The sequence below is a fragment of the Microcoleus sp. S36a_B3 genome, assembly GCF_036700745.1.
Lineage (GTDB): Bacteria > Cyanobacteriota > Cyanobacteriia > Cyanobacteriales > Microcoleaceae > Microcoleus.
Genome location: NZ_JAUBPN010000004.1, coordinates 1 through 55,017, shown reverse-complemented (window position 1 = coordinate 55,017; position 55,017 = coordinate 1). Strand labels below are relative to the sequence as shown.

The window sequence follows — 55,017 nt, the reverse complement described above, 5'->3', positions numbered from 1 at the left end:
CCTCCTCCTTCCTCCCATCCGTTACATCCGTTACACAATCCGTTGCCGAACTTCCTTCCTTAACACCCATGACAACTCAAGAAACGCTTTTCAGCAAAATCATCCGCAAAGAGATTCCAGCAGACATCGTTTATGAGGACGACTTGGCCCTCGCCTTCAGAGATATCAATCCCCAAGCGCCAGTCCACATCCTCGTCATTCCCAAAAAACCTATTCCCAAATTAGCCGATGCCGAATCGGGAGACCAGGATTTGATGGGACACCTGCTGCTGACTGTCAAGCGGGTAGCAGAACAAGAGGGCCTGTCCAACGGCTATCGCGTCGCGATCAATACTGGTAATGACGGCGGCCAAACTGTAGACCACCTCCACCTTCACATTCTCGGCGGACGGCAGATGAACTGGCCCCCCGGCTAAAGGTTAATTTTGCAGGCTCCATTTACGAACTCATCTTCACAAACCCGGTTGATTGCGATTAGCGCCTCAGAAACCGGGTTTTTTGGTCAACAAATTTTTGCCGCATATCTTTGATGCGAGTCGGTCAACCGCAGATGTCAGGCCGATCGACACAGATGCGGGGCAGATAATTTTAAGATGGTTTTGGCATGAATGCAACCAGTCTATTGAGAATGTAGTTCGATCGCAACTTCCCCCTCGACTTGGCCGCCAGTGAAGTCACCCCGGTAGCAACGATTGCTCCTTCAATCAACAGCTAAAATTAGCTTTTTGTTTGAGAAAATATAACTTAAGAGACTTATGTCTCATCTTATTTCCGCTGCAACGCTCGCCATCAAAATGCTTCGCAGTGAGGACTTTACTCCTGGTAATGGATGCGGACTGAAGTCCTCACTACAAACAGTTAATTTACCGGACGTGATATCTTAATTAAGAATTATTATATTTGGCGATCGTCAAAGTGGCAATATTTAATTGGCTTAAATTTGAAAAACTCGCGCTTGGGAAATCTCAAGTATTAGCTTGGGCGATCGCATTTTTCAGCGGCATTTTGATGGCATTGACAACAGCACCATTCAATGCTTGGCCGTTAGCCTGGATTGCATTAGTTCCGCTGTGGGTTATGGTTGTCAGTTATGAACGACCAATAATCACAGAAAAAAAACAAAAAGTTCTTCCTTCTTCCTTCTTCCGACTTCCCTCGGACTTCTTCCTTCTTCCTTCTCTCTGGGGAATTGGCTATCACGGATTAGCCCTATCTTGGATTATGGGAATACACCCCATGACTTGGTTGGGAGTTCCTTGGTGGCCCAGTTTGGCGATCGCACTTTTTTGCTGGACATTCATCACCCTTTGGGGAGCCGCATTAGTCACCGTTTGGGCGTGGCTATGTGTAATTCTCAACTCCCTCACTTTCCCCGGCAAAAATCCTATTCTTATTCTCAATTCCCCCCCTTGTAAAGGGGGGGCTGGGGGGGGGGAAACTCAATTCTTAGCATTAACCCGCGTTTTAATTGGCACAGCTTTGTGGTGTGCCTTAGAAAGTATTTGGAGCACAGGTTCGCTGTGGTGGACATCACTATCATACACCCAAAGTCCGCACAATTTACCAATATTGCACCTCGGTCAACTCTCCGGCCCCGCTGCAGTAACAGCCGCCATTGTAGCAGTAAATGGCTTAATTGCCGAAGCTTTTATTGAAGGAAGAAGTCCGAGGGAAGTCGGAAGTTCGGCAACGAGCAATGTACGGGATGTAACGGATGGGAGGAAGGAGGAGGGAAGAAAGAAGAAGGGAGAAGGAAGACGGAAGAATTGGGTTGCTTATATTTTGCCTGCGGGTTTGTTTTTAGTTTTGCATATTGTCGGCTGGAGTTTGTACAATCGCCCCTTAATTCAAGAAGCCGGAACATCATTAAAAATTGGGATTATTCAAGGAAACATTCCTAACGCAATTAAGTTTGACTCAGACGGGTGGCGGCGCGCTTTGGAAGGTTACACCGCTGGATACAAAGAGTTAGCAGACAGAAAAGTTGATGCTGTGTTAATTCCAGAGACCGCTTTGCCTTTTATCTGGACAAACGAGTATCAGCGTTCCACTCTTTCCTTTTATCAAGCTATTCTCGAACGCGGTTTAGTGGCTTGGGTTGGAGGATTTGGACAAGAAGAAAACGGTCTCACTAATAGCTTATTGGCGATCGATCGCACTGGAGCAATTGTCGGCCGCTACGATAAACTAAAGCTAGTACCTTTAGGCGAATACATCCCTTTTTACGAAATCTTAGGCGGGATTATAAATCGGCTGTCACCCTTAGATGCTCGTTTAGTACCAGGAAACTCAAAACAATTATTTGATACGCCCTTTGGCCGCGCCATCGTCGGAATTTGTTACGATTCCGCCTTTGCTGAAAATTTCCGATATCAAGCAGCACAGGGAGGCGAATTTATGATTACAGCTTCCAACAATGCCCATTACAAACCGCCGATGCTGGCCCAACATCACGCCCTCGATGTGATGCGTGCAATTGAAACAGATAGATGGGCCGTTATCGCAACTAATACGGGGTACTCTGCTTTTGTAAATCCTCACGGCGAGACGATTTGGAAATCTCGACTCAATACCTACGAAGTCCGAGATGCTACTATTTATCGGCGAAAAACTCGGACTCTGTACGTGCGCTGGGGAGATTGGCTGACACCTTTATTGTTAGTTTTAGCTGGGTTGATGCGGTTGATTGTTAGAAATTAATTTTAGTAAAGGGTTTGCTGGTGGGGCGGGGGCGGGTTTATTGAATCTGTCTGCACTATCAGGATTATTGGTGAATTCGCCCCTACAGTTCACTCGTTGCTCAGGTACGTCGCTCGCTCAATTATCGATTTTTTTCAGTAATTTTCAATAGCGACGCACCCTACAGTTACTAACAACTAACAACCAACAACTAACAACTGAGGGCGGGCACGCACCATCCACCGCCCCTACCAACTAACAAATAACAAATAACAACTAACAACTAACAACTAATGACTAATGACTAATGACTAATGACTAATGACTAATGACTAATGACTAATGACTAATGACTAATGACTAATGACTCTACTTATCTTTCACCTGTTGGTGAACGCTAGGAGATAAAGAAATTAAATCGTCCATATTGCGCTGCATGGCAGCACAAATATTGTCCAAAGGCAAATCATTGTCATCGTGACCGAAGGGATTTTCTATCTCAATGCCGATTTCTTCGATGCCGAACAAAGTAAAACTAATTAAAGCCACAACAGGGCCGGTTCCCCAAGTCAAGTCCTTCACCATTTGAAAGGGTAGTGCCAAACAGTAAATCAACAATAGCTGCTTCAGGTGAATTGTGTAAGCCAAAGGGATAGGTGTCTTCAAAATCCGCTCGCAGCCACCTAATACATTAATCATAGAGCTGAGCAACTCCTTCATAGCAGTTAACTGATATACATCGAGGCAATTTCGCTCGTACTGATTGTGCAAATAATCCTCAATCCAAAAGGCAATTTCTAGCGGCGGATTGTTCATCAACTTGAGCTTTTGATACTGCGATGGGGACATCAACGGCTCCAATTCTGAATTTATTGATTCTTGGCGCAAATGCAATTTCATCGATACTGCAAAGGCAGGCAACAGGCGCAGGGCTGACTTTTTGGTGGTGTTATCCTGCGGGTCTTTTTCCTCAATTGCTACCCAGATTTGGCGCGCTAAATTGCGGACGTTGTTGACTAAGGTTCCCCACATTTTCCGACCTTCCCAAAATCGCTCGTAGGCTGTGTTTGTCCGAAAAACTAACAGTAAACCCAGCACAATACTCGGTACAATACTAGATAAAATGGGCAAGGAAACCGGCCATTTCAAAAAGTGCAGCAGGGAAATAAAAATTCCAAAGCCGCCGCACAGTAAAACCCGGGGCAAAATTGAGAGAATGACAGAGCCGCGAAGCTGTAATGCAATTTTAAACCAAGACGGTCGATCGACATTCATGCAATTCTCCTCATAAAATTAAATCACTCATCTGCGCCCACAGTCTATTTTCGATTGGCGATTGACAAGGGCAGGTGCAATCTGGGGGTTGGAACTTTGGTCTAAAATTGGGGCTTTTCACAACTTCTATAGGGCGCTGGTATCCCTATTGGGGTGCGGTGAGAGCTTCCGAAAAAAGCTTTCCTACAAACAACCTTTGGATTTTACCCAAAAAATTCATCTTTAGGATCGATCTAAAATCTAAAATCTAAAATCTAAAATCTAAAATTGATTGACTGATGCACTTAATTAGGTAAGATTGGTTGTGTATCTTTAATATCTCAGCTTCCGTGCAAGAGCTACCGACATCTTTGCCCCCGAATTCTCCCCGATTGCCCAACCAACGGTGGCAAATTTATGCGCCTCAACCGCAGCAAGCCGAACAGTTTGCCGCCGAAATCGGTTTGTCGTCTTTGCTAGCACAGGTACTGATTAACCGAGGTATCGATTCTGTTGAAGAAGTGCAAGGGTTTATCGAACCGGAATCTCTGGTTTTGCCCGCGCCAATGGATGAGTTTCCCGATTTGGCTGCGAGTGTCAAATTGTTGCGGGAGGCGATTTCGGGAGGGCAGAAAATTGCGATTTGCGGCGATTACGATGCTGACGGGATGACGAGCACGGCTTTGTTGCTGCGAGCTCTCAGGAGTTTGGGCGCAAATGTGGATTATGCTATTCCCAGCCGGATGCGAGAAGGTTACGGGATTAACGATCGCATTGTAGAAGAATTTCACGCTGAAGGTGTCGCTCTGATTCTGACAGTTGACAACGGGATTGCAGCCTATGGGCCCGTTGCCAGAGCCAGAGAACTCGGTGTTAAAGTTATTATTACAGACCACCACGATTTGCCACCAAAACTACCGCCGGCGGATGCTATTCTCAACCCGAAATTAATTGCGGAATCTTCGCCTTATCGCGGCTTGGCTGGGGTAGGTGTTGCCTATGTTTTGGCGATTACTTTAGCTCAAGATTTGAATAAAGTTGGTGGGTTAGTAAATCCGCTGCTGGAGTTATTTACTTTGGGAACTATTGCGGATTTAGCTCCTTTGACTGGGGTTAATCGCCGCTGGGTAAAGCGGGGTTTGCGACTGTTGCCTCACTCGCAATTGGCGGGGGTTCAAGCTTTGATTCAGGTGGCGGGAGTACAGGCGGGAAGTGCGGAAACTTTACCTCTTTTTAATTCAAAAAGTCAAGCTAATAATACGTTAAAGCCTGAAGATATTGGTTTTCGGCTGGGGCCGCGGATTAATGCTGTGGGGCGGCTGGATGACCCTCAAATTGTGATCGAGTTGCTGACGACGGATGATCGCGAATTGGCACTCAAAAACGCGATGCAGTGCGAACAAATCAATCAGCGCCGGCAGGAGTTGTGTCAGGAAATTGAGCAGGAAGCGATTGCTTGGTGCGAGAAAAGTGATCTCGATTTGCAGCAGGAACGGGTGTTAGTTGTGGTGCAACCCGGTTGGCACCACGGGGTGATCGGAATTGTGGCTTCTCGGTTGCTGGAACGTTACGGCGTACCCGTTTTTATCGGTACTTTTGAGGATGAGGGTGGCGAAAAGGCTAATATCATCCGGGGTTCGGCGAGGGGAATTCCTGAATTTAATGTATTTGACGGGCTGAATTTTTGCGCTGATTTGTTAACTAAATTTGGCGGACATAAAGCGGCTGGCGGTTTTTCTATGCCGGCCCAGAATCTCGAACAATTTCGCCATCAACTGTCAGTTTTTGCCAATCAATGTTTGCAGCCAGAACACCTCAAACCGCTGGTTTCTGTAGATGTGCGAGCGGATTTGGCTGAGATTAATCTCGATCTTTACCGACAAATTGATGCTTTGGAACCTTGCGGAATTGAAAATAAAGCTCCTGTATTTTGGACGGCTAATGTTTGCATTGCGGAACAGAAAATTGTGGGTAAAGGAGGCCACGTTAAACTAACTGCAACTCAAGATGAAAAAGGCTCGCCTAGTGTGAAGGGGATTGCTTGGCGTTGGGGGGAATATTTTCCTTTGCCTCGGCGGGTTGATATTGCTTACCGATTGCGGGAAAATAGTTTTAAGGGCAAGACATCGGTTGAGTTAGAATTGTTGGGTGTCCGCTTGCCTGCTAGTGCTGCTAGTTCGAGGCCGCCGATGTTTGGAAAAGTTGAGTTTGATTATTGCGATCGCACTTATTCTTGCAGTCTGTCTCCCGCCGGTTCTCAAGAGGAGTTGAGAATTCGCAACTCTCAAGGGCAAGTTTTGGCTGTTGCACCCGGACAAAACATCGGTTTGTTGGGCAACTCCCGCCTCGATGCTAGAGAAGTCGATGTATCTTTACCTTTTTTTGAGAATTTGATTCAAACTGCTAAACACGCCCTCGGTATTTGATTTAGCGGTTGTCATTTAATAACTCAAACATCTGCCACACTTCTCTTTTTATAGAAGTCGCCGGTAAAGAAAGGCTCTTTCCCGCCTATCTATATTACTTTGGCTCGAACTGTTGCGATCGAGCTTAAATTTTAGATGCGATCGCAGTTCGATCTCTCAAAGGAGATACTCACCGATCCCTCATCTCATGTCGGATTGATTACTCTAACAAAAACGGTTTGTAGTGCGCCCGAAACTCCTTTGTTTAAGAGCCGACGGTCGTCCGCACTACGAACCTGTTGGAAGAGCGGACGGTCGTCCGCACTACGAACCTGACGCGCGTGTGGTTAATTGAGCGGACATGATATCAATCCTTCAATGCCCCAATCTCAAATCGAAAAATGGAAAATCTCAAATCGATTGCCGATCGAGCTTTGGGAATGAGTGCATCACATTTAAAACCAAAACTCCCAACTCTCGATCGCCACCTAGCGTGCTATAATTACAGATCGCCGCCTTTAGCGGCCAATAGAAAAATCACGATCGGGCCCGAAAGCACGACTGCTGCGAGTAAAGCTACTTGAACAATGAGTTGGTAGTTTACACCGTCGAGGCCGCTGAAAAGATCGGTTATAAAGTCCATGTGTCCTCCTGACTGTAGTTATTAAGTCTAGATTGTTCAATTAGAAAATCCGCTTCTGATTTTACCGGGCTATTGTCCCTATTTTTTAAGGAAGTTTACAAAATTCAACAAAATGTAAAGAACGATCGACCTCCCAGCGATCGCGCATTCCGGTCAAAAACTCCTCTATTGCTCGATAGGGGAAGAGAATCCGAGAGGAACTAATGAACGAGCGAGCGAGTAAACCAGGATTTTGTACGCATCCGAAGCCGGGACTTTCCCGCCTCCGGCGCTGGCACTTGATATACTACCAAAAGCTGAAATATTCTGGGGTTTCCGATTTTCCCGCTAGCGGGCCCAATCTAAAATCTCAAACTTGTAGGCCTCCGTCGCAGTATCTAAACTCTAAAACTTGTACACTCGCGACTTGTCCGCTGGCCTAGCCGAAGCAAGCCGAAGAATCTAAAATCTAAAATCTAAAATCTAAAATCTAAAATCGAACTATGGCGAATTGGCGTTGCGTAAAACAATGCGGTGCTTGTTGTTACCTAGAACCAACAGAGCGCCCTGACTTAGACGAGTATTTGTCTGCTGAGGAATTAGAGCTATATTTGGGCTTGGTCGGAGATGACGGTTGGTGTATCAATTTTGACAGAACTACGCGAGAATGCGGAATATACGCCGATCGACCGCGCTTTTGTCGGGTAGACTCTGAGGTGTTTGAGGAGATGTACGGGATTGAGCCGGCCGAGTTGAACGATTTCGCGATCGAGTGCTGCAAGGAGCACATTGAAGACCTTTATGGCGATCGATCTTTGGAGATGATCCGCTTCAACTCAGAAGTGGGAATTCTCGCCTTACCCGGTAATTAACCGACTTGAAGCTTCTTTGGGCTTGGTATGTCCCGATCGTTTTTGGCGATTGGCATTTCAATCTCAAATCCTTCGACGCTCGCCGAACCTCTCGCGCCGGAGTCTAAAATCTAAAATAGAACGATCGTCTGGCGGTTTCTCCAGCCGATAGTGTCAACCGCATCAGCATGAGTCCCGCAGTCTAACGGTACTCCGTTGAGTGACCGGAGGAATGCGCGTGAGGCGTACCCGCTAAACAAATGATCTACAAACATTTTTTCAACAGGTGATACAATCTTGTCATGAAACAAGTCCTGACAGTATCTTGCAAGCTCCAAGTAACGCCTGAGCAGTCCATCAAAATTGATGCAACCTGTAAGGCCTTCGCTAACGCTTGTGAATATGTGAATCAAACTGTACCGCCAACTCTGACAAATGAATTGGCAATGCAATCCTTGGTATATCACAATGTCAGAGCTCAGTTTGGACTTTCGGCGCAGTTGGCAATCCACGCTATTAGGCGGGTTTCTGGCAACAGAAAAACAGCTAAAAAAGATGGGAAATCGGTAAATAAATTTGCTCCTACTAGCGTCACTTACGATGCTCGTATCTTTTCTTTTAGGGAAAAAGATTGGACAGTAAGTTTAACTACTACTGGTGGTAGGGAACGGTTTGCACTGGCTATCGGAAACTACCAACTTGGATTGCTAAAAGGTCAAAAACCCAAGACTGCTACTTTGTGCAAACGCTCTTATGGTAGTTACTATCTTAATATTCAGCTTGAATCTCAACCAGCCGAGCCTCCACCAAGCAATCAAATTTTGGGTTGTGATTTGGGTAGGACTGATATTGCAGTTACTTCTGATGGAGATACATTTAGCGGTAAACAAATTACCCAAGTTAGAAATCATTATGCCAAGTTGAGAGCGAATCTCCAACGCAAAGCCACGAAAGGCACGCGGAGTTCTCGGCGCAGATGTCGAGAATTGTTGAAACGGTTATCGGGCAAGGAAAAACGCTTTCAAACCTTGGTAAATCACACTATCAGTCACCGTATCGTAACTAAAGCTCAAAACAAAAATCAAGTTATCGCTTTGGAAGATTTGACGGGAATTAGGGAACGCACAAATCAGCAGCCGCGCTCGAAAAAAGAGCGAAGACTTAGCAATAGCTGGGCCTTCTTTCAGTTGCGTCAATTCCTAATCTACAAAGCTATAAAGCATAGCGTCAAGATTTTGTTTGTCGAGCCTAGATACACCAGTCAAATGTGCCACAAGTGCAATCACATTCATCCTGTACGGGGTGAATCTTATAGGAACGGCAAAAAGTTTGCTTGTGGTCATTGTGGATGGAAAGGTGATTCCGACTTAAACGGCAGTAAAAATATTGCTGCTATTGGGGCTTTCGTAAATAAGCCCGAAGGTTCGAGATTGTTTTGCAATTTGCAAGATCGTCGAGCGGGCTATTGAAAGCCCACACTGTACCTGTACTCAGGTCAGTGCTGGGTAATTTACAATAAATAAATTACGGAAATATCGCGCAGTTGAGTTGAGCCATGAGCAATCGAGAAGGTTTTACAGGGGGATTCATTGCCGGAGCCGCAGTTGGTGGCTTGGTGGGCGCAGTTTTCGGCGCTTTGCTGTCGCGGCGCGCTGCGGAAGCTTTGCTGAGTGAACCTTCAGAAGCAGAGGTAAGAAAGATCCGCCAGAAAAAAGCCAGCCAACTCGAAGCCGAAGGGATGGAAGTAGCAAGGCTGAGTTTGGAAGATAAAATTGCCCAGCTAAATCAGACCATCGATGACGTGCGGCTGCAACTAGGCGATGTCAACGGGAATGGGCCAGCGCACAGCAGCGAGGGTTCGATCGCCCCAGACTCCTGAGTCAATTTAAAATTGTAGATTAGTATGCCAGTTGCATCCGGGCGATCGACTTTCACGGGGGAGTGATTCGCTCGCACAGCACGAAGCCAGAGACAAACACCAGCGAGCCGGAAAATCGCACTCCCAAACAACATTTTTACCAAATCGGGATGCTCCCACCCTCGCCCGCTCCCCCAGCTATGCTAAGCTTAAAGTTGAAGCGTCTGTAAACTTTACTCAAACTTCCACCAGAATATATGAGTTATTCCATAGGTCTTTTGGCAACCACGCTGTCCACATTTCTGCAAATCTATACATTCCTAATGATTGCTAGGGTGCTCTTAAGCTGGTTCCCCAACATCAATTGGTACGATCCCCCGTTTTCGATTTTGAGTCAGCTTACAGATCCTTACCTAAATCTGTTCCGATCGATTATTCCACCCCTAGGAGGGATTGACTTTTCGCCGCTGATTGCATTCTTTTTACTTCAGTTTGGCTCCGAATTCTTGATCGGTCTTTTAACCAGCTTGCAAACAGCCTTGTAGTTAAAAAAGCTTAATTTGTTAAGCAGCAAGCGTAAATTGTTTGGCAGACGTAGCTGCAGGCAACTAAATTTTAGATTTGACCTTCTTAGATGAACTCCCCGGTTGAAAAGCTGGGGAGTTCTTGGTTGTAAATTAGAAATTAGAAATTGCCAGCCACTCAACAATCTAAAATCTACAAGCAAAAATCGAAAACTGCATCGCAATTTCAGGGTAGCCAACCCAAAAGTTCAAATAGTTTTGTTAGCGGCGAACCACGCCAGTAAAACCTGTAGCTTTAAATTGCTTGAGCTTCAAAGGTGTTCGCTGATTGCTGGACACCGAAATTCTGATCTGAAAATCGCTAACTCCGGGAGGAACTTCTGCGATGGAACCCAAGCGAGTTCGGTTTTGCATCACCGGATTTTCATCTGCATCATAAATGCGGCCGAAAATATCGGCATTGACAACAGGTTTACCGCTACTATTTTCCGCTTTTCCAGTAATCAAAAAGCAGTTAGCTTCCATAGAACTGCCGCTAGTGACTGTTCCTTCTGCCATTTCGGCAGGACATTCGCGATAAGAAAGATCTGAAAGTTTGATCTGTGTCAGAGCCCAAGCGGGCGGAGTGTATACCAAACTAAAAATTGCGATCGCGCAAGTAGCAAAAAAAAGACTGATAGCTCGAAATTTCATAAATTGCAGCGCAAGTATATTTTAATTCCCAGCTTAGCGCGAATTCACGATCTAATTTTCAACATCTTTAGGGAAACAGCACTGCGCGGTTTCCCTACCGCCACACAAATAGCATCAGTCTAAGCCTAAATGCTGCCGCAGGGCTTGGCGCATCACATCGACTGGAACTGATTCTGTGTCCAGCCAAATTTTCAAGGCGGCTGCTCCTTGTTGAACGAGCATTTCGAGTCCGTCAATAGCTAGCGCCCCTCTTTGCTGTGCATCTTTGAGAAACTGAGTCGGATTCGGGGTGTAAATTAGATCGTAGGCGATCGCACCTGCTGCCAGTTGATCGAGCGCAGCAGCAGAAACCGGCGACTTTTCCCCGTGCGGGTGCATCCCCACAGGAGTCGTATTCACCAGCAAATCCGCCTGCGAAATTAACATTGACAAATTCTCCCAAGTATGCACCTGCAAATTTTGCATCGGCATCGGAGAATTTACCCAACTCTGCTGAAATTCCGCTAAATTTTGGGCGCTGCGCCCGACAACGTGAATCTCGGCACATCCCAATTGAGCGCATCCAGCCACAACAGCCCTCGCCGCCCCGCCATTCCCCAAAATTACCGCTACTTTCTGACTCCAATCGGAACCACCCCTAGCCCCCCCTTGGTAAGGGGGGGGACTGGATCCCACAGCCGTATCGTCGTTTTCTAAGGGAGAAATCGCGTCTTTAGCCCCCCCTTCGTAAGGAGAGTTTGGGAGGGGTTGCAGTGGCGCGAGAAAGCCTTCTACGTCAGTATTTGTGCCACACCAGCCTTTGTCAGTTCGGTAGACGGTATTGACTGCGCCGATCGCCCGGGCGATCGGCGAAACTTCCGACAGCAGCGGTAAGATGGCTTGTTTGTGCGGAATCGTGATGCTAAATCCCCGAAGGTCGATCGCCGCAAATCCTGCAAGCGCAGCCTTTAAATCCTCTGGTTTTACCGGAAATGGGAGATAAACAAAATCGACTCCCAAGTGAGCAATAGCAGCATTGTGCATCGCCGGCGACAGAGAATGTGTGACGGGATGACCGATTACTCCGAGCAGTTTAGTAGTGCCTTGAATCATAGTAGTTTGAGGTGGAAGGAAGTTCGGCAACCGATTGTTTTAACCGATTTAACCGATGGCTTTTGATGGAAGCAGAAAAGAAGAATCAAGAATGATTTTGATAGCGCTATTATACATTTTTTGGTAATTGCTCAACCAGGAAAAAAAGGGAGCCATTAGTAGGGAGCGCTGGTTGAACAGATCGATCGGCAGTTCAACCCAAACCTTTGCCAGTATTGACAACTGAACGTACCGCTGCTTTCCCCATCCCGGATTCATTCGAAACCGAAGCTCTTAGCCACGCGACCAAATATTACACTCATCAGAATCGCCAGTTCACTCTGATTATTCCTGGGTGGAATTATCGCATCTTCCAGAAATATAACTACATTGTCAATCAGCCAATCCTAGGCTTTTCGTAAGCAGATATCACCTTTATTTTCTAGCGCTCAATTTAAAATTCCGGTTAATCTTTCCTGTAAATTTTTTCGATATCTCTTGAGTCTAGTCTCGTCCATTTTTTCTCGCCATCGATGGACTATCAAAACCCTTACTTAATAATCACCTCTTCATCCCTAGGGCAAAAATTCTGTCCCCAAAATCAATAGTATATTCGCAATCCCCCAATCTATCGGGACTCACACACTTTCCATTGTGGTGCTGAATATTTTTTTTGAGCGCGGGATAATTTTCACATCCAGATATCACGACGAAAATATTTTGAATAGGCGCAACAGTTAATAACATTAACTCCAAATAAATGCGACTTCGATAGAAAAGGGTTGCGTGCTGCAACCCTCCTAACAGTCTATTTCCTAAATATCTTTGTCACCCGCCCAGAAATTATATATGAAATTGCGATCGTACTTATAACTTGAACTAATCAGAGACCATGCTATAGCCAGTGATTGGGATACGTCCTTTCTTCCGCTAAATTATTAAATATCACGGCGCACAAGACTAAGATCATCGATCCTTCAAAAGCAGGTGTTAGCAAAAATTGCCAGTCTGGTTTGGTCATCATGACGACTAACGCAACTGCTCCCGAAGGCGGATGTAGAGTGCCGGTCATCTGCATAATGCCGATCGCACTAGAAACTGCTATGCCCATCGCAAAGGGAGAAGAACCGAAAAAATGCAGAATTATTAAACTGACTAAAGCAGCTAAGAAATTGCCCCCAATCACATTCCGGGGTTGAGCCAAGGGGCTGTCAGGCACACCAAATATTAGAACGCTTGTAGCGCCAAACGGAGCCATTAGTAAAGGAGAATTAGTTTTTACAGCAAGATAGGACGTTGCGGTAATTGCCAAAAAACTGCCAATCCAACTCCAAACAATATGTCGGTGATGAGGTCTTTCTATGGGGCAGGTCAATGCACACGATTGCCATCTACCAAGGATTTTAAACCAATATCTTTCCCATTGCAGCAGGATTTTTTTAGGGTCAACCATAAACGTTATTTGATAACCGGGCGTTTTAAATTGTTTGAGCCAGCCTCTACTAAAGTTAACATACCATAACAATTCGTAAAAAAGTAGTTAAACGCACAGATTTTTTTACTTCTATGCAATTTGAGCCGCAGCTCGCAACTCGGTTGGAACAGACTAGCAAGTTTTCTCGGTGCAACATACGTTACCGGCCACGGCAAAACTTCACCCGTCGCCCTCCGAGTGCTCTGGGTAAAACGAGAGGTTATTTGTCAGGTGCGATACCGAGTAAGCATGAATTGACAGATCGCACCCACGCTTTGGAGCGGCCTCTGGTTTAGCCGTGCGAGATCCCTTTTCCGGTCATTCCTGATAAGTTAAGACACTGGCTGCATTTGTCAATCAGTAATAATACTTAAAAGAACTGTCGATCGACAAATGAAGTGTCAAGAATCCCCGCACATAAGCGGGCGGGGAGTATATCAAACCTTGATTCAGCAACGGCATTAATTAGCGTTATGAGTATTTGACAAATCAAAGCTGTTTCGCCACATCTTCAGTTTCGCGAAACTCCTTTGCATCCGCCAAAATCGGATTGACATCAAACCAGTAATCCTCGCCGTAACGGTATTCAAACACCCAGAGACTGCGTAACAAAATTTGGTATTTAGTTTCTCCGTTGACAGTTTTGGTAGCGGATACTTGGCGCAGTAAATTCCACTCATCAGCTTCGATCGCCAAAGTAAGCTGGTGGCGGCGCTGGACAATCACATTTTCCAAAGTTTCCCGCGACAGAGGAGGGTCTTGTTTTTGCAGACAGCTATACAAAAGTTGCAGCAAATTGCGGACATGGCCCCCGCTAACTCGACACAGGCGATCGAGAGTTTCAGCAGAATCGAAAATTTTGTCAACCAAAGCATAGCGCCCAGATGGTTCCACCGTCGGAAAAGCCCGCGCCAGAACCATCTGTCGCAGCAATTCCACACCCTCAGAGCACTCAGAACCGTCGCTCAACTGCACCGGCACCATCGGCAAAACCTTCGGATCTACCCCAAAGCGATTGGTCAATTGACCCAAATCGTTAGAGAAAATCAGCACCAAAGGAATTGTATACACGATGTGGCAATTTAGTCTTGCCAACTGTTCCCCGCGATCGACAAACAGATATTCCGGCTGCAAGCGCCCCGTCGGTTTCGCGCACAGATGTATGCGATCGAGATTGTCGATAATTACCACAAGTCCCTGTTTTCCTTGGCGTTTGAGTTCTTGATTTGCCGGTTCGAGTAACTCCTTATTCAGTGCATCTAAAATTACATTAGTACGCGGCTCCAAATATTGCCGCAACTCCGATCGCAGATTCGGAGCATCTTTCGCTTTAGCAGTAATTTTGCCAATTCCCAACGCCAGAGAAAATTCTCCCTCCGTGCTGGCATTTATTTCCCCAAAACCAGGGATATTAGCTTCAGCGCTCAAGTCTATTTGAGTTTGAAAAACATCAGCAACCCCTTTAAGCAAAGCTTTAAAACCCCTCGGTTGCAGCTTGATTTTCATTTTCTCAATGCTTTCGCTCACCTGACGAGCAACGCTCAGCAAAATGTCAGTAATATCCACATCTGCCATATCTAAGTCTTTACTCGACTCAAAGTAAACCACATGAAATCCTTGCTGCTGCAATTGAGCTTGCAGCCGCAGCAATTCTGTTGATTTACCAGAGCCGATGTGACCTGTGAATAGTTGACAGGTAGGTGCATCGGGGGACAGACGGCTGATGGTACGCTCCAATTGTTCGACGATTGTGCCACCCCGCACTGAAGAGAAATCGATATAGTATTGTCGGTCTTGTTGATTTGCTACTGCCAGGGTGTAGCTGGGATTGCAAGCTTTATAAAATTTCTGTAAATTTAGTTCCATACCCTGTTCTCTGTTTGATAATATTATGCCTTAATAACTTCTTCATTTAACTGTTGTACTAATCCGAACAATTTGCCAGTTGATTTTAATGTTTTATTGGGCGATAAATATTTAGATGTATAGCGGAAACCGCCATCAAAACTCCTACTTAAATACAGTTGGTTCAAGCGTTAGGACTTTAGTCCTGTAGTTTTCAAGAAAACTCAAGCGATCACTACAAACAGGTTCCGCGAATTTGTATATTAAAATCAAAGACGAAGAATGGACGGTAATGTTCTCGAAAGAGGGTATTTTATTACGGTTAACGAATCGATTTGCATTGCATATATCTTTTATATCGTTTCCGGCTGCATCGTCAGGTGATAAATTAGAGGGCAATTCATGAATGATTTTTACCAGTCGCCACCTATCTCGGCGGAATTTTCAGTTGTTCGATTCACAGTCAACAGTCAACAGTCAACAGTCAACAGTCAACATCATGAGGAGTGCAACCGGAATTGATATTATTTATAGGTCAACCGCAGATGCTAAGCAGATAAACACAGATAATAATTCGCGATCGGAAATCGATATTTAAGAGCAATTAACTCTAATCCTCAAACCCTCACCCACCGTCAACAATCGCATTTGGCTGGCGTTCAGAAAATCAGAAAAACAACAGCCAAAAATAAAACAGATACTCGAATTGTACCAACTTCAATAAATTAATGCGCGATCGCGCTTCCCTCTCCTCCCTCTCCTTCCTCACTCTGCGCCCTCTGCGCCCTCTGCGGTAAAAAAACTCCAAACTATACAACAAACAAAAAAAGGGCTGGTAACTACACCAGCCCCTCAACTAATTTGAGACATTAAATTACAACTAATTTAAGATCTCAAACCTCAAATCAATCTAACTTCTGTCGATCGCTGCTACCGGCTCAAAACTCGGAACCACAACATCAGCATTCTGCTTAGTCAACTGGTTGTACAGCCTTTCAGTATTCGGGAAATTAGCAGCAGGGAGAGTCGGGAAGCGGCGGTAAGGAACAGTATCCTCGCCAAACGCTTCAGCATATTCAACGCTGTTCAACATCGCGTTGATAAAGCCCTTAATCCCTTGGCTTGCCAAGATTTGGTTGTACGTCCGAATCTCCGCTTGATTGCGAGGAGCGCGGCCCAAGAAGTGCTTCGTTCCCAACTCAATCACCTTAGTGTTGGGATAAGGTGCGTAGAACTGTTTCACGTACAGCGACGAGCAACCCAAAGCCTCAATAAACTCTTTGAGATTGATTTCATTGTTGCCCAGTTTGCTTTCCAGCGCCGTGAATTCATTCTTCACAACATACGGATGGATGTCGCGCTCAAAAACTTGACGGTAAGCAGCTTGAATTAAAGTTTTCAAAGCTACCTTGTCCGAAGTAGTCGTCAGCTTGAACACCTTAGTTTGTTCGCGCCGCTTGCTGACACCTTGAGCAATCCGAGTTTGTAACTCGATATCGCCCGGAGAGCTGGCAGTACCAAGTTCAACAAACCGAGGTGTTTCTGTCGCCGTCTCAAGGTTGACCTTTTTCTCACCAAAGGAGCCTGTACGCATCGTCCGCATCGACAAACCAGCCGGAGTCACGTAGCGCTCGTAGGGGACTGTATCTTCCCCGAAAGCTTCGTTGTACTCCATGCTGTCCATGATGCCATCGACAAGCGCGTAGAAACCCTTCTTGGCGCAAATGTCAAAGTAAGCGTTCATTTCCTGGCGGCCGTAGGTAGGGCGTCCCAGGAGTCGGCGGTGGATGTACTCGATCGCCTTACAAACGTACAGCTTGCTCCAGTACATATTGCGGAACACGTCAGACTTCGCCAACATCCGAATAAACTCGCGCATCGGAATGTCGCCGTTTTCCAGCTTAATTTCCGCCACCTTTTGGCGCTGGCCGTCGAACACGTCGCGGCCGAACACTTGCAGGTAAGCAGCCCGAATCACCGCTTGGGTGGAGCTTTCGGTATATTTGACACTAGAAGCACTGCTGTAGCCGCTAGAGACACCGCGAGTTGATTTTTTCGGAGATGTGTAACCACCGGGGAGCTGGTCTAATTTAAAGACCTTGGGGCCGAGAGAGCCTGGAGCCTTACCCCTGGCATCCGGGTTGCTCAATTGGTTTTCAATACCAGCACCTTGACGGATCAGGATGCGTCGGGTGTCTTTGCCGAAGGGAGCCGGACGGCTCTTGGGGTTGCGAGTTTCTTTCGGGAAAATCGCGCCGAACTGAATTTCTAAGGGGTCATTACCAACACCGTAAACGTGCTGGTCTGGTAGCGGCTGGGTGTAGCCAGCAAACAAGGTGATGAACTGAGGAACTTTGCGGAACGGAGCGCTGAAATTGAACAGATCAATTTGTGGGCCCCAGTTGCGGCATTCCTGAGCTTCCTGGCCCAAACCGCGCAGGTAAGGAACTGTTTCTTCGCCGAAGTAGTCGGAATATTCCTGGGAATAAACCATTGCGTCTACGAGGCCTGCGAGGCCGCTTTTGGTGACGATCGCAAAATACTTGCTAAATTCCTCCCGCGAGCTCAAACCGCGGCCCAGGAAGTGGCGGGCTGCCAGTTCTACAGCGCGGCTGTTGACAAACGGCTCGTAGAATTGCTGGCGGTACAGAGGAGATGTACCCAAACGGCGGATAAACTCTTTCATCGAGATTTCGCCGTTTTTGACCTTAGATTCCAGGTCAGAAATGCTTTGGCTGTAAGCGCGGGTAATGTCGCGCTCGAATACTTGGCGGTAAGCTGCTTTGACTATTTCTTGCTTTTCGCTTGACGACAGACCGGTTTTCATCGCGAATTTCGATCGTCTCTCGGCTGCGTTGAAGTAGATTTGAGGCAGTTGCAGCCCTTGCTGGTCGTTGGTTTCCCGCTGGCGCACCTTGTCTGAGGGTGTCGGAGCTTTGAATTCGGTAATTGCTACGTCGAAATACTGTGCGACGATCGTGCGTCCGGCCTCATCATTCTTGAAATAACCCAAGGATGCAGCCTTCATTTCCTGCATTGCCACAATTGTAGCCGCGGAAGAGCAAGCATTTTCGATAATTTCCCGCAATCCGCGCACGTTCACCGAAATAATGTTCGGGTCGCCTGCGACGATCGCGTAGGTGATGTAGCGCAAAAACCAGCTCAAATCCCGCAGAGATTTGGTCATGTTGCTCGGGCCGTAGCGCGAGACATTAATCGGTTGAAATCCTGCTGGGATTGGGCCGCCGCCGCCGCCGCCGTTAGTCGAAAACAGATTTCCCAAGCCCAACAATCCGCCACCTGAACCAGAGCCGTTGCCGTTGCCGCCGCCACCCGCGCGACCTTCAACGTAGGTAACAGTTCCCAGTTTCATGCCATCAGAGACATTAACCGAGCCGCCACGAGCCGCACCAGCCATTGCCATCACAGGTTCTGCCGGTCTTTCCAAAAATGCCAGTGGGGAACCGCCGACAAAAATTCGGTTGGCGGCCCGAGACACTATCAGTTCTGAGTTTCTCGTCAGCGTCTCAGAAATTGCGATCCTCATCGCACCGGAACTGAAATAAGTTGCCAGTTCGCTAAGTTCGCCCCGCTGTAGGAAGCGGTCTTGCTGTTCTGCTTGCGAAATCGTTGCGACCGGTACAGTTTGATATAGTTGCGGACGCGCAACTGAGCTTCCACCACTTGCTTTTACAGTCATTAGACTCCTTCGCTCCCTATCTAAATCGTTACAGCATTTACCCAGACTAACCTTGCCTTCTCATGCAAGTACAACTAGGTATTTTGCTTTGTTTACTTTTTGCCTTCACCTTTGAAGAGGTTGGGGCGCTTACTTTCTTAGATTAAAATGTTTTGGTTTCATCTTTCGTTCTGCCGGGAAATGTCCGACCCGAAGACAGGCACGCGGCACTTCCTCCGCCCTTGCTTTGCCCCTAGACCCCCGGCAAAAATTATTTGCAGGAAAGCTCGCGAGCGGGCGATCGCAGCAACTGCCGTTTATTCAGGAACAAGAAAATCCAAAATTTTCTTCTGCCTTTTGCTGGGCCTTTTACTTTTTGCCGAAAGACGCCTCCGTTTTACCCGAAAGCTCAGCATTGGGTGATTGACAGTCCTCGTTTGTTAAAAAGCCTGTCGAGACTTATTGTATAGATTCACGAGAGCTTATATGAGAAAAAATGATAAGTTTTATTACGCGCCAACTGTCAGTCGATTTGAAATTTGAGATTTTTGATTTGAGATTGACTCACGCGAAACAATAACAGTTTACCACGTAGCGCCCTTCTGTCGGAGCTCGGGACAATCTCAAAACTCACGCACTAACCCCTCACCCACCTATGAATACTACGCCTGATATCAGTGCTGCCGTGCGGCGGCTTTACGATACTTTCCCTTTTCCGCCCGATCCTTTGTCAGATGAACCGCCGCCTGGGTACAACTGGCGCTGGAGTTGGCCTGATGCTTACAATTTTTGCACTGGCCAAAAGCCGCCAAAACTAGATGTTCGGATTTTAGACGCTGGCTGCGGCACTGGTTCGAGCACCGATTATCTGATTCACCTCAATCCTGAAGCTTCGGTGACGGCGATCGACCTGAGTGCGGGTGCTTTGAAGGTAGCACAAGAACGCTGTCGGCGATCTGGGGCGCGAGAAGCCGATTTTCGCCACCTCAGCATCTACGACGCCGCCGAGTTAGAGGGAGAGTTCGATTTGATCAACTGCGTGGGAGTGCTGCACCACTTACCCGATCCAATCCGGGGCATTCAAGCGCTGGCGGCGAAGTTAGCTGCGGGCGGTTTGATGCACATTTTTGTGTATTCCCAGCTCGGCCGCTGGGAGATTCAACTGATGCAAAGGGCGATCGCACTTCTCCAAGGCCCGAAAAAAGGTGACTATCCCGATGGTGTGAAAGTCGGCCGTCAAATCTTTGCTTCCTTACCAGAAAACAACCGTCTTGTCAAGTACGAAAAACAGCGTTGGGCAGGAGAAAATCAGCGAGACGAATGTTTTGCTGATATGTACGTTCACCCGCAGGAAATTGACTACAATATCGAGACTTTGTTCGAGTTAATTGATGCTTCGGGATTGGAATTTATCGGTTTCTCAAATCCGGGATATTGGCAGTTAGAAAGACTTTTGGGGAAAGCGCCGGAATTGATAGAAAGAGCTCAGGGTTTGACGGAACGGGAGCTTTATCGATTAATTGAATTGTTGGATACGGAAATCACTCATTACGAGTTTTTCTTGGGCAAAAAGCCTGTTAATAAAATTGATTGGTCGGACGATAAGGCACTTTTGAGGGCAATTCCAGAGTTGAGTAGTTGTATGCACGGTTGGCCTAGTCAACAAGTGTTTGATTGCAATTACCAATTGCTCAATTTGTCAAGTGCGGAATTTGAGTTTTTGCAAGGTTGCAATACCAAAACTGTGGGAGAGATTTTGGCGGATGTGGAAATGGGATTGGATGAAGTGCGATCGATCTTATCAAAACAGCTCATTTTGCTAACACCAAGTTGAGTCGTAGGGTGCGTCACTTGCCGTTATTTTCGCTAACAATCGATAATCTCGAACTGACGCACCTTACCATTTCTGTTAAATTCCTAATTAATCAAGGCTTTACAGTTAGAGGATTAACAGCCGTAATTTGTGAATAACGAGCGAAATCAGCAATGTTAAAAGTTAGGATATGGGTTAAACCATGAACTAGCATAGCAGCAACTAGCCGCGCATCATGAACATTGACACCTATAACCTTATACGTTATCACCAGTCGCTCCCATTCTTGATAAATTGCTTCGGTATCCAACAACAGAGGAAAAAGCTGTTTTAAGCGATTAATTTCTGCCTCTGCTTCTATTGCAGTACGCCCTAATCCATTTCTCTGGAGCGGGCGCGTGCAAACGTTCCAAAACTCGATCAAATTTTGGGGTACGATATAAAGTTGTTCCCCGCGATCGCGCAGAGTAATCACGGCATTAACGGCATCAGGATTCATTGGGTGTGCTGTATCGATGCTACGTAGCAGTATGTTTGTATCTACGAGAAACGGCATTTAACCTCTGTCTCCATAAATGCTCTCTCTGCTAATAGCTTCATCTGAAAGAGTGGGGAGATTTAGGGTACGATGACTGTCAACCCATTCTTGAAATGCTATTGACCATTCTGTTGGGGTAGCTGTTTCATAAAATGGACGTTGTTGAGGTTCAATTAGCTGTTTGAGCATCGCATCTAGTAATGGTTTAATCTGATCCGCTGTGCGGTTGGTGATTTTTGCCAAAACTTGAGTAATAGTCTGTATCTCTTGTTGGTGAGATTGCTGAAGATTGTGCAGCATAATTATCCTTGAGTGCAAGTTTTTGGGCTGATGATAGCGGGGTCGATCGCACTTTTTAAATTGATTTTAATATTATAACTGTAGCGCAAAGCCTAGGAAGTAGGCGATTGCTCGTTCCCAGGCTCTAGCCTGGGAACCAGTTAATCCTGGATGCAGGTACTAGGATTTTCTGTCATTGCGAAGGTAGTGAAGCAATCTCAAAGCTGACGCACCTTTCCCAAATCCAAAATCCCAAATGGATTGACACAGGCCCCCGTCTGCGGCTACGCTTTGAAGTTAGAGGTTGCTTTGCTTGTAGAGGAAGTAGCCCGCGTCGCCCAAAAATCTAGTTGCACTGCCCAAAGCTGTTGCGAGCAGCAATGGACAGCTAACCGCCAAACTGGTATCAGCAGTCTGGAGGCTAACGGAGTATGATAACACTCTCTGTAGCCGCCCTGCTATGCGTTGAAAAGCGGGGCGGCTGGGTTTTTGGGTTTTTCTAGAAAACCTAAAACCAGGAGAACATAATTATGTCACAGGAATTCTTGCCTGACGACAACAAATTCGTTAGCGCAGCCCTCGAAGAGGATCGGCCAAATGACGACTCAGCAGCAGAATCGGAACAGGATGTGGTGTGTGTAACGGTGACAGGTTCGCCCAAGGGTGTCAGGGAAACCATACTCACCTTGTACCGCCTGGGATTTGCCGAAGTCGGCGATTGGAGTCCCGTACAGCGTGCAGCCAATCCGAAGCAAGTCATGAGTGTGCTGATTCGCCGTCGGAAGCGCAAAGCGTAGGTGTTTGCTCGTTCCCAAGCTAAGGCCTGGGAACACATTCCATGAGCATCTGCCTCCTGTTTTTGTTTTTATCCGCTAGCGAGGCAGAGCCTCTGGATCTCGGTTCTCAGGCTAGAGCCTGGGAACCAGTTAAGAAGACCAACAAATATCAGGCACGTTATTTTACTAAATCAGGATAAGAGCATAACCTGATGTAAAGCCTCAAACCGCTATAAAAAAGAAAGGCGGGAAAAGTGTAGTTTCCCCGCCTAGAACTTAGAACAGTAAATGATTAGTGAATATCAACAAAAAGTGAGTTTCTTTTAAAAGCTTCTTTTAAAATACAAAAATCTTGTATTATCGTAGAAAGCTTATCTAGCTTTTGACTATATACATTATCACTTTTTGATTTTGATTTGGAGTTATTTTCGCCACTACAAATATTACTACACTCCTTATCAATAATCTTTTCAATGACACCCCAAACATTCTTATTCATCATAAATCTTCGGGAATTTTCAGGGATTAACTCCACCTTTTTTGAATTGACCAATTCTTCAATTTCTGAATCATACCCACTTATATCTATAGAAAAAACTTCCAACTCCTTAAAAAACACTTCTAGAAAATCTTGGTGGACACCTTCTACATCATATTTATTGAGTAGAAATTTTATCATTTCAGAAACTTCCTCTGGCTTCAATTTTTGCGCTACATCTTCATCTAAAATCTTTTGTTTGTAGAAGTGTAAATCTTGTGACATAATTATTTTCCTTATTGTCTTGCTTGTTCAACGTAGTCAACTAGAGATTTCATATCTCCTACTTTCTTAAGACTAGCTATAAGTTTCTGAACTTGATCGCAGTCATAATACCTAATATCAACATCAGGATACTCTTTCTGTAAATTTTGTACGAGTATCACCGCTTCATTATCGAGGTAGTTAACTGGAAATACATATCGATAGCCACTAGGTAAATTTCCTGTACTCCACCGTGCTTTGAGTTTATTAATTGATGACCTTAGATATGAAGTGTTGAAATATTCTCCCATCCTTACCCCAGGAGAAGTTTTACACTCATATATATAATTGCCACTCTCGAAAAACTTTGAATCCATTTGTGTTGATTTTTACCTTTCTAAAGTTGACTGAATTTCAAATTTTTGTATGTTTCTTTCTCGCAATGCTAGGCTCAAGATGCTTTTTTGTTACGGAAGTGTGCTTTTACCTGATAATGATTTCCCGACTTGTCCTTTCGGACATGACCGCTGATAGCTATAATCTTGCCATCCATTAAGCCTGTAATCAGTTGATCGGCTCTTACAGATAAAGCAACAAAGTCAGTGGCAGGTTCATTATCTCGTAAGTTATCAACATAATCAACATTAGGTGTCATACCATACTGATTCATCAAATCCTTTAGTATGGACTTAAAAGTTTGGTCAATAACTTTACCTTTTTGAAAAGGATTCATGTCACTAAAATCAGGTAAATATTCTAGTGCTTTACTAAGTGCATTTTTTACTGAACCAACAGAAAAAGTTAGCATAACGCTTATTAGGTAAAAGTATTGAGTTTCGTTGTAGGTTAAACGCACCAAAGCTTTCCAATCAGCAATAATATTGCTTAAGGTGTAGCTTTCCCATATTTCCTAACCTGGGATAGGTAACTTATTTCACTTTTATGATTACCTAAAAAAAGTGAATTGTCTAGTAGATGACATCAACGATTTACATAAAACACACAAAATAACCCTAAACCCTTACTGTAAAGGGTTTTCTGTATGTGACCGCTGCGACCGTGGCAGCGATCCCACCTCTACCAGTTTTTAAAAAAGCTGTGGGTTGTGACGTGCGAGTGTGACGCAAAAAAGCTAGCTCCGACCGCCACCGCTCCGACACTGGCAACAGTCCGATCTCTCCGAGCGACCGTGCTAGACCCACAACACTCCCACCGCTCCAACCGTGGTTAGGTGCAATTGTGCCAGCCGTGGCAGTCCTCACCATCCAATCTACCTCAAACTCACCCACACCGCGCTATATGGTGCAATTTTGGAGCCGTGGCAGCCGTGCCAGCCGTCGGAGATGTCGAGCCGATCGCCCCGTGTCGATCGGACTGCCGCCAATTTTGGAGTCTTATTGGTGGAAAACCTACTAAATTCGGCAGACATCAAAGCCTGTCTTGCTTTTGCCGCAGACCATGAGAAAACTGATCCGCCTTGGCTACTTTTCACGTCAGGGTTCTTTTTTTCTCACTACTTGCTCAAACCTGAAATCCTGACCTAAACAAACCAGGATTATTTACAGGTATAATTACGCTTATTAGTACCAAATATTGCTTTATGGACTACCACGACATCATCACAATTGAACCGGGAAAACGCAGTGGCAAACCATGTATTCGGGGAATGCGAATCACCGTCTACGACATCTTAGAATATCTCGCAGGTGGCATGACGGAAGCAGAAATTCTGGAAGATTTTTCAGAACTAACTTCGGCCGACATCAAAGCCTGCCTTGCTTTTGCCGCAGATCGTGAAAAAAAGTTATTTGTGGCATCCCTGTGAAACTACTGTTGGACGAAAACCTCTCAGACAGAATTCTTCAAAGAATTATCGGTTTGTATCCCGATTCTGCTCATGTCAAGACCCTAGGACTGACAAATACTGATGATGCAGAAATTTGGGAATATGCAAAGGCAAATGATTTTGTGATTGTTTCCAAAGATTCTGACTTTCATCAACGGAGTTTACTTTACGGTCATCCTCCCAAATTTATTTATCTCCGTGTTGGCAATTGCTCAACATCTAAAATTGTTCAAATTCTGCGAGATGAAATCGACATCATTAGTCAGTTTCGAGATAGAGAAGCAGAGAGTATACTGGTATTGTCCTAGCATGAAACCAAAAAAGCAAAGACTGAGGAGATATCAACTTAAGGAGTTTACAGGAGTGAAGAAAATATCCAGCAACTTAAGCTAATATAAAGTTGTTGATCTCTGCTCAATAATCCACTGAAAATGATGAAAGAAGACACCATTAACATCGTTGGTTTTCATGGACATATTTACTTCGACGCTGATAATCGCGATGCCGCAGCGCGTGTACGAGAAGGATTGACTCAGTTTGAGGTGCAGCTTGGGCGTTGGCATGACAAACCCATTGGCCCCCACCCCCAAGCAATGTATCAAGTTGCATTTTTACCAGACCAGTTTGGCAAAGTGGTTCCCTGGTTAATGCTGAATCGTGAGGGGCTCGATATTCTCATTCACCCTGAAACAGGCGACGATGTGGCAGACCATACGAAACATTCTTTGTGGCTAGGAGAGAAACTAGAGTTGAATGTCGAAGTCCTGCGACCTAGGACAGGTAACGCCAGCTTATGATCGATCCGCGCGCAAGGCGAGGGCGTTAGTTCAGACTGACTTATCGCTGATAAGAGATAATTAGCCGCCGATTAGAGACATGGTGCGGCTGTAATTTCCTGTATTTACTAATAATAGTTATAATATCCTTAACAAATGACTGAATAAATGTATGAAAATTAGAGCAATCATCCATCCCGCAGAAGAAGGTGGCTATTGGGCTGAAGTTCCCGCACTTCCTGGGTGTATTACCGAAGGAGATACTATGGAAGAAGTAGTGGCTAATTTAAAAGATGCGATGGTCGGTTGGCTCGATGTTGCTAATAGTCGTGAAGCAATTGCCTCCACAGATAAAGTTGTTGAAATTGCTGTATGAAATGAAATCTATTTCAGGAAAGCGACTGTGCAAAATAGTAGAGCAGAAAGGTTGGGTTTTGAAAAGAGTTACTGGCAGTCATCATATCTATGAAAACGCCGAAATAGAACAAATTTTGTCAATTCCAGTTCACCGGAATCAAGATTTGAAAGTTGGAACCTTAAGAGCCTTGATGAAAACAGCCCAGCTATCTGAGGAAGATTTACAAAGTTTGTCTTAGGTATAATGTATTTTGAGAGCGATCGATTTCGGGTAGTTTACCCGCCGATTTGAGACATGGTGCGGCTGTAATTTCCTTGAGTAGTTCCCGAATCTCGCTGTTTGAAATTAATCTCCGGTTTAATCTCTAATATGTGCCGCACTCGATCGCGCAATTCGCCTGTAGACACCCCATCCCGTAAAGCAGTTTTTAAGTCAATTTGACCAGTTTCGTTCAGCAGACAAGGCCGCAGCCACCCGTCAGCAGACAAACGCATCCGATTGCACCGATCGCAAAAACACTCCGACATTTGGCTGATAAATCCCAAAGTGCCCTTCGCCCCCGGAATTTGAAACACATCCGCCGGCCCATTTCCGCGCACTCCCGACTCAGCCAACCCGTATTTATCGCTAATTTGTTGCCGCAAATCTGCCGATGCTACCCAACCTTTATCGCCAAATAAGTCGCCATTGCCGATCGGCATAAACTCAATAAATCTAACGTGCCAATTCCGGTTAATTGTTAATTCTGCCAAATCCAATATTTCCCCGTCATTCACACCGGGAATCACCACAACATTCAATTTCAGCGGGTCAAATCCTGCTTGATAAGCCGCTTGAATTCCTTCCCAAACTTGCATCCAGCGCGATCGTCCCCGACTACCAATTATCTTATCAAAAGTCTCCGGTTCCAGCGAATCCAAACTAATATTAATCCGGCGCAAACCAGCATTGTAGAGATTTTCCGCCATTCCCGCCAGCAAAAAGCCATTAGTTGTCATTGACAAATCTCGCGTTTCCGGCATTGAGGCGATCGACCTCACCAATTCCACCACCCCAGGGCGCAGCAGCGGTTCCCCACCAGTCAACCGAAACTTCGTAAATCCCACGGGTATAAAAACTTCCCGCAACAGAGTTAGCAATTCCGAGTGAGTTAACAACTGCTGCTGCAATACATAGTCCAACTCGCTACCTTCCGGCATACAGTAGAGACAGCGGAAGTTGCAGCGGTCTATCAAGCTAATCCGAAGGTAGTCTACGGTATCCATGTCAATAGTTTGTAATATTATTTAATTATAAATGCCGATCGCATTTTCTGCAATTATTGATAGAGAGCAATAAACCTGTATCAATTTCTTTTCACCTTCCCCCTCCTCTCTTCCTGGGCGCCCTCTGCGCCCTCTGCGGTTAATAAAAAAAATATCATTCACAACTAAAATAAACTTGCTAACTATATGTTCTTTGAATTTGAAGCTGATTTTGTCGAAGCTTTGCGCTGCATCCCCATGCAAGTACGTCTCAAGTTAGATACTTGCGGCATTAAATTGAAGTTGCAGGATTGGAATCATTTTAACCAAGCAGAACGTCAAATGCTTGTAGAGAAACCTTGCTTGACACCAGCAGAAATTATTGATTACCGAGAAAAGCTAAATCAAATATTAATTCAACAGACAGGCAAACCGGGAACAGATTTGGCGGTTGATGAAAATCCCCCGTGGATGGATGCTGCAACTGTACCGGAGTCTGTTTCTGCAAAAGCGCAAGAGCTCGGCGTGACAATTTCTTTGGCCCAGTGGGCGAGTTTGCAGCCTCTACAGCGATTTGCTTTGATTAAGCTTAGTCGATCGAGCCACGAGAATAAAAATTTCATCCCGGCTGTTCGAGAGTTTAAGGTGATTGAATGAGTTGGAGTTTTAATTAACCGCAGAAATTTACCGACCAGACACCTGTTCTACAGAGGAGCGAGATCGGAGACTGATCCGCATTATATTAAAAGATTATATATATTGAGAAATACATCAAAAAAAAATATAATTGCCGTATAAAAACAGTGATTGTGGTAAGGGCGATCGATCTGTGATACAACCGCTGCCTGCTACGAGCGTAAAACGTTTATGCTATGCACGCTTGCCTCGCCACAGTACCTCGGCTCTACTCTTCTCTGACGCCGATCAAAAAATTCATTTTTTTTTAAGTTATGTTACCTGCACATGGTATTATTCGATCTGAAGTGTACGAGCTGTAGCTTTTGTCACACTTATCGCTACAAGACGGTTTCAACCGAATTAATTGTAGTGGGAGTCAACTAACACCGACTGCTTTAAAAGTCAAGTAACCTTGTCAGATCAATCTCGCGCATCCATCGCTGAAACGGGGGACATCTCTCAGATAGGTTCGTCCGAACCGGAGTCCACCGACGCTATGCAAGATTTCTACAAACTTCAGCAACAGTTGTTTGTAGTCTCGCTCGCCTTCACGGGAATAGTTTTTGTCTCGGTGTGGATTTTTTATTCGCTCAACATTGCCCTAAATTACTTGATTGGGGCGATCGCCGGTGTGGTTTACTTGAGAATGTTGGCCAAAGACGTTGAACGTCTGGGCTCGCAAAAGATGAGTCTGAGTAAAAATAGGTTAGCTGTATTTATTGGGTTGATAGTAGTAGCAACTCAGTGGAACCAGCTACAGATTTTGCCCATATTTTTGGGATTTCTGACATATAAAGTCGCGATCGTCTTTTATATGCTGCAAAGCCTGTTTGTTCCAGACCCGCAAAACGGGTCAGGCAGTCGGTGAACCCTCCACTGTGTGAACTTCTTGTGAATGGAAATGCTAAATGTCTTAAATGCCTTTAATGCTTTTCCCCTCGCTGAGTTGGAAGTTGGTAAACATTTCTACTGGCACATCGGCAGTCTCAAAGTTCACGGACAGGTATTCATCACCTCCTGGATTGTGATTGCTCTCCTTGTAACAGCATCCCTGTTGGCAACTCGCAATATGCAGAGAATTCCACGCGGAATGCAAAACTTCATGGAGTATGCCTTAGAATTCATTCGAGACTTGGCTAGAAATCAACTTGGCGAGAAAGAGTACCGTCCCTGGTTGCCATTTATTGGCACTTTGTTCCTGTTTATTTTTGTATCCAATTGGTCGGGGGCTTTAGTTCCTTGGAAACTAATTAAGTTGCCAGAAGGCGAACTAGCTTCTCCGACTAACGACATCAACACGACGGTAGCACTTGCTTTGCTGACTTCTCTGGCATATTTTTATGCGGGTTTCAGCAGGCGGGGTTTGGGTTATTTTAGAAAGTACATCGAACCAACCCCAATTTTGTTGCCGATCGCGATTTTGGAAGATTTCACCAAGCCTCTTTCCCTAAGCTTCCGTTTATTTGGTAACATTTTAGCGGATGAATTAGTGGTAGCGGTTCTGGTGCTATTAGTTCCCCTGTTCGTACCTCTGCCCGTAATGATGTTGGGTCTGTTTACCAGTGCGATTCAAGCCTTGGTATTTGCCACCTTGGCAGGAGCCTACATTCACGAAGCATTGGAAGGACACGGCGACGAACATCACGATTAACTCCTCTGAATTGGCGAACGGTTAATAGTAATATCTCAGAAGTCAGGAGTCCAATCGATGACTGATGACTGATGACTAATGACTAATGACTAATTGCCGAATATCTGTCTTTCATTCTGTACACTAAGGTTAAGGAAATTTATCATGAATCCGACAATTGCTGCTGCTTCTGTTATCGCCGCTGGTCTAGCTATTGGTTTGGGCGCGATTGGACCTGGTATCGGTCAAGGTAATGCAGCCGGTCAAGCAGTAGAAGGTATTGCCCGCCAGCCGGAAGCAGAAGGCAAAATTCGCGGTACTCTCCTGCTGAGCTTAGCATTCATGGAATCCCTGACCATCTACGGTCTGGTTATTGCATTGGTATTGCTGTTTGCTAATCCTTTCGCTTAATACTGAAGGACTGCAAAAAAGGGGCGGATGTCTTTCCGCCCCAAAAACAAGGAGGAACTAAAAGTGTTTGATTTTGATGCAACTTTGCCTTTGATGGCGTTGCAGTTCCTAGCTTTGACGGTAATTATGAATGCGGTTTTCTATAAACCCATGACTAAGATGCTGGACGAGCGGGAGGAATACATCCGTACCACTAAAATTTCAGCTAAGGAACGCTTGGTGAAATCCCAGAATTTAGCGCAGGAATACCAACAAAAACTGGGAGAAACTCGCAAACAGTCTCAAGCCGTAATTGCTGCGGCTCAAGCAGATGCCAAAAAAATCGCGTCGGAAAAAGTAGCTGATGCTCAAAAAGAAGCTCAAGCGGCACGAGAAAAGGCAAGCTCTGAGATAGAGCAGCAAAAACAAGAGGCAATGCGCTCGCTAGAACAAGAGGTAGATACTCTGAGCCGACAAATTCTGGAAAAGTTATTAGGCACAGCATTGGTCAAATAGCTCGATCGAACAGGTTTAATTTTTGGGTAAAATTAAAAAGCTCAAATCTCAAATCGGTTCGTCCAACCTGCACGCGCAATTATGGAAGAGTATCATGGGGACTGTTTTATTGCTAGCCACAGAAGCTAGCGCAGAAGGTGGTTTCGGTTTAAATTTCGATATTTTTGAAACCAACCTGATTAACCTGATCATTGTTATTGGAGTGCTGTTTTACTTCGGGCGCGGCTTTTTAGGAAATATTCTTACCGAAAGACGCAACGCTATCGAAGAAGCGATTAAAGAAGCAGAAACGCGCCAAAAAGATGCAGCAGCAGCTTTAGCAGAACAACAGCAAAAATTGACTCAGGCTCAAGCAGAAGCGGAACGGATTCGAGCCGCTGCACAAGAAAATGCGATCGCAGCCAAAGAAGTAATTTTAGCTCAAGCGGCGCAGGACGTTGAACGCATGAAAGCAACAGCAGGTCAAGAGCTGGACGCAGAACGAGAAAAAGCCGTCGCTCAACTCAGAGCAAGAGTTGCTGCAATGGCACTAGAAAGAGTGGAAAGCCAGTTAAAAAATAGCTTGGACGAGAGCGCTCAACACCAATTAATCGATCGCAGCATTGCGTTACTCGGAGGCTAAAACGTGAGTACAGTCAGCACAGAAGTCTTGCAGCCTTACGCATCTGCCTTGATGTCACTGGCTCAGTCCAGCAATCTCTCAGAGAAGTTCGGCGAAGACATTCGTTCTTTACTTGACCTGCTAAAAAATTCGGAAGATTTGCGTCAATTTTTAGCCAATCCGCTGGTAAAATCGGATGCTAAAAAAGCCGTAATTAAGCAAATAGCGGGTGAAGAAATGAACCCCTTGATGCACAACTTTCTGAGGCTTTTAGTAGACAAAGGAAGAATTCTTTTTTTAGAAGGAATTGGTCAACAATACTTGGCCAAACTCCGAGAACTAAACCAAACAGTATTGGCAGAAGTTACATCTGCCGTCCCGCTTTCAGATGCTCAATTGCAGACTGTTCGCGAGAAAGTGCAGGCGATGACCAGCGCTAAAAATGTAGAAATTGAAACCAAAATAGACGCAGATTTAATCGGCGGTGTGGTAATCAAAGTAGGCTCTCAAATAATTGATGCCAGCCTGCGGGGACAATTGCGCCGTCTGGGAATTCGCTTGAATTCTTAATTGAAGGAAGAAGGAAGAAGGAAGAAGGAAGCCGGTATTCGGGAAGCATCAAAGAGGAAGCAGGAATAAGTGAATTTCTGTTTTCAAGTTGTTAGTCCCAAATTCTTAGTACCAAATCTCAATTCTTTCTTGAAGAAGGGAGAAGGAAGAAGGAAGCCGGTATTCGGGAAGAATCAAACAGGAAGCAGGAATAAATGAATTTATGTTTTCGAGTTGCTAGTCCCAAATTCTTACTACCAAATCTCAATTCTTTCTTGCCGAAAACATCGATCGAAAACTGACAACTGACACATAATAATTAACATGGCAGCAATCAGACCTGACGAAATTAGCAGCATTATTCGCCAGCAAATTGAACAGTACGACCAAGATGTAAAAGTCTCTAACGTCGGTACTGTTTTGCAAGTAGGCGACGGCATTGCCCGGATTTATGGCTTGGATAAAGCTATGTCCGGCGAATTGCTAGAATTTGCCGACGGCACCGTGGGCATCGCACTGAACCTCGAACAAGATAACGTCGGTGCAGTGTTGATGGGCCAAGGCCTAGGCATTCAAGAAGGTTCGGTAGTTACTGCTACTGGCAGAATTGCTGAAGTCCCCGTTGGTGAAGCAATGTTGGGACGGGTAGTTGATGCTTTGGCGCGTCCGATTGACGGCAAGGGCGAAATTAAAACTACTGAGTCTCGGTTGATTGAATCTCCGGCACCAGGGATTGTTTCTCGCCGTTCTGTTTACGAACCGATGCAAACAGGAATTACCGCTATTGATGCGATGATTCCTGTGGGAAGAGGACAGCGGGAACTGATTATTGGCGACCGTCAAACCGGTAAAACTGCGATCGCAATTGACACAATCATCAACCAAAAATCGGAAGATGTAATTTGCGTCTACGTGGCGATCGGTCAAAAAGCTTCTACAGTAGCTAACATCGTCAACGTCCTGCAAGAAAAGGGCGCGATGGACTACACAATCGTCGTAGCAGCCAACGCTAGCGACCCCGCAACCCTGCAATATTTGGCGCCCTACACTGGTGCTAGCTTAGCCGAGTATTTCATGTACAAAGGCAAGCACACTTTGGTCATTTACGATGACCTTTCCAAGCAAGCACAGGCCTACCGCCAAATGTCCTTGTTGCTGCGCCGTCCTCCCGGTCGCGAAGCTTATCCCGGAGACGTGTTTTACCTGCACTCTCGCTTGCTAGAACGCGCTGCTAAATTGAGCGACGATTTGGGCGAAGGCAGCATGACTGCTTTGCCAATTATCGAAACCCAAGCTGGTGACGTTTCTGCTTACATTCCGACGAACGTAATTTCGATTACCGACGGTCAAATCTTCCTTTCTTCTGACTTGTTTAACTCTGGTTTGCGTCCAGCAGTAAACCCCGGTATTTCGGTATCGCGGGTAGGTTCTGCGGCTCAAACTAAGGCAATGAAAAAAGTAGCCGGTAAGGTGAAATTGGAATTGGCGCAGTTTGAAGAACTGGCAGCATTTTCTCAGTTTGCTTCTGACTTGGATAAAGCTACTCAAAATCAATTGGCGCGGGGTCAACGCTTGCGGGAACTGTTGAAACAGGACCAAAGTTCGCCCCTGCCGATGAACGAACAAGTGGCTATAATCTATGCCGGTATTAACGGCTACATGGATGATATCGCTGTGGAAAAAGTCACGAAGTTTACTGTTGGTTTGCGCGATTATTTACGGACTAGCAAGCCGAAGTACGGCGAAATCGTTCAAGGCGGAAAGGCCTTGACTGATGAAGCTGAGAAGCTGCTGAAAGAAGGCATCGCAGAATACAAGCAAAGTTTCTTAGTGTCTGCGTAATTAGTCATCAGTCATCAGTCATCAGTCATTGGTCATTCGTTAAGTCGCAAATCCCCCCTAGTTTCCCTTAAGAAGGGGAGAACTGGAAGCAGTCAAAGTTCTCTTTGTTTAAGCAGGGAACTGGAAGCAGCCAAAGTTCTCTGAAAAATGGGAAATGGAAACACTCAAAGTCCCCCTTAAAAAGGGGGATTTAGGGGGATCGAGACTTGGCTGCAACCCTGATTTAGACTTTGTTTTAGCGTGATAGCTGACACAAATTGGTAATGCCGTGTCCCTACCGCAGCTAAACTTAAAAACTGATGGCTGGGAACTAATAACTCGGAAATAAAGGCTAAGAAAAAAGGAGAAAGTTATGGCAAATCTCAAAACTATTCGTGATCGCATTAAATCGGTCAAGAACACTAAAAAGATTACAGAAGCAATGCGTTTGGTGGCTGCTGCTAAGGTGCGCCGCGCTCAAGAACAGGTGACTGCTACTCGGCCTTTTGCCGATCGCCTCGCAGAGGTATTGTACGGTTTGGCGGAACGCTTGCAGTTTGAAAGCCAGGATTTACCGCTGCTGAAAAAACGCGAAGTCAGAACAGTTGGACTTTTGGTAGTTTCGGGCGATCGGGGTTTGTGCGGTGGCTACAACAGCAACATTATCAGATACGCCGAAAATCGCGCTAAGGAAATCAAAGCTGAAGGCTTAGACTACAAATACGTGTTGGTAGGACGCAAAGCTACTCAGTATTTCCAGCGCCGCGAACAGCCGATCGATGCTACTTACACTAACTTAGAACAAATTCCGACAGCACCGGAAGCAGCGCTAATTGCTGATCAATTGCTGTCTCTGTTCCTGTCGGGAACTGTGGACAGAGTTGAACTAATTTACACCAAGTTTGTGTCGCTAATTAGTTCGCGTCCGGTAATCCAAACCTTGTTACCCCTCGATCCCCAAGGTTTGGAAAGTTCCGATGATGAAATCTTCCGCTTGACAACGAAAGGCGGACAGTTTCAAGTATCGCGGGAGAAGGTTGCTGCACCTACAAAGAGTTTGCCGGCCGACATGATTTTCGAGCAAGATCCGGCACAAATTCTGGAGGCACTTTTGCCTTTGTATTTGAACAACCAATTGCTGCGGGCTTTGCAAGAATCTGCAGCTAGCGAGTTGGCGGCGCGGATGACGGCGATGAATAATGCTAGTGAGAATGCTAGCGATTTGATCCGTAGTTTGACGCTGACTTATAACAAGGCGCGGCAGGCGGCAATTACCCAGGAAATCCTGGAAGTTTCCGGCGGTGCTGAGGCGTTGAACGGCTAAGTTAGGGTTGACAATTTGTTGATTTTATTCTATGCGTCTGGGGGAACTCAGGCGCTTTTTTTTGGAGTGATACTTTCTATAACTAGGCGGTTGAAACCGCTTCTTGTCAAACGAAGTCCACTCCTAGCGGACTAAGAAGGAGATTGAAGGCGGATTTGGTATTAGAGTATTTTTGCGCGTTCTTCTAACCACCGCTGAAATGACTTCTGACTTTCTCCAGATGGTTTACCGAGAATAATATTTTTGATGCTAATGTCTTCGTCAATATCAGGCCAGTGGATTCCATCATTTCCACCAATAAATCGCCAATTATTGCGATCGTTTGGTGTGCTGTGCCATAGCCGAGGATACCAAGCTAAAGGTACAGAAATAGTACGACCATGATAGATCTACTGTTAGCGCGTCGTCTGTAACCACTACGTTTTGTGCTTGGGGGATTTGTAGCAATTCAACCATTACTGATGTCAAAAGCTTACTTCTCTATATTAGCTTGGGCGATCGCTCACTCCTGCACAATTTCCACCAAGTCTTCAATCATTACATCAAAGGTGCGAGGCAATTTGTGTATAGAAATAAAGTCAATGGTTGACACTCCCGGACAGCGGGCGTAGTGTCTGACGGTGCTGTAAATTACTACCGATCGCCCTGAAACCTCTTTCAACGTCCAACCCTACTCTCGAACCCTCAATCTAATTAAACCCATTGACAAAAAACTAGATTTAGTCTGGGACAAAATTTTATCGTAAAAAGCGATCGCTCACTCCTGCACAATTTCCACCAAGTCTTCAATCATTACATCAAAGGTGCGGGCCAATTTGTGTATAGAAATAAAGTCAATCGTTGACACTCCCGGACAGCGGGCGTAGTGTCTGACGGTGCTGTAAATTACTCCCGATCGCTCTGAAACCTCTTTTAGCGTCCAACCTTTCTCAGCGGCGAATTCTCTAACTTTTAGTCTGACTAAACCCATACTTAACAAGTGATGGTGTACCATCATAAGATATTTTTATCCCAAAAGGCGATCGCCTAATCTTCGACAATCTCATACAAATCTTCGACCATCACGTCAAAAGTCCTCGCCAACTTGTCCAAGGCTGTCACGTCAATTGTTGCTAATCCGGGCGATCGGGCATAGGTTCTGAGCGTACTGTAGACTACGCCCGATCGCTCAGAAACCTCTTTGATCGTCCAGCCTTTCTCAGCAGCAAACTCTCGAACCCGTAATCTAATTAAGCCCATAAGCTCTTCAGGTGTGACTAATATCAGTCATGAAATTATACTATAAAAGGCGATCGACTACTCTTTGACGACCTCAACCAAATCTTCCACCATCACATCAAAAGTACGTGCCAACTTGAGCAGACAAGTAAAATCAACCATTGCCATTCCTGGAGAACGTGAATAGGTGCTGAGGGTGCTGTAGTTGACTCCCGATCGGTCAGAAACCTCTTTGATCGTCCAGCCTTTCTCACCAGCAAATTCTCTAACCCGCAATCTAATTAAACCCATTGACAGACCACTAGATTTAGTATATTATAATTTTATCGAAAAAAGCGATCGCCCCCAGGTCTGGAAAACTAAAAGACGATCGCCTATCAAAGTTCAAATCCCATCAACTGGGATTTATTAACCATCTGAAATTCCCATCAAGTGGGATGTACCAACCATCTGAAATTCCCGCTAATTGGGATGTACCAACTATCTGAAATTTTCATCAATTGGGATGTATCAACTATGTTAGCAAGCTTTCGACCAAAATCAACCCCCAGACACAGATTGAGCCGGTTCGTTACCAAAGAGGCGATCGCCCGCCTGCTCAAAATCAAGATAGAACAAATATATCGCTTCGAGTGCTGGGCGCATATCCTGTACGTGCACGCCAAAGGCATGAGTCGGTTTGTCAGTTATGCGGACTTTCCGCCTGTTTTGGGAGTGGAATCGCCCTCGGGTTTAGATTTTGGTTATTGGAAGCGCCGTTGGGCGAGTCAGAAAGAGAGACACGCGCCGGATTTTTGGGTGGATTTTTATGCGGCGAGATTTCAGAAAGCTGTTTGTGTTTCTGAATTGTTGGAGTGGGGGCGATTGGTGGGAGTGATTAAAGTGATGTTGGGGGCGATCGGGCTGGAGTCACTGCGAAAGGTTTACGCACAAGAGAAATCTCTGCTGGAACATTTTTAAATTATGACTAAAACACGGGTGATTAGAAAACGGTTTTTTTTGCAAAAATACGGCACCCCAGCTTTTAACTAAGTGAAAAACCCGGTTTCTTTGCTGTGCGTAACTCTCATAAATCCGATCTCTGCCACAAATATTCAAAAATTGGTTCAAGCTCGACTGTAACAGTTATAATTTCTCCATGCGTTTCCATCTCTATCCCTTGTTAAGCCCATGAGTAACCTTTCAAACATCCCAGGCGATCGCGGGAATTACAGGCTAAGTCCGCTCAGTCTGCGGTTATGCGTTTGGTGGGGTTGCCGCCGTCGGAGTCGAAGTAGGCTTTGATTGAGTTGGCTGATTAGGTTTTTAGTCAACTTTATTAGGTGCGATCGGGCAGTTTTAGGGAAGATAATCAAGTTGTGGTTTACATCTTACCTAAAAAGTTTTATATCAATTAATTGGAGGTATTTACGATGAGTGTTATTAGATTTGTAATTTTGGAAGACTGTAAAAAAAGCTTGGAAACCACAATAGATGATTTTTTATTAAAGGATAAAGAATACTATTGGGATAAAATTTATCTGTTTTCTGCTTTTGTTAATGATTATGGGGTGAAACAAATAGAAAAAATTCTTGTACACCCTTCTTTAAATGAAAATACGGAAGTTTTGATTGCGATCGGACAAAAAGATAATTTTAATGACCCTAGTGATATTCAAAAGTTATTGAAATTTATCGACGAAGAATCAACAAAGATTAAAACAACTAAGCCTGTTCGTTTTATATGTCCCACAAATAACTTTCATATCAAAACCTATTGTTTTTTAGGCCGTCGTGTTAAAGACGATAAAGAAATAGGTTTTTCTATCATAGGGTCATCTAATCTAACTGGGTTAGGTCTTAAATGTGAGGGAGAATTATGTATTAGTATCCACCACTTAAATTTAACAAAAGAATTAATTTATCGTTTGACAAAAAAATATAGTAACTCGCCTCAGTGGAAGCAAGAAATTGAGAACTATCTTTCCGTTCAACAAAAGTCTACCCCTGTAAATCAAGATCAAGCACCGATAACCAGCACACCACAAAAAGGTAAATTCCTTAAACTAGGTGTCACTGATGATAGTGCTCTTATTGACAAGGGAACTAATCTCGTTAAGGGTACGGAGGATATAGATTGGTTCTACTTTGCACACACAACTATAGAGCAAACGAAAGAGGATTTTCCCGAAGGTTCTTTATGCCTATTATTAACAGAAAACAAGATATTCCAAATTGCTAAAATCAGGTCTTACAGTTCCGATCAAGAAAAGACAGAAGGATGTTTTGTAATATATACAAAAAAAGTAACTCATGAGCTTTCTGGTGATATTCGTGAAATCCTTGAGAAAGAAGAGTATGAAAAGATAAAAATAGCTGAGAAAGAGTATGAGGAATATATTAAAGAAAGGAATGAATACCCTGACTTAGAGTATGCAACTCTAAAGGATTTTGAAAACGAAGTTAAGGAATATCAGGAATATCAGAAAATGCTCGACGATCCGAAATATCAAAAATGGATAGAAAAAGGTAAGAAGAAGACGCAATTAGAAATTCTTGACAGAATATTACAAATTGGCGATCCCATTTTAATGAAGCAAGAGCTAGAATTACTCCGTCAATCCCTTTAATGTGCCATCATTGTGTTCTCAATACCAACTTAATTTTACAATGGTTATGGGATAAAATCTTCGTCTTTACCCGCCATAATAGTAATAGCAGGATTCTTGCAAAAGGGCCATTAATTGTCAGGAAATCCAAGAGAATTTATTGTTTCAGAGTTTATACTTATCTTAACTATTTGCTAAAATTTTAAGTAACTTCTTTGCTGGTAAGCTTGTAAGATGGCATATTTAAGGAACTAGACATAGTGTTAGTATTAGGGTAATAGTAGAACCTGATGGGAGAGGAATCATTGTATTGACTAAGTGAGAAACCCGGTTCTTTTTCTCAAGTGACTTGGCTCATAATGTGCGATAATTCACCAAAATTTTAAATAACCAAAAATGGTGAATAACGGGACTAACCAAACCCCTGAGCAAAATTTAGTTAATTGTGGCAGTATTGATGAATCAGAAAGAGCTTTTGGTGAAACCGAAAGAGCAATTGCTGAATTTCTAGAAAGAGAGGGAAAAAATGTTAAAGCCTTGGTAGAAAAAACCGATGGAGGTAGAAATCCCGATGCTGAGGTAGATGGAAAACGCACTGAATTCAAAAGTCTAGATGCCGGTGCTACAAGCGCGACAGTAAAAAATCAGATCAACAACTCGATTAGACGAGGCGGACAGGCTAGGGATATAATTATAGATGCTAGGGCGTCTGGGTTGATAGAGGCTGAGGCTGAACGAGGTTTGCAGAGGGCGAAAAATATTACACGCGGAAAAATTGATAGCGTCCGAATTATTGGCGATATCTATGACATCACTTTTACTGAGTTTCAATAAAGGAGGTTTTTATGTCTCGCACACTAGATATTTTTGTAGACTTTCCACAGGAAATCGAACATTTTATCAAAGAATTAGAGTTTATATTGGCTCTTAAATTAGAGCTGGTTTCTGATGGGATTGACAACTGGTATGAGTTTCGCAACTCAACAATCACTCTTACAGTAGGAAAGCATGATTTTGAAAATGATAAAGACCTCAACTTTGAAGAATACCCTTACAACCTATCAATCAGAGCGCTGAACATCTCGAATGAACTTGATAGAAAAAAGTGGCGATATGAGTTTGCTAGTTATGTTCTCCACAAGTTGAAAACTACCGAAAGGTATCGTTTAATGCTGGTGGATGACTTACAAGTGAAGTTAGAGGAGTTTGCGCCATTGGTGAAGGTTTGATCGAACATCATACAGGCAAGTTCTGAAACCGATTTGTAAAAACGAGGAAATGACTATGGTCACTGCTACTGCTGTACAAGATAATTTTACTTTAGAAGAATTCATCACCGAGCCGCCAGACAACATGGAATTGGTAGACGGCCAACTTGTGGAGAAAAATGGCATGACACTAAAGACGGGTAAAATTCAGTTGAGACTGGGGAATTATTGGGGAGATTACAAAGATTCCAGCGGACAAGGGGGAGAAGCTTATGTCGAAGTTCCTTGCCGCACTAACCAACAAATTCGCCGTCCCGATGTCGCCTATCTCACACCCGAATTAGTCGCACAATTTGGCAATCTTGCAACTTTACCCCAAAGTTTTCCTTTAATTGCCGAAATAGTTTCACCCACCGATATCGCTGAAGATGTCTTTCTCAAAGCACAGGAATATTTAGAATCTAGCTGTGAAGAAGTCTGGCTAGTTTTTCCCGAAAGTCGTTTAATATTCGTGATGACTCAAAATCAAATATTGACATTTAGATCCGGCGATACCGCCAGCAGCCAACAAATCCTGATCGGTTTTAGCATCGATGTCGATCGACTGTTAGCTTAAACATCAAACTAAATTGCTACAATATCTTTAAGACTCCCCCAGTCTCGCGTTGTGCGGACTTCGTTTGTAGAGCCCCGAATTCTATTCGGTGGTGTTTAATCCTTCGTTTGTAGAGCCTCCGAATTCTATTCGGTGGTGTTTAATCCAGATTTAATATCCCACCCTTATCGGAGCACAAACCGCCATGTCAGACGACTTTTCCCTAGACGACCTTTTAAACAAAAGTTACGACGCTTTCAAAGACGCAGAAAACCAAGTGGGACAGTGCAATGTTTTAGTCATCGGCAAAACCGGAGTCGGCAAAAGTACCTTGATAAATTCTGTGTTTCGCCAGCGCTTAGCAGAAACCGGAGTCGGCCGCCCCGTCACTCACGGTATTCGCCAATACACAAAACCGAATTGCCCGATCGCAGTTTACGACACTCCCGGACTCGAACTCAACGCCGAACAAATTAAACTTATTCAATTAAACGTTGCTAAACTAATTGAAGACCAAAGACTCCTGCACCCCAAAGAACACATTCACGTCATCTGGTACTGCATCAATCACAGCGCCAATAGAATAGAATCAGTCGAGGAAAACTGGCTAAAAGAAATGGAAGTCAAAGATGTACCAGTGATTTTAGTGCTCACTCAAACTACATCGAAAAAGCCCAGCGAGTTTTTCAAGCAACTGGAACACATGAATTTGCCAGTCAGTCAAATCATTCCAGTCATGGCAGAACCGGAAGAAATAGATGAGGATTATACAGTAAAATCTCACGGTTTAGACAAGTTAGTAGATGCAACTTTTCAACTGCTGCCGGAAGTCGCTAAAAAAGCTTTTGTGAAAGAACAAATTGCCAATGTTTCGCTCAAATCTGACATGGCATTTAAGTATGTAACTGGTTATGTTGCCGGTTCTGCAATTGTCGGTGCGACTCCTGTACCGTTTGCTGATGCGCCGATTTTGATGGCGATGCAAACGGCAATGATTGCTAATATTACGGTGATTTTTGGAATGCCCTTTGATAAGGGGTTTGTTTCGGCGATGCTGTCTGCGATTAGCGGTGCTGGCGGGGTTACTGCTGTGGGTAGAAGTATTGTGACTAATTTGATCAAAATGATTCCCGGTGCTGGTACTGTTGTCGGCGGTGCTATTTCCGGTGCAACGGCGGCAACTCTCACCCTTGCCCTCGGTTTGGCTTACATTGAAGTGCTTAAAACTTATATGAAAGCTCAAATTAATGGTGAAGAAGTTTCTTTGCAGCAGTTGACAAAGATGTTTGTGGAATTGTACAAGGATTATGCTAGTTCGGGACGCAAAACTTTGAGGGATGACAAGCAGAATCAACCGAAGCCTCCCAATCAAATTAATATTGAGTAAATGAGAATTGGGAATTGGGAATTGGGAATTGGGAATTGGGAATTGGGCATTGGGCATTGGGAATTGGGAATTGGGGAATTGGGCATTGGGCATTGGGAATTGGGGAATTGGGCATTGGGAATTGGGTATTGGGGAATTGGGAATTGGGCATTGGGCATTGGGCATTGGGGAATTGGGAATTGGGAATTGGGAATTGGGAATTGGTTAGTTTCAATTACTTATTACCCATTTTTTATTACCAATTAACAATTAACAATTAACAATTAACAATTAACAATTAACAATTAACAATTCCTAAAGATGTCTATAATACAATTGGTAAATTCTGCAATAAGGAGTAAATGGTTGTGGTAATGACACCCGTTTTATCAGAAAATGTTTCTCTAGAAGACTTTATAGCTAATCCCCCGGACGATATGGAATGGGTGGACGGGGAAATTGCAGAGAAAAATGGTAGGACAGTAAAACACAGTAGAATCCAATCTAGACTGGATTTTTATTGGAGAAGTTACAAGGTATCTAGCGGACAAGGTGGCGAAGTCTATACGGAAGTTCCTTGTCGCACTGACAGGCGAGTGCGTCGCCCAGATGTTGCTTATTTGACGGCTGAACTTGTTGCTGAATATGGCGATGTTCCTACTTTTCCTCAAAGTCCGCTGTTAATTGCGGAAATTGTTTCTCCTACTGATGTGGCGGAAGATGTTTTTCTGAAAGCACAAGAGTATTTAGATTCTGGTTGTTTGGAAGTTTGGATTGTTTTTCCTGAGAGTCGCTGGATAATGATTGTGATTCAATCTCAAAAGTTAGCTTTTAACTTGGGTTCTACAATCAGCACTCAGTTAGTTCTACCGGGTTTTAGTGTTGCTGTTGATGAGTTGTTGGGTTGATGGCAAATATGGGTTAATTAGTTATATTTAACTGCTTTCTGGCAGAGTTCGCCGGTGCTGTTTGCGATTGTTTGTGAAAAAATGCTTGACAAAATGCCGTAGCTTGCGGGGCGAGACGCGATCGCCCATTCAGACAATTAATGAAAATTATTAGCAATAAACAATGTAGTTGTAAACTTGCACAGAATCACCAACAGCGGTAAAATACTGATTGATTTGTTTGTAAATCTACCCTAGATTCCAATTGGGAATTAAAACCAATAATCGAAATATGTCTCAAACTTACACCGTTGAATTACTTCACCAAGGCAGCACCTATACCGTAGAAGTACCGGAAGATCAACCAATTTTGCAAACTGCGCTCGCCGCGGGGATTGATTTGCCGAACTCTTGTAATTCGGGGGTTTGTACTACTTGCGCTGCTAAAGTTATTGAGGGTCAACTTAAGCAAGTTGATTGCATGGGCGTTAGTCCCGAACTTCAGACCGAAGGTTATGTGTTACTGTGCGTTTCTTTTCCCCGATCGAACTTGAAGATAGAAACAGAAAAAGAAGATATTGTGTACGCTCGGCAGTTTGGCCAATCCTAGAAATAAACTAAAATTGACATAAATATCGATCGCGGTAAACCTATTATGGATCGCCCTATGACCACCCATTTCATTTCCGCAGAAGTTGACCTCCACGATACCGCCGAAGAACTGCACTCGGCGATTGAAATTGAACTGCAAAAGCACGGCGAACCGCTGCGCTGGGCTGTCACAGATGTGGATGTCGATCGGCAAAAAGCTGTGATAGAAGGCTACGTGCTCGTGGAATCATCCCCCGTAGCAGCGTGAACTCCCCCCCTTTAACAGTGGTTTTGATAGTCCCCACAGGCGTTGGAGCCTCGATTGGTGGCTTTGCAGGAGATGCGCTGCCGGTGGCTAGGGCGATCGCCCAAGTTTCAGATACGCTGATTACTCACCCCAACGTCCTCAACGGCGCTCAACTGTATTGGCCGATACCTAACGCTCTCTACGTGGAAGGTTACGCCCTTGACAAGTTTGCAGCAGGATGCTGGGGGTTGCAACCAGTACATCAAAATCGCATCGGCTTAATCCTAGATTCCGCGATCGAACCAGACTTGCAGTTGCGCCACTTACAAGCGGCTGATGCAGCGAGAGCTACATTGGGCTTGAATATAACTGATTGTGTTTTAACCGATCGCCCCCTGGAAGTAGAATTGCGTATTTCAGAATCAGGGGCATCCTGGGGGACAATCGGCAATCCCGACAGTTTATTGCGCGCCGCCGAAAAATTGATCCGACAAGCAAAAGTCGAGGCGATCGCCGTTGTGGCGAGATTTCCCGACGATGAAGGTAGCGTCGCCCTCGAAAACTACCGCCGCGGCAAAGGAGTTGACCCCCTCGCCGGCGCGGAAGCTGTCATCAGCCACCTGATCGTCAGAACTTTTAAAATTCCCTGCGCCCACGCCCCGGCGCTGTCTGCGCTTCCCCTCGATCCCCAGCTTTCCCCGCGATCGGCTGCTGAAGAAATCGGGTATACTTTTTTACCTTGCGTGCTTGCCGGTCTGGGCAAAGCTCCCCAATTTGTCGGGCCAGAAAGCGCTCTAGGGAGTCAATTATCGATTACTGCCGATCGAGTCGATGCGGTGGTCATACCAGCCACAGCGTGCGGCGGCAGTGCTATCCTGAGTTTGAGCGGGCGATCGTCGGTACAAATTATCGCTGTGGGCGACAACAAAACCCAGATGCAAGTTCCCCCAGAAAAACTCGGAATCAAAGCTTTGCAGGTAAACTCATATTTAGAGGCGATCGGAGTCTTGGTCGCTTTACGAGCCGGCATCACTCCAACTTCCTTGGGTGCAGACATTTCCCCCCTGCATTGTTTGTCTGACTCAGCTCAACAAATCTCAAATCTGTAATCCATAATCTAAAATTGATTAAGTGGCAGAAAAAATTCCCGAAAATCCTGAAATTGAACCCTTAACGCGCACCCAAGTTTTAGTAGCAATGGGTGTAACAGCCATTATGTTGCTGGCGGTAGCTAAAGTGTGGTTGCTATTTGGATCGGTATCGCTTTTGCCAGTCAAATTGAACGTAATGGATTTGCTCGCAGGATGTGCGATCGGACTGGCAATTACAGGCGGTAGCGCGATCGTTTATCGCCTTTGGCCCGGTTATCGCCGGAGTGCTGACGTTTACTTAGAAGTAGTGCTCAAACCCCTATTTTGGCCGGATTTAATTTGGCTGGGACTGCTACCGGGACTGAGCGAAGAATTGTTATTTCGAGGCGTGATGCTTTCTGCCTTGGGAATGAATTTTACTGGTTTAATTTTATCAAGTTTTTGCTTCGGCATTCTGCACTTAGGAGGCACGGATCAATGGCCTTATGCTGTTTGGGCGACGGCGGTGGGATTGCTGTTAGGTTACAGTGTTTTAGTGACTGGGAATTTGTTAGTGCCAATTACGGCTCATATCTGTACAAATTTGATTTCTAGCTGTGTTTGGAAGTGGGAAAATAATCAAGTGAAGCAGTAGGGCGATGGCACTTCCAAAGCGGCGATTGAAATCGCGCCTGCGCGGAATATATCAATAAATGCCGACGCGCAAGGGGTTTTTAGATTGAACGAACCGCGAAGACGCGAAGGGCGCGAAGGAAGAGGAAGAGTTCACAGAGGTAGAGGTAAAAAGGTTTTAGCCGCCGAGTTTTATCTGTTTTAAGGCAGTTTGTAGCTGCTCGATCGCACGATCAATTCACCTTGACTGGGGTTGCGGCTGAAAATAAAAGCTCCTGCTTGAGTTTCGCCGCTTGACAAAAAGTCAATTTGTTGGTCGCCGGATTCCAACACTTCACCGTTGACTCGTAGTTCCGCAATAATTTGCACTGATTCAGCCGTTTCGCCGCCCGTGTTAGTCACTGTAAACGGCACGTAAAATTGCCCTTGGGTTTCGCGAATTGGTGCATTGCGAGTGACAGAAATCACCGGAGGTTTCTGTTCTTTAGTCGCCCAGTTGTAGAGTACGAGTCCGGTGAGGCCAGAAAGGATGAAACAGGCGATCGCAAATGTCACCCATTCAGCAGGATTTCTTTTTTGTTGCTGTTCGTTATCTTTTTCACTCATACCGTTAACCTCCCCGCCGCGCCGCCAATTGTCGCCGGCAATCCCAATACTAACGTATAGCTCAACCAAATCGACCACGGATCGTCAAAGTTGAGTTTTTGGAAGAAAAACAGCATAAATGCAGAAGCAGCCAGCGATACTAAATACGCCATTACAGTTTCGCTGAGGGGACGCTGAAAAATCCCTTGTTGTTGTTGGCGCTTTTCTTGATAAGTAAAGCCTGCTACAAATACAATACCGTAGGAAATTAGCAGCGAAGCGGCGATAATTGCTAATTGCCAAGGTGGCGAAATAGCTGCCGCTAACATGGGAACTTCGTCGGTTGGGGCGATGTTGAAAGCAATAATTGTAGCGCCGATTAAAGTAGCGCCGATATCTGCTACAGTTGGATTAATTGTAGGTTCGCTGTCGCCGTCGGAGCTTTGATAGCGATCGCCGCTCAAGAAACCCCTTGCTAGTGCCACTCCCAAAGCAAACGGCAAGCCTTCAAAGATGATTTTCCCCAAAGTTTCTTGCAGCGGAGTCTCCAGCCTAATTTCTTTGAGCAAAAACAGGATCGCAGCGGCGCAGACAATCCCAATTGCGATCGCTTCTACGGTATCCATTGCAGCATCTCGCCAGCAGATGTCCTTAGTTTTGCGAAAACCTTCAGTACGAACCAGCAAGAAAACGGCGATAAAAGTAGTTGCAATGGCGATCGACATTTCTGCTGGTTTACTGTGCGAACCGATCCACCAAACCTCCATCGTATAAAGCAGGGGAATTCCGAACAAAAAGCCGCCAGATGCGCCTCTAATGATGTCGTTGAGTTCATTTGACCACTGATTTTTACGTCTTTTTGACTTGTTCATGTTGGGGTGAAGAAGCTTGCAAGCTTGTATGTTCATCAAAGAAAAGACCAGATTTGTTTGACTCTATCTCGCACTTGCGCCAAATCATCTGGGGTTAATATTCCCAGTCTCCTTTCCACTAAACTTTTTTGTAATGTGTTCAGTTTATGTAAGCGAACCACTGAAGGTCGCTTTAATCCTGCTTGTTGCCATTCCTGAATTTCGACATCAAAGGTTGTACGAGGGATTTGACTGGTTATTTTAGCAACGATCGTGTCTTCATCTCCCGTGTCCAACAGTATCAAACCAGGACGGCGTTTAGTTTCGGTTGTACCTGCAAAGATGAATGCGACTATAACTAATTCTCCAAACTGATAATTAGTCATAGCTCACTCCTCATCGTAAATTGCGTCTGCTTCGCTGAAATCGGCAAAAAATTGTTGGGCGGCAAGACGATGCCAATCTTTTTTTTCCTCTACTTCATCGGCTTCGGAGTTTGTTGGTTCTTGCACCAAAACAATAACTCTGACTTCTTGGTTAGCTGTCAAGTATTTTAAGATAGTATCGGGAAATTCTATTTTCCCTTCATCTGTGACTTTTGCGGGAAACTCGTATGCTTTCATAATTTTTAGGTCAATTTTTTTACAACATTATTCAGTTTGTGATTTACTTTCTAATTCCTTGAGTTATAAAAAAACTCCCACGATTATAAATCTCTTTGCCAAATCTTGATAGTTTTGTCATCACTGCCACTAACAAGAGTCTGCCCATCCGGGCTAAAAGCCACAGAGTAAACTCCCCATGTGTGTCCTAAAAGAGTGCAAATCTTCTCTCTAGCCTCTAGATTCCAAAGTTCGATCGTTCCGGGTTCGCTATCATAATCTGCGTTCTCACAATCGCTTCCACCAGTTGCGATAATTTTACCATCACGGCTAACAGCTAAGCAGAAGCTTCCCATTGAATTTTCCGCAAGAGTATAAATTTCTGTTCCTGTATCAAGATTCCACAACTTGATAGTTCCGGCACAGTCTAAGGTAGCAAAAGTTGCTCCATCAGGGCGGACAGCCAGGGCAAAAACAGAGTCCATACCCTCCTGCCAATTCTTTGTCCAGATTTCATCTCCTGTGATTAAATTAAAAGCTACTGCACTTAGAGAAACACAATCATCTGCATTACTACTGAGTAGAATCTGTCCGTCAAAACTGAATAAAATATCAAAACCATAATATACTTCGACTGGCCACTTTAAAGTCCGAATTTCTTCTCCATTTCTAAGGTTCCAAAGTTTGATAGTTGTGTCTTCACTGGCACTTGCCAGAGTCTTCCCGTCGGGGCTGATAACTACAGAAGTAATTATGTCTGAATGTCCGGTGATGGTGTAAATTTCCTCTTTAGTGCTGAGATTCCAAAGCTTGATAGTTTTGTCCTTGCTGCCGCTAGCAAGAGTTTCTCCATCAGGGGCGAGGGCAATGGATGTAACCCCTTGTGAATGTCCTGATAAAGTGTGAAGTTCTTGCCCTGTGTTGAGGTTCCACAGCTTAATTGTGCTATCAGAACTTCCGCTAACTACAGTCTGTCCGTCTGGAGTGATGACAACAGAAGTTACCGAACATGAATGTCCGTGAAGGGTGTGTACGCATTGCCAGTTAGTTTGAATCATTTGATATTACTCCTAGCATTCATCCAGCAACCACATTTTTACTGATTGTTTTCAATGCCATTAAAGTGCAAGCTGAATCTCTGCTGATTCTCCTAAAGCTTCGTTGACAACAATCAGTTTTCCTTGACTATCTGCCCCTAATTGTTGATTGGCATTGAGTAATTCAATCCCATAAATAGTACCGTCTGGGGCAATATCTACATTCATTTGCTCGCTAACCTGGATAGTTTCTACCTGTGTGGTTTTTTCTTGCAGGTATATATAAGCTACGTTGTATCTCGGATCGTAAGTCAGTTTCACGGGAACCTCCTGCTCCAAAGAATTTGACAATTACAGTGATAATTATCCAGTCTTCGCCTTCTGACGCTGCGATCCTGCACTTTCTTCATAGCATAAACTTTTCCCTGCCACTCAGCATTGAAGGAAAAGTTGCGCCTAAATCCGCTTCTGCCAAATTGAGCCGGAAAAGTTGTACCACTTTCTACAGTAGCAATTATTTCTGCCTCAGTTGCACCTCGCTCAATCAATCGTGCTTGAGCATGGGGATATAATCTAACGCTCACGTTGCTATTACCTCCTTTTTGCCTCTTTATTTTTGCACTAACTTAATTCACCACAGTCGTGCGATCGCATAAGCATCAAAAATAGCATCAACGCTCAAAACCGGTATCTGTTCCGACATTGATTGAGCAATTATCAGCCTGTCAAATGGATCGCGGTGATGCAAAGGCAGTGAAGCCACAACCTCAATGTGGTTGAGATTAATCTCCAGTAGCCCGATATTGCTAACACTGAGTTGCTGTCTGACAAACTCCATAAAAGGCAGACTAAAGTTTAGCCTGCCTATGCTGTGCTTAATTGCCATTTCCCAGATGCTAGCTATACTGACTAGCTTCTCGTTATTTTCATCTTCAATTAGCAGTTTGACATTGGCGCTAAGTCTAGGGTTGTCCGTGACATACCAAATAAAAGTATGAGTGTCCAACAACAACCTCATTCCATGTACTCCTTAAATTCTTCTAGCGGTTCGTCAAAATCATCAGACATCCAAACCATGCCTTTAGCACTCCCAGCTTTGGATGGCCACCGCTTCTTATTAGCTGGCGGTATCCCTACCAATTTTACAACAGGCTGGTTATCTTTACTAATGGCAACTTCTTCACCTCTCATCGCCGCTTCAATTAATTCAAGCAGTTTTTCTTTTGCCTCAATAATGTCTACTTGATACATAATTTTTGCCTCCTTAATCTCAATTGACAACATCACCATTCTAACTCAATTTGATAAATCCTCTTCCTCCAAATCCACAGGCGGCAACTCCATATCATCTGACTGCAACTGAGCCGGAGTAGCCGGAATTGCGGCAATAATTGCATCGATTACTCTCGCCACCGGAATAATTTCCATCCCCAACTCTGGCACCGGTTGATTCTTCGGAACGATCGCCCTTTTGAACCCCAACTTAGCCGCCTCCCTCAGTCGCAATTCTAACTGAGAAACCGGCCGCACCTGTCCTCCCAAACCCACTTCTCCCAGCAAAACTGTGCGCGCATCAATTACCCGATCGCGAAAACTGGCCACAACCGCGATCGCAACTGCCAAATCCGACGCCGGTTCCTCCACCTTCAACCCGCCCACCGAAGCTACAATAGTATCCAATTTAGACAAAGGAATCCCCACTCTTTTCTCCAAAACAGCTAAAATTTGCTGCAATCTACTATTATCAACACCCGTAGTAGAGCGGCGCGGCGAACCAAAACTCGCAGGACTAACTAACGCTTGAATTTCTACTAAAATCGGTCGAGTTCCTTCACAAGCAACCGTCGTAGAAGTACCGGGAGAAAATTCATCTTTATTACCTAAAAATAACTCCGACGGATTGTCTACTTCTCGCAAACCCTCTGCTACCATTTCAAAAACACCGATTTCGTGAGTCGCGCCAAAACGGTTTTTCATCGATCGCAAAAGCCGGTGAGAAGCAAAGCGATCGCCCTCAAAATAAAGTACAGTATCTACCAAATGTTCCAACACCCTCGGCCCCGCCAAACCTCCATCCTTAGTAACGTGACCGACAATAAATAAAGTAATATTTTCCCTCTTCGCCACCTGCATCAAAGCCGACGTACATTCCCGCACCTGAGCCACCGAACCCGGAGCCGATGTTAAACTAGCAAAATAAATAGTTTGGATGCTGTCAATCACCGCCACATTCGGTTTGAGCGATTCCAACTCCCGCAAAACTACTTCTAAATCCGTCTCAGGAAGCAAGTAGAAATTCTCCGCTGACTTGTCCTCGGAATCCGCTTTAACTTCCCCGTTGCTGCCAGATTTATGTCCGCCGTTGCTTGACAAATCAACCGGATTAGCTACACCCAAACGCTGCGATCGCAATTTCACCTGTTGGCCAGACTCCTCCGCACTGACATACAGTATCCGATCCTTGCGCGCCAACATATTCGCCACCTGTAAAAGCAGCGTCGATTTCCCGATACCCGGTTCCCCGCCAATCAACACCAGGGAACCCGGAACAATCCCGCCTCCCAAAACTCGATCGAGCTCCCCGTAACCAGAAGGCCAGCGAGACTGAGTTTGGTCAGCAATCTGCGATAATCTAAAAGATGCTCTCGGTTGACCCTTCGACTTATCAGGAGGCGAACCGCCCACCGTCTTAGTTGTCACCCCAGTTAAACCAGCCCGCGAGCCACCAGCAGTAGGTTGTTCCAACTGCTCGTCAAAAGAATCCCACTTGTGACAGCTAGGACACCTGCCAAAATATTGTGGTGAATCATACCCGCATTCCCGACAAATATATTGTATTCGAGGCTTAGCCATTGTTTATGATGATAAATAGTCACCCTAACATTTAGAAAAATCTGAGTTAAAGCAATTATAAAGCTTTCAGATCGATCGCCACCAATGATTCAATCTGTAGCTTCTATGATAGGGTACAAAAAATTAACATTATCTGAAATGTAACTTAAGGAGTGCTCGGTAAATTGGAAAACCATAAAGAAAAAATTCTGGTAGTCGATGACGAAGCCAGTATCCGGCGCATTCTGGAGACTCGCCTTTCGATGATTGGCTACGATGTCGTCACCGCTGCTGACGGCGAAGAAGCTCTCGAAACATTTCGCAACAGCGAACCAGACTTAGTGGTTTTGGACGTGATGATGCCGAAGCTAGACGGTTACGGCGTCTGTCAGGAGTTGCGTAAAGAATCAGACGTACCCATCATCATGCTAACCGCTTTGGGAGACGTAGCCGATCGCATCACCGGTTTAGAATTAGGCGCAGACGATTACGTCGTCAAACCTTTCTCTCCCAAAGAACTAGAAGCCCGCATCCGTTCGGTACTGCGGAGAGTTGACAAAAACGGCTCCTCGGGAATTCCCAGCTCTGGAGTCATTCAAGTCACGAATATTAGGATTGATACCAACAAGCGCCAAGTTTACAAAGGCGACGAGCGAATTCGGCTCACAGGCATGGAATTCAGCCTGTTAGAGCTGCTAGTGAGCCGTTCTGGAGAGCCTTTTTCGCGATCGGAAATTTTGCAGGAAGTTTGGGGATACACCCCAGAACGCCACGTAGATACCCGCGTAGTGGACGTTCACATCTCCCGGCTCCGAGCAAAGTTGGAAGACGACCCCAGCAATCCCGAATTAATTTTAACGGCGCGGGGAACGGGTTATTTGTTCCAGCGAATTGTTGAACCAGGGGAAGTTGGGTAAAGTTAGTTGGCAGTTGGCAGTTGGCAGTTGGCAGTTGGCAGTTGGCAGGTGTTAGTTGGCAGGTGTTAGTTGGCAGGTGTTAGTTGGCAGTTGTTAGTTGGCAGTTGCTAGTTGTTAGTTGGCAGTTGTTAGTTGGCAGTTGTTAGTTGGCAGTTGCTAGTTGTTAGTTGGCAGTTGGCAGTTGGCAGTTGTTAGTTGGCAGTTGTTAGTTGGCAGTTGGCAGGAAAGAAGTAGTTATTAGTCAACAGTCAACAGTCAACAGTCAACAGTCAACAGTCAACAGTCAACAGTCAACAGTCAACAGTCAACAGTCAACAGTTAACAATAACCAATAACTAATAACTAATGACCAATAACCAATAACCAATAACCAATAACCAATAACCAATAACCAATAACCAATAACTAATAACCAATAACTAATAACCAATAACCAATAACTAATGACTAAATCCGATCCAAATAAAGTTTTGCGGCAATTGCCCTTAGTTGCAGGAGGATTGTCAGGTACGCTGCTGATGGTAAACCGCTTGCTAACAGAGCAGATTACAGACTCTCAAGCTCGATCGGACGCTTTGGGAGTAATTATCAGCGCCCTGCTGATTTTAACAGGCTTGCTGTGGCAGCAGGTGCAAGCGCGATCGCCCGATTCGGTACAGCTAATCGGCTCTGAAGGCTTCGAGTTTGCGCCGGATTTACCCGATGCCCTCAAGCTAGAATTAGCCTGGGCGTCGCGTTTGCTGTTGACAAATACCGCCACAAGGGCGATCGTCATTGTGTATCGAGGAAAAGTTTTATTGCGGCGCGGCATTTTAGGCATCAATCCCGAAGTCAAGCCAGGGCCAATATTGCAGCGAGCGATCGACAAAAACAAACCAATTTATTTAGTAAAGCTCGATATTTATCCCGGCAAAATTGAATTTGACTACTTACCAGAAAATACCCAAGGAGTCATCTGTCAGCCGATCGGCAGCCAAGGCGTGTTAATCTTAGGTGCTAATGCGCCCCGCAGCTACACCAAACAAGACGAAAACTGGATAGAAGGCATTGCCGAAAAACTCGAAAACACGATCGCTCAGCATCTAAATTAGTAGTTGATACCAATATATGGCCAACCGTAGAATCTACTATAATCCAGTATAAAAATAAAAAATGATTACAAAAACTGGCTGTCGAAATTGGAGAATCTTGCTTGGTATTGGTGCTCTGGTACTGGCAGTGTTGATTAGCATATCTAGGTTTTTAGGAGGGGAACCAGCTAATTTGCAAGGCGATTTGGAAAATGATAGGCCAATCGACAAGATCACTGTTTTTTACTGGGCAGTGCTTTTTTACAATCATGGAGATATGCCACTGACTGGCATAATTTTGCTGGTGGTGTTGATTCTCATGGTTGTTCCATTGTATGAAGCAACGAACAAGACAAATTCCTCTACTACCTGGGCTGCAATTGGGTTGTCTGTGCTAGCTTTGGCGATCGCGGTTTTCAGTCTTTTTTCACAATTTGTCGGCTATCAGCACCTTACCAGTGGACAGTTTGACGGCTACAGATACAACTTAGGCTTGAGAACGGCAATGGACGGCGATAATTTTTATATCATTGGCAAATGCGATCGCTTAGGTATTCGCTGTGATTGCTACGCGGTTAGCTCTGTAGAATCTTTAGACTATGTAGACTATGACGAAACTTTTTTGCAACTCCCAGCCTTGTACAGGATGCTAAAACAAAAATTATTTATATCAAGACTACAGGTCGGACTATTCCTATTTCAAAGATACAGTAGGTTTGGTTTCGCTATCGCTCAACCCAACATCTTGTGTTAAATGAAGAGTTGAGTTTCTTACCCTCAACCCAACCTACATATTTTCGATTTAGGTTAAATGAAGAGTTGGGTTTCTAGCGACAATATTTAAGTAAATAAACTCAGCCTAGAGCCTTGTAGCAAGGATTTTTTAAATTGGTATAATTTTATCTAAAATCAGAGGTCAAGAATGCTTTTTAGCAGTTACAAAACTATTAGCACAGTTGCTAAAGCATTCCCCATCAAATATCAGCGCGATCGCTTTATTGTCGAAACAGAATTAGCAGTCAGTGCTATTTTTTGCAATGAATTAGGGCTTGATTTTTAACGAAGGAGTCTTTGAAAACTCTGAAATTGCCATTTGTGAAAATATCATTTATCCCCTTTTAAAAGAAGTCTGGAAAAGTTATCGAACAAAGTTTCTGATTTGGAGTCACCAAACCTTAATATAAGTAATTGGACAGAATTAATTACACACTAATTTTTTGCTGATTCTTTACTAGACAAGGCTTCTAGCCCAGAGTTTTGTGTAATTAATAGTGTCTTACTACTTATGACGATAACTTGTCAGGAATTCGCGATTATATCTTAGCCAAACGTTCTCCTCTGGACACAGTAGTTTTTGACAAACCCTATTTCATATTAGTAGAAGCCAAGAAAGAAAGCACCTTTGATGAAGGTTGGGGGCAGTGTTTAGCAGAAATGGTGGCAATGCAGCGACTTAACAATGAGCCGGAACAGACTATTTTTGGGATTGTCTATAATCGTGCAATGTGGCAATTCGGCAATTTAAAACTAGATACTTTCACTCAAAATAAAAAATTCTAGACAATTCAGGAATCAGAGCGACTATTTGCAGCCGTTAACTATGTTTATAATTGCTCAACTAGGGGAAAAAAGGGAGCCATGAATAGAGAGGGCTTGTTGAATAGCTTGATAAGCAGTTAAGCCCTGCCTTTTACCAGTATTCACAACTGAACGAACCGCCGCAAATAAATCTCGCCCCCATTCAGAACGAAAGCAAGTGGTCACGCGACGAAATATCACGCTCATCCGAATCGCTTGTTCGCTAGAAGGCGTTGCTGAATTAGGGTATGGTAAATTTATAGTGCGAGCGCCAAAAAATAACACTTCACAAAATGTAGAGCTTAT

70 protein-coding genes and 1 pseudogene (1 of these 71 only partly in view) are annotated in these 55,017 nt (G+C 44.7%); 42 read left to right on the top strand and 29 right to left on the bottom strand.

Annotated features, from left to right (window positions below):
- Window positions 1-38, bottom strand: the start of a protein-coding gene (locus QUA01_RS06055; protein ID WP_333088006.1) for a hypothetical protein. It extends 127 nt beyond the left edge of the window; 38 of the gene's 165 nt are visible here — the first part of the coding sequence; its start codon is at window positions 36-38; its stop codon lies beyond the left edge, outside the window.
- 30 nt (window positions 39-68) lie between these two features.
- Between QUA01_RS06055 and QUA01_RS06050 the strand changes: the two genes are divergently transcribed.
- Window positions 69-416, top strand: a complete 348-nt coding sequence (locus QUA01_RS06050; RefSeq protein WP_194071011.1) for a histidine triad nucleotide-binding protein — start codon at window positions 69-71, stop codon at window positions 414-416.
- Window positions 417-915: 499 nt separating this feature from the next.
- Window positions 916-2,700 carry an apolipoprotein N-acyltransferase gene (gene lnt, locus QUA01_RS06045; RefSeq protein WP_333088002.1) on the top strand — a complete coding sequence of 595 codons (1,785 nt, stop codon included), beginning with the start codon at window positions 916-918 and terminating at the stop codon, window positions 2,698-2,700.
- Window positions 2,701-3,048: 348 nt separating this feature from the next.
- On the opposite strand, the gene QUA01_RS06040 is transcribed toward lnt, so the two are convergent.
- Window positions 3,049-3,954 carry a bestrophin family protein gene (locus QUA01_RS06040; RefSeq protein WP_194070998.1) on the bottom strand — a complete coding sequence of 302 codons (906 nt, stop codon included), beginning with the start codon at window positions 3,952-3,954 and terminating at the stop codon, window positions 3,049-3,051.
- Between the two features lie 329 nt (window positions 3,955-4,283).
- Here QUA01_RS06040 and recJ point away from each other — a divergent pair, with 329 nt between their 5' ends.
- Window positions 4,284-6,359 carry a single-stranded-DNA-specific exonuclease RecJ gene (gene recJ / locus QUA01_RS06035; protein WP_333087999.1) on the top strand — a complete coding sequence of 692 codons (2,076 nt, stop codon included), beginning with the start codon at window positions 4,284-4,286 and terminating at the stop codon, window positions 6,357-6,359.
- A gap of 481 nt (window positions 6,360-6,840) precedes the next feature.
- On the opposite strand, the gene psb30 is transcribed toward recJ, so the two are convergent.
- A complete protein-coding gene (gene psb30 / locus QUA01_RS06030) occupies window positions 6,841-6,981 on the bottom strand; it encodes a photosystem II reaction center protein Ycf12/Psb30 (RefSeq protein WP_106149210.1) in 141 nt (46 codons plus the stop codon).
- Window positions 6,982-7,463: 482 nt separating this feature from the next.
- Here psb30 and QUA01_RS06025 point away from each other — a divergent pair, with 482 nt between their 5' ends.
- The 4 genes from QUA01_RS06025 to QUA01_RS06010 all read left to right on the top strand — a co-directional run bounded on the left by QUA01_RS06025 (window position 7,464) and on the right by QUA01_RS06010 (window position 10,214).
- Complete coding sequence (locus QUA01_RS06025) at window positions 7,464-7,832, top strand: YkgJ family cysteine cluster protein (protein ID WP_333087996.1); 369 nt, start codon at window positions 7,464-7,466, stop codon at window positions 7,830-7,832.
- Window positions 7,833-8,113: 281 nt separating this feature from the next.
- Window positions 8,114-9,280 (top strand): RNA-guided endonuclease InsQ/TnpB family protein, encoded by a 1,167-nt coding sequence (locus tag QUA01_RS06020; RefSeq protein WP_333087994.1) that lies wholly within the window; start codon window positions 8,114-8,116, stop codon window positions 9,278-9,280.
- An 86-nt stretch (window positions 9,281-9,366) separates the two neighbouring features.
- On the top strand, window positions 9,367-9,690 hold the full coding sequence (locus QUA01_RS06015) for a hypothetical protein (protein ID WP_333087993.1): 324 nt from the start codon (window positions 9,367-9,369) through the stop codon (window positions 9,688-9,690).
- Window positions 9,691-9,926: 236 nt separating this feature from the next.
- The gene (locus QUA01_RS06010) at window positions 9,927-10,214 is read left to right on the top strand and encodes a YggT family protein (RefSeq protein ID WP_194012794.1); all 288 of its coding nucleotides are present in this window, start codon (window positions 9,927-9,929) and stop codon (window positions 10,212-10,214) included.
- 240 nt (window positions 10,215-10,454) lie between these two features.
- Here the strand turns inward: QUA01_RS06010 and QUA01_RS06005 are convergent, their stop codons facing one another.
- From QUA01_RS06005 to QUA01_RS05985, 5 genes are all read right to left on the bottom strand, one after another.
- Window positions 10,455-10,886 carry a hypothetical protein gene (locus QUA01_RS06005; RefSeq protein ID WP_333087990.1) on the bottom strand — a complete coding sequence of 144 codons (432 nt, stop codon included), beginning with the start codon at window positions 10,884-10,886 and terminating at the stop codon, window positions 10,455-10,457.
- Between the two features lie 114 nt (window positions 10,887-11,000).
- A complete protein-coding gene (locus tag QUA01_RS06000; RefSeq protein ID WP_333087988.1) occupies window positions 11,001-11,978 on the bottom strand; it encodes a shikimate dehydrogenase in 978 nt (325 codons plus the stop codon).
- Window positions 11,979-12,852: 874 nt separating this feature from the next.
- A complete protein-coding gene (locus QUA01_RS05995; RefSeq protein WP_194070990.1) occupies window positions 12,853-13,410 on the bottom strand; it encodes an HPP family protein in 558 nt (185 codons plus the stop codon).
- A gap of 510 nt (window positions 13,411-13,920) precedes the next feature.
- A complete protein-coding gene (locus QUA01_RS05990) occupies window positions 13,921-15,297 on the bottom strand; it encodes a P-loop NTPase fold protein (RefSeq protein ID WP_333087986.1) in 1,377 nt (458 codons plus the stop codon).
- An 889-nt stretch (window positions 15,298-16,186) separates the two neighbouring features.
- Complete coding sequence (locus QUA01_RS05985) at window positions 16,187-18,976, bottom strand: phycobilisome rod-core linker polypeptide (RefSeq protein ID WP_333087984.1); 2,790 nt, start codon at window positions 18,974-18,976, stop codon at window positions 16,187-16,189.
- A gap of 634 nt (window positions 18,977-19,610) precedes the next feature.
- On the opposite strand from QUA01_RS05985, the gene QUA01_RS05980 reads away from it, so the two are divergent.
- On the top strand, window positions 19,611-20,789 hold the full coding sequence (locus QUA01_RS05980) for a class I SAM-dependent methyltransferase (protein ID WP_333087982.1): 1,179 nt from the start codon (window positions 19,611-19,613) through the stop codon (window positions 20,787-20,789).
- Between the two features lie 91 nt (window positions 20,790-20,880).
- On the opposite strand, the gene QUA01_RS05975 is transcribed toward QUA01_RS05980, so the two are convergent.
- Together QUA01_RS05975 and QUA01_RS05970 are read right to left on the bottom strand one after the other, a co-directional pair.
- Window positions 20,881-21,324 carry a type II toxin-antitoxin system VapC family toxin gene (locus tag QUA01_RS05975; protein WP_333087981.1) on the bottom strand — a complete coding sequence of 148 codons (444 nt, stop codon included), beginning with the start codon at window positions 21,322-21,324 and terminating at the stop codon, window positions 20,881-20,883.
- Window positions 21,325-21,606 carry a hypothetical protein gene (locus QUA01_RS05970; RefSeq protein ID WP_333087979.1) on the bottom strand — a complete coding sequence of 94 codons (282 nt, stop codon included), beginning with the start codon at window positions 21,604-21,606 and terminating at the stop codon, window positions 21,325-21,327.
- 240 nt (window positions 21,607-21,846) lie between these two features.
- On the opposite strand from QUA01_RS05970, the gene QUA01_RS05965 reads away from it, so the two are divergent.
- Entirely contained in the window at window positions 21,847-22,020 is a 174-nt protein-coding gene (locus QUA01_RS05965; protein ID WP_333087977.1) for a hypothetical protein, read from the top strand.
- Between the two features lie 95 nt (window positions 22,021-22,115).
- Window positions 22,116-22,382 (top strand): hypothetical protein, encoded by a 267-nt coding sequence (locus QUA01_RS05960; RefSeq protein ID WP_194061430.1) that lies wholly within the window; start codon window positions 22,116-22,118, stop codon window positions 22,380-22,382.
- A 271-nt stretch (window positions 22,383-22,653) separates the two neighbouring features.
- On the opposite strand, the gene QUA01_RS05955 is transcribed toward QUA01_RS05960, so the two are convergent.
- The gene (locus QUA01_RS05955) at window positions 22,654-23,124 is read right to left on the bottom strand and encodes a hypothetical protein (RefSeq protein WP_333087975.1); all 471 of its coding nucleotides are present in this window, start codon (window positions 23,122-23,124) and stop codon (window positions 22,654-22,656) included.
- Window positions 23,125-23,554: 430 nt separating this feature from the next.
- Complete coding sequence (locus tag QUA01_RS05950; protein WP_333087974.1) at window positions 23,555-23,911, bottom strand: hypothetical protein; 357 nt, start codon at window positions 23,909-23,911, stop codon at window positions 23,555-23,557.
- A gap of 431 nt (window positions 23,912-24,342) precedes the next feature.
- On the opposite strand from QUA01_RS05950, the gene QUA01_RS05945 reads away from it, so the two are divergent.
- The 6 genes from QUA01_RS05945 to QUA01_RS05920 all read left to right on the top strand — a co-directional run bounded on the left by QUA01_RS05945 (window position 24,343) and on the right by QUA01_RS05920 (window position 26,321).
- Entirely contained in the window at window positions 24,343-24,519 is a 177-nt protein-coding gene (locus tag QUA01_RS05945; protein ID WP_333087972.1) for a hypothetical protein, read from the top strand.
- Window positions 24,520-24,703: 184 nt separating this feature from the next.
- Window positions 24,704-24,928 carry a DUF433 domain-containing protein gene (locus tag QUA01_RS05940; protein ID WP_106332354.1) on the top strand — a complete coding sequence of 75 codons (225 nt, stop codon included), beginning with the start codon at window positions 24,704-24,706 and terminating at the stop codon, window positions 24,926-24,928.
- Complete coding sequence (locus tag QUA01_RS05935; protein ID WP_333087969.1) at window positions 24,925-25,257, top strand: DUF5615 family PIN-like protein; 333 nt, start codon at window positions 24,925-24,927, stop codon at window positions 25,255-25,257. The genes QUA01_RS05940 and QUA01_RS05935 overlap by 4 nt, the downstream gene beginning before the upstream one ends.
- A gap of 123 nt (window positions 25,258-25,380) precedes the next feature.
- Window positions 25,381-25,746: a DOPA 4,5-dioxygenase family protein gene (locus QUA01_RS05930; protein WP_333087967.1), complete on the top strand. Its 366-nt coding sequence runs from the start codon at window positions 25,381-25,383 to the stop codon at window positions 25,744-25,746.
- 151 nt (window positions 25,747-25,897) lie between these two features.
- The gene (locus QUA01_RS05925; protein WP_333087965.1) at window positions 25,898-26,101 is read left to right on the top strand and encodes a type II toxin-antitoxin system HicB family antitoxin; all 204 of its coding nucleotides are present in this window, start codon (window positions 25,898-25,900) and stop codon (window positions 26,099-26,101) included.
- Between the two features lies 1 nt (window position 26,102).
- Entirely contained in the window at window positions 26,103-26,321 is a 219-nt protein-coding gene (locus QUA01_RS05920; protein WP_333087963.1) for a type II toxin-antitoxin system HicA family toxin, read from the top strand.
- Between the two features lie 37 nt (window positions 26,322-26,358).
- Here QUA01_RS05920 and moaA read toward each other — a convergent pair whose 3' ends face one another.
- Window positions 26,359-27,348, bottom strand: coding sequence for a GTP 3',8-cyclase MoaA (gene moaA / locus QUA01_RS05915; RefSeq protein WP_333087962.1), 990 nt, complete (start codon window positions 27,346-27,348; stop codon window positions 26,359-26,361).
- A gap of 186 nt (window positions 27,349-27,534) precedes the next feature.
- Between moaA and QUA01_RS05910 the strand changes: the two genes are divergently transcribed.
- From QUA01_RS05910 to QUA01_RS05870, 9 genes are all read left to right on the top strand, one after another.
- Window positions 27,535-27,984: a nitrate reductase associated protein gene (locus QUA01_RS05910; RefSeq protein WP_333087959.1), complete on the top strand. Its 450-nt coding sequence runs from the start codon at window positions 27,535-27,537 to the stop codon at window positions 27,982-27,984.
- A gap of 433 nt (window positions 27,985-28,417) precedes the next feature.
- Window positions 28,418-28,873, top strand: a complete 456-nt coding sequence (locus QUA01_RS05905) for an ATP synthase subunit I (RefSeq protein ID WP_442921524.1) — start codon at window positions 28,418-28,420, stop codon at window positions 28,871-28,873.
- 27 nt (window positions 28,874-28,900) lie between these two features.
- Window positions 28,901-29,656, top strand: coding sequence for a F0F1 ATP synthase subunit A (gene atpB / locus QUA01_RS05900; RefSeq protein WP_333087957.1), 756 nt, complete (start codon window positions 28,901-28,903; stop codon window positions 29,654-29,656).
- 144 nt (window positions 29,657-29,800) lie between these two features.
- Entirely contained in the window at window positions 29,801-30,046 is a 246-nt protein-coding gene (gene atpE / locus QUA01_RS05895; protein WP_193972048.1) for an ATP synthase F0 subunit C, read from the top strand.
- A gap of 27 nt (window positions 30,047-30,073) precedes the next feature.
- Complete coding sequence (locus QUA01_RS05890; RefSeq protein WP_333087953.1) at window positions 30,074-30,541, top strand: F0F1 ATP synthase subunit B'; 468 nt, start codon at window positions 30,074-30,076, stop codon at window positions 30,539-30,541.
- 94 nt (window positions 30,542-30,635) lie between these two features.
- Window positions 30,636-31,163: a F0F1 ATP synthase subunit B gene (locus QUA01_RS05885; protein WP_333088403.1), complete on the top strand. Its 528-nt coding sequence runs from the start codon at window positions 30,636-30,638 to the stop codon at window positions 31,161-31,163.
- Between the two features lie 3 nt (window positions 31,164-31,166).
- Window positions 31,167-31,712 (top strand): ATP synthase F1 subunit delta, encoded by a 546-nt coding sequence (gene atpH / locus QUA01_RS05880; RefSeq protein ID WP_333087950.1) that lies wholly within the window; start codon window positions 31,167-31,169, stop codon window positions 31,710-31,712.
- A gap of 303 nt (window positions 31,713-32,015) precedes the next feature.
- The gene (gene atpA, locus QUA01_RS05875; protein ID WP_194066533.1) at window positions 32,016-33,533 is read left to right on the top strand and encodes a F0F1 ATP synthase subunit alpha; all 1,518 of its coding nucleotides are present in this window, start codon (window positions 32,016-32,018) and stop codon (window positions 33,531-33,533) included.
- A 352-nt stretch (window positions 33,534-33,885) separates the two neighbouring features.
- The gene (locus QUA01_RS05870; protein WP_194066534.1) at window positions 33,886-34,836 is read left to right on the top strand and encodes a F0F1 ATP synthase subunit gamma; all 951 of its coding nucleotides are present in this window, start codon (window positions 33,886-33,888) and stop codon (window positions 34,834-34,836) included.
- Window positions 34,837-34,997: 161 nt separating this feature from the next.
- Here the strand turns inward: QUA01_RS05870 and QUA01_RS05865 are convergent, their stop codons facing one another.
- From QUA01_RS05865 to QUA01_RS05845, 5 genes are all read right to left on the bottom strand, one after another.
- The gene (locus QUA01_RS05865; RefSeq protein ID WP_333088400.1) at window positions 34,998-35,207 is read right to left on the bottom strand and encodes a DUF2442 domain-containing protein; all 210 of its coding nucleotides are present in this window, start codon (window positions 35,205-35,207) and stop codon (window positions 34,998-35,000) included.
- 131 nt (window positions 35,208-35,338) lie between these two features.
- Window positions 35,339-35,497 carry an XRE family transcriptional regulator gene (locus QUA01_RS05860; protein ID WP_333087948.1) on the bottom strand — a complete coding sequence of 53 codons (159 nt, stop codon included), beginning with the start codon at window positions 35,495-35,497 and terminating at the stop codon, window positions 35,339-35,341.
- A gap of 96 nt (window positions 35,498-35,593) precedes the next feature.
- Window positions 35,594-35,806, bottom strand: a complete 213-nt coding sequence (locus tag QUA01_RS05855) for a helix-turn-helix domain-containing protein (RefSeq protein ID WP_106149042.1) — start codon at window positions 35,804-35,806, stop codon at window positions 35,594-35,596.
- Window positions 35,807-35,862: 56 nt separating this feature from the next.
- Window positions 35,863-36,075: a helix-turn-helix domain-containing protein gene (locus QUA01_RS05850; protein ID WP_106333817.1), complete on the bottom strand. Its 213-nt coding sequence runs from the start codon at window positions 36,073-36,075 to the stop codon at window positions 35,863-35,865.
- A gap of 57 nt (window positions 36,076-36,132) precedes the next feature.
- A complete protein-coding gene (locus QUA01_RS05845; RefSeq protein WP_106149040.1) occupies window positions 36,133-36,345 on the bottom strand; it encodes a helix-turn-helix domain-containing protein in 213 nt (70 codons plus the stop codon).
- A gap of 225 nt (window positions 36,346-36,570) precedes the next feature.
- Between QUA01_RS05845 and QUA01_RS05840 the strand changes: the two genes are divergently transcribed.
- The 12 genes from QUA01_RS05840 to QUA01_RS05785 all read left to right on the top strand — a co-directional run bounded on the left by QUA01_RS05840 (window position 36,571) and on the right by QUA01_RS05785 (window position 45,261).
- Window positions 36,571-37,014, top strand: coding sequence for a hypothetical protein (locus QUA01_RS05840; protein ID WP_333087946.1), 444 nt, complete (start codon window positions 36,571-36,573; stop codon window positions 37,012-37,014).
- 452 nt (window positions 37,015-37,466) lie between these two features.
- Window positions 37,467-38,663 carry a phospholipase D family protein gene (locus tag QUA01_RS05835; protein ID WP_333087945.1) on the top strand — a complete coding sequence of 399 codons (1,197 nt, stop codon included), beginning with the start codon at window positions 37,467-37,469 and terminating at the stop codon, window positions 38,661-38,663.
- A 375-nt stretch (window positions 38,664-39,038) separates the two neighbouring features.
- Entirely contained in the window at window positions 39,039-39,476 is a 438-nt protein-coding gene (locus QUA01_RS05830) for a hypothetical protein (protein ID WP_333087943.1), read from the top strand.
- A gap of 11 nt (window positions 39,477-39,487) precedes the next feature.
- A complete protein-coding gene (locus tag QUA01_RS05825) occupies window positions 39,488-39,871 on the top strand; it encodes a hypothetical protein (RefSeq protein ID WP_333087940.1) in 384 nt (127 codons plus the stop codon).
- Between the two features lie 55 nt (window positions 39,872-39,926).
- Complete coding sequence (locus QUA01_RS05820; RefSeq protein WP_333088397.1) at window positions 39,927-40,466, top strand: Uma2 family endonuclease; 540 nt, start codon at window positions 39,927-39,929, stop codon at window positions 40,464-40,466.
- A gap of 184 nt (window positions 40,467-40,650) precedes the next feature.
- Window positions 40,651-41,832: a YcjF family protein gene (locus QUA01_RS05815; protein ID WP_333087939.1), complete on the top strand. Its 1,182-nt coding sequence runs from the start codon at window positions 40,651-40,653 to the stop codon at window positions 41,830-41,832.
- Window positions 41,833-42,078 (top strand): hypothetical protein, encoded by a 246-nt coding sequence (locus tag QUA01_RS05810; protein ID WP_333087938.1) that lies wholly within the window; start codon window positions 41,833-41,835, stop codon window positions 42,076-42,078. It abuts the gene before it with no gap.
- Window positions 42,079-42,185: 107 nt separating this feature from the next.
- The gene (locus QUA01_RS05805; protein ID WP_442921523.1) at window positions 42,186-42,719 is read left to right on the top strand and encodes a Uma2 family endonuclease; all 534 of its coding nucleotides are present in this window, start codon (window positions 42,186-42,188) and stop codon (window positions 42,717-42,719) included.
- Between the two features lie 271 nt (window positions 42,720-42,990).
- Complete coding sequence (locus tag QUA01_RS05800; RefSeq protein WP_333087933.1) at window positions 42,991-43,308, top strand: 2Fe-2S iron-sulfur cluster-binding protein; 318 nt, start codon at window positions 42,991-42,993, stop codon at window positions 43,306-43,308.
- 57 nt (window positions 43,309-43,365) lie between these two features.
- Window positions 43,366-43,557: a hypothetical protein gene (locus QUA01_RS05795; RefSeq protein WP_194009299.1), complete on the top strand. Its 192-nt coding sequence runs from the start codon at window positions 43,366-43,368 to the stop codon at window positions 43,555-43,557.
- Entirely contained in the window at window positions 43,554-44,645 is a 1,092-nt protein-coding gene (locus QUA01_RS05790) for a DUF3326 domain-containing protein (protein ID WP_333087931.1), read from the top strand. Before QUA01_RS05795 ends, QUA01_RS05790 begins: the two co-directional genes overlap by 4 nt.
- Before the next feature lie 22 nt (window positions 44,646-44,667).
- Entirely contained in the window at window positions 44,668-45,261 is a 594-nt protein-coding gene (locus QUA01_RS05785) for a CPBP family intramembrane glutamic endopeptidase (RefSeq protein WP_194009270.1), read from the top strand.
- 179 nt (window positions 45,262-45,440) lie between these two features.
- Here the strand turns inward: QUA01_RS05785 and QUA01_RS05780 are convergent, their stop codons facing one another.
- From QUA01_RS05780 to radA, 10 genes are all read right to left on the bottom strand, one after another.
- Window positions 45,441-45,845, bottom strand: coding sequence for a TIGR02588 family protein (locus tag QUA01_RS05780; protein ID WP_333087927.1), 405 nt, complete (start codon window positions 45,843-45,845; stop codon window positions 45,441-45,443).
- On the bottom strand, window positions 45,842-46,696 hold the full coding sequence (locus QUA01_RS05775) for a TIGR02587 family membrane protein (RefSeq protein ID WP_333087925.1): 855 nt from the start codon (window positions 46,694-46,696) through the stop codon (window positions 45,842-45,844). Before QUA01_RS05775 ends, QUA01_RS05780 begins: the two co-directional genes overlap by 4 nt.
- Before the next feature lie 35 nt (window positions 46,697-46,731).
- Entirely contained in the window at window positions 46,732-47,061 is a 330-nt protein-coding gene (locus QUA01_RS05770; protein ID WP_333087922.1) for a type II toxin-antitoxin system PemK/MazF family toxin, read from the bottom strand.
- 3 nt (window positions 47,062-47,064) lie between these two features.
- Window positions 47,065-47,298, bottom strand: coding sequence for a hypothetical protein (locus QUA01_RS05765; RefSeq protein ID WP_193972070.1), 234 nt, complete (start codon window positions 47,296-47,298; stop codon window positions 47,065-47,067).
- Between the two features lie 83 nt (window positions 47,299-47,381).
- Window positions 47,382-48,335, bottom strand: a complete 954-nt coding sequence (locus QUA01_RS05760) for a WD40 repeat domain-containing protein (protein WP_333087919.1) — start codon at window positions 48,333-48,335, stop codon at window positions 47,382-47,384.
- 60 nt (window positions 48,336-48,395) lie between these two features.
- A complete protein-coding gene (locus QUA01_RS05755) occupies window positions 48,396-48,635 on the bottom strand; it encodes a DUF2283 domain-containing protein (protein WP_333087916.1) in 240 nt (79 codons plus the stop codon).
- Window positions 48,632-48,898: a hypothetical protein gene (locus QUA01_RS05750; protein ID WP_333087914.1), complete on the bottom strand. Its 267-nt coding sequence runs from the start codon at window positions 48,896-48,898 to the stop codon at window positions 48,632-48,634. Before QUA01_RS05750 ends, QUA01_RS05755 begins: the two co-directional genes overlap by 4 nt.
- A gap of 47 nt (window positions 48,899-48,945) precedes the next feature.
- Window positions 48,946-49,332, bottom strand: a complete 387-nt coding sequence (locus QUA01_RS05745; protein WP_333087913.1) for a type II toxin-antitoxin system VapC family toxin — start codon at window positions 49,330-49,332, stop codon at window positions 48,946-48,948.
- Window positions 49,329-49,604 (bottom strand): type II toxin-antitoxin system Phd/YefM family antitoxin, encoded by a 276-nt coding sequence (locus QUA01_RS05740; protein ID WP_333087912.1) that lies wholly within the window; start codon window positions 49,602-49,604, stop codon window positions 49,329-49,331. Before QUA01_RS05740 ends, QUA01_RS05745 begins: the two co-directional genes overlap by 4 nt.
- Before the next feature lie 6 nt (window positions 49,605-49,610).
- The gene (gene radA / locus QUA01_RS05735; RefSeq protein WP_333087911.1) at window positions 49,611-51,167 is read right to left on the bottom strand and encodes a DNA repair protein RadA; all 1,557 of its coding nucleotides are present in this window, start codon (window positions 51,165-51,167) and stop codon (window positions 49,611-49,613) included.
- 164 nt (window positions 51,168-51,331) lie between these two features.
- Between radA and rpaB the strand changes: the two genes are divergently transcribed.
- The 5 genes from rpaB (at window position 51,332) to QUA01_RS05710 (ending at window position 54,693) form a co-directional block, all read left to right on the top strand.
- Window positions 51,332-52,063 carry a response regulator transcription factor RpaB gene (gene rpaB / locus QUA01_RS05730; RefSeq protein WP_333088395.1) on the top strand — a complete coding sequence of 244 codons (732 nt, stop codon included), beginning with the start codon at window positions 51,332-51,334 and terminating at the stop codon, window positions 52,061-52,063.
- 443 nt (window positions 52,064-52,506) lie between these two features.
- Entirely contained in the window at window positions 52,507-53,154 is a 648-nt protein-coding gene (locus QUA01_RS05725; protein ID WP_333087910.1) for a cofactor assembly of complex C subunit B, read from the top strand.
- A gap of 256 nt (window positions 53,155-53,410) precedes the next feature.
- On the top strand, window positions 53,411-53,887 hold the full coding sequence (locus QUA01_RS05720) for a hypothetical protein (protein WP_333087908.1): 477 nt from the start codon (window positions 53,411-53,413) through the stop codon (window positions 53,885-53,887).
- Window positions 53,888-54,055: 168 nt separating this feature from the next.
- Window positions 54,056-54,193: a hypothetical protein gene (locus tag QUA01_RS05715; RefSeq protein ID WP_333087906.1), complete on the top strand. Its 138-nt coding sequence runs from the start codon at window positions 54,056-54,058 to the stop codon at window positions 54,191-54,193.
- A gap of 236 nt (window positions 54,194-54,429) precedes the next feature.
- Window positions 54,430-54,693, top strand: a complete 264-nt coding sequence (locus tag QUA01_RS05710; protein WP_333087904.1) for a hypothetical protein — start codon at window positions 54,430-54,432, stop codon at window positions 54,691-54,693.
- Window positions 54,694-54,747: 54 nt separating this feature from the next.
- Here QUA01_RS05710 and QUA01_RS05705 read toward each other — a convergent pair.
- Window positions 54,748-55,017 (bottom strand): annotated as a pseudogene (locus QUA01_RS05705) (hypothetical protein); the annotation flags it as partial.

Coding starts and splice junctions, on each gene's coding strand:
- QUA01_RS06050 (WP_194071011.1), top strand. CDS start 69: ATGACAACTCAAGAAACGCTTTTCAGCAAAATCATCCGCAAAGAGATT.
- QUA01_RS06040 (WP_194070998.1), bottom strand. CDS start 3,954: ATGAATGTCGATCGACCGTCTTGGTTTAAAATTGCATTACAGCTTCGC.
- psb30 (WP_106149210.1), bottom strand. CDS start 6,981: ATGGACTTTATAACCGATCTTTTCAGCGGCCTCGACGGTGTAAACTAC.
- QUA01_RS06025 (WP_333087996.1), top strand. CDS start 7,464: ATGGCGAATTGGCGTTGCGTAAAACAATGCGGTGCTTGTTGTTACCTA.
- QUA01_RS06020 (WP_333087994.1), top strand. CDS start 8,114: ATGAAACAAGTCCTGACAGTATCTTGCAAGCTCCAAGTAACGCCTGAG.
- QUA01_RS06015 (WP_333087993.1), top strand. CDS start 9,367: ATGAGCAATCGAGAAGGTTTTACAGGGGGATTCATTGCCGGAGCCGCA.
- QUA01_RS06010 (WP_194012794.1), top strand. CDS start 9,927: ATGAGTTATTCCATAGGTCTTTTGGCAACCACGCTGTCCACATTTCTG.
- QUA01_RS06005 (WP_333087990.1), bottom strand. CDS start 10,886: ATGAAATTTCGAGCTATCAGTCTTTTTTTTGCTACTTGCGCGATCGCA.
- QUA01_RS06000 (WP_333087988.1), bottom strand. CDS start 11,978: ATGATTCAAGGCACTACTAAACTGCTCGGAGTAATCGGTCATCCCGTC.
- QUA01_RS05995 (WP_194070990.1), bottom strand. CDS start 13,410: ATGGTTGACCCTAAAAAAATCCTGCTGCAATGGGAAAGATATTGGTTT.
- QUA01_RS05990 (WP_333087986.1), bottom strand. CDS start 15,297: ATGGAACTAAATTTACAGAAATTTTATAAAGCTTGCAATCCCAGCTAC.
- QUA01_RS05985 (WP_333087984.1), bottom strand. CDS start 18,976: ATGACTGTAAAAGCAAGTGGTGGAAGCTCAGTTGCGCGTCCGCAACTA.
- QUA01_RS05980 (WP_333087982.1), top strand. CDS start 19,611: ATGAATACTACGCCTGATATCAGTGCTGCCGTGCGGCGGCTTTACGAT.
- QUA01_RS05975 (WP_333087981.1), bottom strand. CDS start 21,324: ATGCCGTTTCTCGTAGATACAAACATACTGCTACGTAGCATCGATACA.
- QUA01_RS05970 (WP_333087979.1), bottom strand. CDS start 21,606: ATGCTGCACAATCTTCAGCAATCTCACCAACAAGAGATACAGACTATT.
- QUA01_RS05960 (WP_194061430.1), top strand. CDS start 22,116: ATGTCACAGGAATTCTTGCCTGACGACAACAAATTCGTTAGCGCAGCC.
- QUA01_RS05955 (WP_333087975.1), bottom strand. CDS start 23,124: ATGTCACAAGATTTACACTTCTACAAACAAAAGATTTTAGATGAAGAT.
- QUA01_RS05950 (WP_333087974.1), bottom strand. CDS start 23,911: ATGCTAACTTTTTCTGTTGGTTCAGTAAAAAATGCACTTAGTAAAGCA.
- QUA01_RS05940 (WP_106332354.1), top strand. CDS start 24,704: ATGGACTACCACGACATCATCACAATTGAACCGGGAAAACGCAGTGGC.
- QUA01_RS05930 (WP_333087967.1), top strand. CDS start 25,381: ATGATGAAAGAAGACACCATTAACATCGTTGGTTTTCATGGACATATT.
- QUA01_RS05925 (WP_333087965.1), top strand. CDS start 25,898: ATGAAAATTAGAGCAATCATCCATCCCGCAGAAGAAGGTGGCTATTGG.
- QUA01_RS05920 (WP_333087963.1), top strand. CDS start 26,103: ATGAAATCTATTTCAGGAAAGCGACTGTGCAAAATAGTAGAGCAGAAA.
- moaA (WP_333087962.1), bottom strand. CDS start 27,348: ATGGATACCGTAGACTACCTTCGGATTAGCTTGATAGACCGCTGCAAC.
- QUA01_RS05910 (WP_333087959.1), top strand. CDS start 27,535: ATGTTCTTTGAATTTGAAGCTGATTTTGTCGAAGCTTTGCGCTGCATC.
- atpB (WP_333087957.1), top strand. CDS start 28,901: ATGGAAATGCTAAATGTCTTAAATGCCTTTAATGCTTTTCCCCTCGCT.
- atpE (WP_193972048.1), top strand. CDS start 29,801: ATGAATCCGACAATTGCTGCTGCTTCTGTTATCGCCGCTGGTCTAGCT.
- QUA01_RS05890 (WP_333087953.1), top strand. CDS start 30,074: ATGTCTTTCCGCCCCAAAAACAAGGAGGAACTAAAAGTGTTTGATTTT.
- QUA01_RS05885 (WP_333088403.1), top strand. CDS start 30,636: ATGGGGACTGTTTTATTGCTAGCCACAGAAGCTAGCGCAGAAGGTGGT.
- atpA (WP_194066533.1), top strand. CDS start 32,016: ATGGCAGCAATCAGACCTGACGAAATTAGCAGCATTATTCGCCAGCAA.
- QUA01_RS05870 (WP_194066534.1), top strand. CDS start 33,886: ATGGCAAATCTCAAAACTATTCGTGATCGCATTAAATCGGTCAAGAAC.
- QUA01_RS05855 (WP_106149042.1), bottom strand. CDS start 35,806: ATGGGTTTAGTCAGACTAAAAGTTAGAGAATTCGCCGCTGAGAAAGGT.
- QUA01_RS05850 (WP_106333817.1), bottom strand. CDS start 36,075: ATGGGCTTAATTAGATTACGGGTTCGAGAGTTTGCTGCTGAGAAAGGC.
- QUA01_RS05845 (WP_106149040.1), bottom strand. CDS start 36,345: ATGGGTTTAATTAGATTGCGGGTTAGAGAATTTGCTGGTGAGAAAGGC.
- QUA01_RS05840 (WP_333087946.1), top strand. CDS start 36,571: ATGTTAGCAAGCTTTCGACCAAAATCAACCCCCAGACACAGATTGAGC.
- QUA01_RS05835 (WP_333087945.1), top strand. CDS start 37,467: ATGAGTGTTATTAGATTTGTAATTTTGGAAGACTGTAAAAAAAGCTTG.
- QUA01_RS05830 (WP_333087943.1), top strand. CDS start 39,039: ATGGTGAATAACGGGACTAACCAAACCCCTGAGCAAAATTTAGTTAAT.
- QUA01_RS05825 (WP_333087940.1), top strand. CDS start 39,488: ATGTCTCGCACACTAGATATTTTTGTAGACTTTCCACAGGAAATCGAA.
- QUA01_RS05820 (WP_333088397.1), top strand. CDS start 39,927: ATGGTCACTGCTACTGCTGTACAAGATAATTTTACTTTAGAAGAATTC.
- QUA01_RS05815 (WP_333087939.1), top strand. CDS start 40,651: ATGTCAGACGACTTTTCCCTAGACGACCTTTTAAACAAAAGTTACGAC.
- QUA01_RS05810 (WP_333087938.1), top strand. CDS start 41,833: ATGAGAATTGGGAATTGGGAATTGGGAATTGGGAATTGGGAATTGGGC.
- QUA01_RS05805 (WP_442921523.1), top strand. CDS start 42,186: ATGACACCCGTTTTATCAGAAAATGTTTCTCTAGAAGACTTTATAGCT.
- QUA01_RS05800 (WP_333087933.1), top strand. CDS start 42,991: ATGTCTCAAACTTACACCGTTGAATTACTTCACCAAGGCAGCACCTAT.
- QUA01_RS05795 (WP_194009299.1), top strand. CDS start 43,366: ATGACCACCCATTTCATTTCCGCAGAAGTTGACCTCCACGATACCGCC.
- QUA01_RS05780 (WP_333087927.1), bottom strand. CDS start 45,845: ATGAGTGAAAAAGATAACGAACAGCAACAAAAAAGAAATCCTGCTGAA.
- QUA01_RS05775 (WP_333087925.1), bottom strand. CDS start 46,696: ATGAACAAGTCAAAAAGACGTAAAAATCAGTGGTCAAATGAACTCAAC.
- QUA01_RS05770 (WP_333087922.1), bottom strand. CDS start 47,061: ATGACTAATTATCAGTTTGGAGAATTAGTTATAGTCGCATTCATCTTT.
- QUA01_RS05765 (WP_193972070.1), bottom strand. CDS start 47,298: ATGAAAGCATACGAGTTTCCCGCAAAAGTCACAGATGAAGGGAAAATA.
- QUA01_RS05760 (WP_333087919.1), bottom strand. CDS start 48,335: ATGATTCAAACTAACTGGCAATGCGTACACACCCTTCACGGACATTCA.
- QUA01_RS05745 (WP_333087913.1), bottom strand. CDS start 49,332: ATGAGGTTGTTGTTGGACACTCATACTTTTATTTGGTATGTCACGGAC.
- QUA01_RS05740 (WP_333087912.1), bottom strand. CDS start 49,604: ATGGTGATGTTGTCAATTGAGATTAAGGAGGCAAAAATTATGTATCAA.
- radA (WP_333087911.1), bottom strand. CDS start 51,167: ATGGCTAAGCCTCGAATACAATATATTTGTCGGGAATGCGGGTATGAT.
- QUA01_RS05725 (WP_333087910.1), top strand. CDS start 52,507: ATGACTAAATCCGATCCAAATAAAGTTTTGCGGCAATTGCCCTTAGTT.
- QUA01_RS05720 (WP_333087908.1), top strand. CDS start 53,411: ATGCCACTGACTGGCATAATTTTGCTGGTGGTGTTGATTCTCATGGTT.
- QUA01_RS05715 (WP_333087906.1), top strand. CDS start 54,056: ATGCTTTTTAGCAGTTACAAAACTATTAGCACAGTTGCTAAAGCATTC.